This is a genomic window from Methylobacterium sp. JK268 (assembly GCF_054052225.1).
In genome coordinates this window covers 1-54,608 of the sequence record NZ_JBSVZN010000021.1, presented here as the reverse complement: position 1 = coordinate 54,608, position 54,608 = coordinate 1, and the positions used below count along the sequence as shown (strand labels likewise).

General features: G+C 72.4%; 56 protein-coding genes (1 of these 56 running past the window's edge). 41 read left to right on the top strand and 15 right to left on the bottom strand.

Translation table 11 applies throughout. From position 1 onward, the window contains the following. Positions 1 to 378 carry the 3' portion of a Na+/H+ antiporter NhaA gene (gene nhaA, locus ACW9J6_RS21555; RefSeq protein WP_457118565.1) on the top strand. It extends 816 nt beyond the left edge of the window, so the window shows 378 of its 1,194 coding nt (coding positions 817-1,194); the start codon falls outside the window, past its left edge; its stop codon occupies positions 376 to 378. 232 nt (positions 379 to 610) lie between these two features. Here the strand turns inward: nhaA and dnaE are convergent, their stop codons facing one another. Then, on the bottom strand, positions 611 to 4,090 hold the full coding sequence (dnaE, locus tag ACW9J6_RS21550; RefSeq protein WP_457118564.1) for a DNA polymerase III subunit alpha: 3,480 nt from the start codon (positions 4,088 to 4,090) through the stop codon (positions 611 to 613). A 434-nt stretch (positions 4,091 to 4,524) separates the two neighbouring features. Here dnaE and ACW9J6_RS21545 point away from each other — a divergent pair, with 434 nt between their 5' ends. From ACW9J6_RS21545 to ACW9J6_RS21520, 6 genes are all read left to right on the top strand, one after another. Then, positions 4,525 to 5,892 carry a glutamate--cysteine ligase gene (locus tag ACW9J6_RS21545; RefSeq protein ID WP_457118563.1) on the top strand — a complete coding sequence of 456 codons (1,368 nt, stop codon included), beginning with the start codon at positions 4,525 to 4,527 and terminating at the stop codon, positions 5,890 to 5,892. Between the two features lie 258 nt (positions 5,893 to 6,150). Beyond that, positions 6,151 to 6,537 (top strand): hypothetical protein, encoded by a 387-nt coding sequence (locus ACW9J6_RS21540; RefSeq protein WP_457118562.1) that lies wholly within the window; start codon positions 6,151 to 6,153, stop codon positions 6,535 to 6,537. A gap of 79 nt (positions 6,538 to 6,616) precedes the next feature. Beyond that, positions 6,617 to 6,886, top strand: coding sequence for a sulfurtransferase TusA family protein (locus tag ACW9J6_RS21535; protein ID WP_457118561.1), 270 nt, complete (start codon positions 6,617 to 6,619; stop codon positions 6,884 to 6,886). Positions 6,887 to 6,994: 108 nt separating this feature from the next. Further along, on the top strand, positions 6,995 to 7,597 hold the full coding sequence (locus tag ACW9J6_RS21530; protein ID WP_457118560.1) for an NUDIX domain-containing protein: 603 nt from the start codon (positions 6,995 to 6,997) through the stop codon (positions 7,595 to 7,597). Between the two features lie 62 nt (positions 7,598 to 7,659). Further along, on the top strand, positions 7,660 to 7,878 hold the full coding sequence (locus ACW9J6_RS21525; RefSeq protein WP_457118559.1) for a hypothetical protein: 219 nt from the start codon (positions 7,660 to 7,662) through the stop codon (positions 7,876 to 7,878). Then, positions 7,847 to 8,500 carry a zeta toxin family protein gene (locus ACW9J6_RS21520; RefSeq protein ID WP_457118558.1) on the top strand — a complete coding sequence of 218 codons (654 nt, stop codon included), beginning with the start codon at positions 7,847 to 7,849 and terminating at the stop codon, positions 8,498 to 8,500. Before ACW9J6_RS21525 ends, ACW9J6_RS21520 begins: the two co-directional genes overlap by 32 nt. Positions 8,501 to 8,653: 153 nt before the next feature. On the opposite strand, the gene ACW9J6_RS21515 is transcribed toward ACW9J6_RS21520, so the two are convergent. The 3 genes from ACW9J6_RS21515 to ACW9J6_RS21505 all read right to left on the bottom strand — a co-directional run bounded on the left by ACW9J6_RS21515 (position 8,654) and on the right by ACW9J6_RS21505 (position 10,173). Continuing rightward, on the bottom strand, positions 8,654 to 9,292 hold the full coding sequence (locus ACW9J6_RS21515; RefSeq protein ID WP_457118557.1) for a L,D-transpeptidase: 639 nt from the start codon (positions 9,290 to 9,292) through the stop codon (positions 8,654 to 8,656). 180 nt (positions 9,293 to 9,472) lie between these two features. Then, entirely contained in the window at positions 9,473 to 9,877 is a 405-nt protein-coding gene (locus ACW9J6_RS21510) for a cell division protein ZapA (protein ID WP_457118556.1), read from the bottom strand. Positions 9,878 to 9,891: 14 nt separating this feature from the next. Next, positions 9,892 to 10,173, bottom strand: coding sequence for a DUF4164 family protein (locus tag ACW9J6_RS21505; protein ID WP_457118555.1), 282 nt, complete (start codon positions 10,171 to 10,173; stop codon positions 9,892 to 9,894). A gap of 422 nt (positions 10,174 to 10,595) precedes the next feature. Here ACW9J6_RS21505 and gap point away from each other — a divergent pair, with 422 nt between their 5' ends. From gap to denD, 14 genes are all read left to right on the top strand, one after another. Beyond that, complete coding sequence (gap, locus tag ACW9J6_RS21500; protein ID WP_457118554.1) at positions 10,596 to 11,603, top strand: type I glyceraldehyde-3-phosphate dehydrogenase; 1,008 nt, start codon at positions 10,596 to 10,598, stop codon at positions 11,601 to 11,603. 301 nt (positions 11,604 to 11,904) lie between these two features. Continuing rightward, a complete protein-coding gene (locus ACW9J6_RS21495) occupies positions 11,905 to 12,366 on the top strand; it encodes a hypothetical protein (RefSeq protein WP_457118553.1) in 462 nt (153 codons plus the stop codon). A 22-nt stretch (positions 12,367 to 12,388) separates the two neighbouring features. Further along, positions 12,389 to 13,585 (top strand): phosphoglycerate kinase, encoded by a 1,197-nt coding sequence (locus ACW9J6_RS21490; RefSeq protein WP_457118552.1) that lies wholly within the window; start codon positions 12,389 to 12,391, stop codon positions 13,583 to 13,585. A gap of 188 nt (positions 13,586 to 13,773) precedes the next feature. Next, on the top strand, positions 13,774 to 14,862 hold the full coding sequence (gene fba / locus ACW9J6_RS21485) for a class II fructose-bisphosphate aldolase (RefSeq protein WP_457118551.1): 1,089 nt from the start codon (positions 13,774 to 13,776) through the stop codon (positions 14,860 to 14,862). A gap of 329 nt (positions 14,863 to 15,191) precedes the next feature. After that, a complete protein-coding gene (locus tag ACW9J6_RS21480) occupies positions 15,192 to 15,449 on the top strand; it encodes a type II toxin-antitoxin system ParD family antitoxin (RefSeq protein ID WP_457118550.1) in 258 nt (85 codons plus the stop codon). Beyond that, entirely contained in the window at positions 15,439 to 15,681 is a 243-nt protein-coding gene (locus tag ACW9J6_RS21475) for a type II toxin-antitoxin system RelE/ParE family toxin (RefSeq protein WP_457118549.1), read from the top strand. Before ACW9J6_RS21480 ends, ACW9J6_RS21475 begins: the two co-directional genes overlap by 11 nt. A gap of 237 nt (positions 15,682 to 15,918) precedes the next feature. Continuing rightward, positions 15,919 to 16,608, top strand: a complete 690-nt coding sequence (locus ACW9J6_RS21470) for a thiamine phosphate synthase (protein ID WP_457118548.1) — start codon at positions 15,919 to 15,921, stop codon at positions 16,606 to 16,608. Positions 16,609 to 16,631: 23 nt separating this feature from the next. Beyond that, a complete protein-coding gene (locus ACW9J6_RS21465; protein WP_457118580.1) occupies positions 16,632 to 17,606 on the top strand; it encodes a tetratricopeptide repeat protein in 975 nt (324 codons plus the stop codon). Positions 17,607 to 17,692: 86 nt separating this feature from the next. Beyond that, a complete protein-coding gene (locus ACW9J6_RS21460) occupies positions 17,693 to 18,487 on the top strand; it encodes an inositol monophosphatase family protein (RefSeq protein ID WP_457118547.1) in 795 nt (264 codons plus the stop codon). A 72-nt stretch (positions 18,488 to 18,559) separates the two neighbouring features. Continuing rightward, a complete protein-coding gene (locus tag ACW9J6_RS21455) occupies positions 18,560 to 19,105 on the top strand; it encodes an adenine phosphoribosyltransferase (RefSeq protein WP_457118546.1) in 546 nt (181 codons plus the stop codon). 336 nt (positions 19,106 to 19,441) lie between these two features. Then, the gene (locus tag ACW9J6_RS21450; RefSeq protein ID WP_457118545.1) at positions 19,442 to 20,284 is read left to right on the top strand and encodes an isocitrate lyase/PEP mutase family protein; all 843 of its coding nucleotides are present in this window, start codon (positions 19,442 to 19,444) and stop codon (positions 20,282 to 20,284) included. Then, a complete protein-coding gene (locus tag ACW9J6_RS21445; RefSeq protein WP_457118544.1) occupies positions 20,281 to 21,447 on the top strand; it encodes a GNAT family N-acetyltransferase in 1,167 nt (388 codons plus the stop codon). Before ACW9J6_RS21450 ends, ACW9J6_RS21445 begins: the two co-directional genes overlap by 4 nt. A gap of 23 nt (positions 21,448 to 21,470) precedes the next feature. Further along, a complete protein-coding gene (locus ACW9J6_RS21440; protein WP_457118543.1) occupies positions 21,471 to 22,217 on the top strand; it encodes an SDR family oxidoreductase in 747 nt (248 codons plus the stop codon). Positions 22,218 to 22,233: 16 nt separating this feature from the next. Then, entirely contained in the window at positions 22,234 to 23,211 is a 978-nt protein-coding gene (gene denD, locus ACW9J6_RS21435) for a D-erythronate dehydrogenase (RefSeq protein WP_457118542.1), read from the top strand. 37 nt (positions 23,212 to 23,248) lie between these two features. Here the strand turns inward: denD and ACW9J6_RS21430 are convergent, their stop codons facing one another. Together ACW9J6_RS21430 and ACW9J6_RS21425 are read right to left on the bottom strand one after the other, a co-directional pair. Continuing rightward, the gene (locus tag ACW9J6_RS21430) at positions 23,249 to 24,508 is read right to left on the bottom strand and encodes a capsule biosynthesis protein (RefSeq protein WP_457118541.1); all 1,260 of its coding nucleotides are present in this window, start codon (positions 24,506 to 24,508) and stop codon (positions 23,249 to 23,251) included. 112 nt (positions 24,509 to 24,620) lie between these two features. Continuing rightward, on the bottom strand, positions 24,621 to 25,184 hold the full coding sequence (locus ACW9J6_RS21425; RefSeq protein ID WP_457118540.1) for a TetR/AcrR family transcriptional regulator: 564 nt from the start codon (positions 25,182 to 25,184) through the stop codon (positions 24,621 to 24,623). Positions 25,185 to 25,286: 102 nt separating this feature from the next. On the opposite strand from ACW9J6_RS21425, the gene ACW9J6_RS21420 reads away from it, so the two are divergent. Continuing rightward, entirely contained in the window at positions 25,287 to 26,504 is a 1,218-nt protein-coding gene (locus tag ACW9J6_RS21420) for an MFS transporter (protein WP_457118539.1), read from the top strand. Between the two features lie 37 nt (positions 26,505 to 26,541). Here ACW9J6_RS21420 and ACW9J6_RS21415 read toward each other — a convergent pair whose 3' ends face one another. Beyond that, complete coding sequence (locus ACW9J6_RS21415; RefSeq protein WP_457118538.1) at positions 26,542 to 27,009, bottom strand: PAS domain-containing protein; 468 nt, start codon at positions 27,007 to 27,009, stop codon at positions 26,542 to 26,544. 535 nt (positions 27,010 to 27,544) lie between these two features. On the opposite strand from ACW9J6_RS21415, the gene ACW9J6_RS21410 reads away from it, so the two are divergent. After that, positions 27,545 to 29,023, top strand: coding sequence for a methyl-accepting chemotaxis protein (locus tag ACW9J6_RS21410; RefSeq protein ID WP_457118537.1), 1,479 nt, complete (start codon positions 27,545 to 27,547; stop codon positions 29,021 to 29,023). 11 nt (positions 29,024 to 29,034) lie between these two features. On the opposite strand, the gene ACW9J6_RS21405 is transcribed toward ACW9J6_RS21410, so the two are convergent. The 3 genes from ACW9J6_RS21405 to ACW9J6_RS21395 are packed head-to-tail and all read right to left on the bottom strand — an operon-like array spanning position 29,035 to position 31,808. Continuing rightward, positions 29,035 to 30,414 carry an ATP-binding protein gene (locus ACW9J6_RS21405; RefSeq protein ID WP_457118579.1) on the bottom strand — a complete coding sequence of 460 codons (1,380 nt, stop codon included), beginning with the start codon at positions 30,412 to 30,414 and terminating at the stop codon, positions 29,035 to 29,037. A 31-nt stretch (positions 30,415 to 30,445) separates the two neighbouring features. After that, on the bottom strand, positions 30,446 to 31,168 hold the full coding sequence (locus tag ACW9J6_RS21400; protein ID WP_457118536.1) for a response regulator: 723 nt from the start codon (positions 31,166 to 31,168) through the stop codon (positions 30,446 to 30,448). Positions 31,169 to 31,172: 4 nt separating this feature from the next. Beyond that, positions 31,173 to 31,808, bottom strand: coding sequence for a MarR family winged helix-turn-helix transcriptional regulator (locus tag ACW9J6_RS21395; protein WP_457118535.1), 636 nt, complete (start codon positions 31,806 to 31,808; stop codon positions 31,173 to 31,175). Positions 31,809 to 31,999: 191 nt separating this feature from the next. Here ACW9J6_RS21395 and ACW9J6_RS21390 point away from each other — a divergent pair, with 191 nt between their 5' ends. The 4 genes from ACW9J6_RS21390 (at position 32,000) to ACW9J6_RS21375 (ending at position 34,392) form a co-directional block, all read left to right on the top strand. Further along, on the top strand, positions 32,000 to 32,887 hold the full coding sequence (locus ACW9J6_RS21390) for a branched-chain amino acid aminotransferase (RefSeq protein WP_457118534.1): 888 nt from the start codon (positions 32,000 to 32,002) through the stop codon (positions 32,885 to 32,887). A gap of 130 nt (positions 32,888 to 33,017) precedes the next feature. Further along, complete coding sequence (locus tag ACW9J6_RS21385; protein WP_457118533.1) at positions 33,018 to 33,263, top strand: DUF3072 domain-containing protein; 246 nt, start codon at positions 33,018 to 33,020, stop codon at positions 33,261 to 33,263. A gap of 218 nt (positions 33,264 to 33,481) precedes the next feature. Then, positions 33,482 to 33,679: a Flp family type IVb pilin gene (locus tag ACW9J6_RS21380; protein WP_457118532.1), complete on the top strand. Its 198-nt coding sequence runs from the start codon at positions 33,482 to 33,484 to the stop codon at positions 33,677 to 33,679. Between the two features lie 269 nt (positions 33,680 to 33,948). Then, entirely contained in the window at positions 33,949 to 34,392 is a 444-nt protein-coding gene (locus ACW9J6_RS21375; RefSeq protein ID WP_457118531.1) for a hypothetical protein, read from the top strand. A gap of 18 nt (positions 34,393 to 34,410) precedes the next feature. On the opposite strand, the gene ACW9J6_RS21370 is transcribed toward ACW9J6_RS21375, so the two are convergent. Continuing rightward, positions 34,411 to 35,283: a LysR substrate-binding domain-containing protein gene (locus ACW9J6_RS21370; RefSeq protein WP_457118530.1), complete on the bottom strand. Its 873-nt coding sequence runs from the start codon at positions 35,281 to 35,283 to the stop codon at positions 34,411 to 34,413. 123 nt (positions 35,284 to 35,406) lie between these two features. On the opposite strand from ACW9J6_RS21370, the gene ACW9J6_RS21365 reads away from it, so the two are divergent. After that, positions 35,407 to 35,745 (top strand): DUF1127 domain-containing protein, encoded by a 339-nt coding sequence (locus tag ACW9J6_RS21365; protein WP_457118529.1) that lies wholly within the window; start codon positions 35,407 to 35,409, stop codon positions 35,743 to 35,745. Here ACW9J6_RS21365 and ACW9J6_RS21360 read toward each other — a convergent pair. Then, positions 35,665 to 37,143, bottom strand: coding sequence for an MATE family efflux transporter (locus ACW9J6_RS21360; RefSeq protein WP_457118528.1), 1,479 nt, complete (start codon positions 37,141 to 37,143; stop codon positions 35,665 to 35,667). The genes ACW9J6_RS21365 and ACW9J6_RS21360 overlap by 81 nt on opposite strands. Then, positions 37,133 to 39,034, bottom strand: a complete 1,902-nt coding sequence (locus tag ACW9J6_RS21355; RefSeq protein ID WP_457118527.1) for a monovalent cation:proton antiporter-2 (CPA2) family protein — start codon at positions 39,032 to 39,034, stop codon at positions 37,133 to 37,135. Before ACW9J6_RS21355 ends, ACW9J6_RS21360 begins: the two co-directional genes overlap by 11 nt. Positions 39,035 to 39,177: 143 nt before the next feature. Here ACW9J6_RS21355 and ACW9J6_RS21350 point away from each other — a divergent pair, with 143 nt between their 5' ends. The 6 genes from ACW9J6_RS21350 (at position 39,178) to ACW9J6_RS21325 (ending at position 45,062) form a co-directional block, all read left to right on the top strand. After that, the gene (locus tag ACW9J6_RS21350) at positions 39,178 to 39,951 is read left to right on the top strand and encodes a hypothetical protein (protein WP_457118526.1); all 774 of its coding nucleotides are present in this window, start codon (positions 39,178 to 39,180) and stop codon (positions 39,949 to 39,951) included. Next, positions 39,948 to 40,409 (top strand): GntR family transcriptional regulator, encoded by a 462-nt coding sequence (locus ACW9J6_RS21345; RefSeq protein ID WP_457118525.1) that lies wholly within the window; start codon positions 39,948 to 39,950, stop codon positions 40,407 to 40,409. Before ACW9J6_RS21350 ends, ACW9J6_RS21345 begins: the two co-directional genes overlap by 4 nt. A 117-nt stretch (positions 40,410 to 40,526) precedes the next feature. Continuing rightward, on the top strand, positions 40,527 to 41,522 hold the full coding sequence (locus ACW9J6_RS21340; RefSeq protein ID WP_457118524.1) for a hypothetical protein: 996 nt from the start codon (positions 40,527 to 40,529) through the stop codon (positions 41,520 to 41,522). A 171-nt stretch (positions 41,523 to 41,693) separates the two neighbouring features. Then, the gene (locus tag ACW9J6_RS21335; RefSeq protein ID WP_457118523.1) at positions 41,694 to 42,881 is read left to right on the top strand and encodes an MFS transporter; all 1,188 of its coding nucleotides are present in this window, start codon (positions 41,694 to 41,696) and stop codon (positions 42,879 to 42,881) included. A 90-nt stretch (positions 42,882 to 42,971) separates the two neighbouring features. Continuing rightward, entirely contained in the window at positions 42,972 to 43,973 is a 1,002-nt protein-coding gene (gene ispH / locus ACW9J6_RS21330) for a 4-hydroxy-3-methylbut-2-enyl diphosphate reductase (RefSeq protein ID WP_457118522.1), read from the top strand. Positions 43,974 to 44,096: 123 nt separating this feature from the next. Continuing rightward, the gene (locus ACW9J6_RS21325) at positions 44,097 to 45,062 is read left to right on the top strand and encodes a homoserine kinase (RefSeq protein WP_457118521.1); all 966 of its coding nucleotides are present in this window, start codon (positions 44,097 to 44,099) and stop codon (positions 45,060 to 45,062) included. A 193-nt stretch (positions 45,063 to 45,255) separates the two neighbouring features. Here the strand turns inward: ACW9J6_RS21325 and ACW9J6_RS21320 are convergent, their stop codons facing one another. Beyond that, positions 45,256 to 46,449 (bottom strand): MFS transporter, encoded by a 1,194-nt coding sequence (locus ACW9J6_RS21320; protein ID WP_457118520.1) that lies wholly within the window; start codon positions 46,447 to 46,449, stop codon positions 45,256 to 45,258. A gap of 467 nt (positions 46,450 to 46,916) precedes the next feature. Here ACW9J6_RS21320 and ACW9J6_RS21315 point away from each other — a divergent pair, with 467 nt between their 5' ends. From ACW9J6_RS21315 to ACW9J6_RS21285, 7 genes are all read left to right on the top strand, one after another. Then, complete coding sequence (locus tag ACW9J6_RS21315) at positions 46,917 to 47,120, top strand: hypothetical protein (RefSeq protein ID WP_457118519.1); 204 nt, start codon at positions 46,917 to 46,919, stop codon at positions 47,118 to 47,120. A 253-nt stretch (positions 47,121 to 47,373) separates the two neighbouring features. Then, positions 47,374 to 48,000 (top strand): class I SAM-dependent methyltransferase, encoded by a 627-nt coding sequence (locus ACW9J6_RS21310; RefSeq protein ID WP_457118518.1) that lies wholly within the window; start codon positions 47,374 to 47,376, stop codon positions 47,998 to 48,000. A 277-nt stretch (positions 48,001 to 48,277) separates the two neighbouring features. Next, complete coding sequence (locus ACW9J6_RS21305) at positions 48,278 to 49,702, top strand: malonyl-CoA decarboxylase (protein ID WP_457118517.1); 1,425 nt, start codon at positions 48,278 to 48,280, stop codon at positions 49,700 to 49,702. Positions 49,703 to 49,726: 24 nt separating this feature from the next. Continuing rightward, positions 49,727 to 51,250: a malonate--CoA ligase gene (locus tag ACW9J6_RS21300; RefSeq protein ID WP_457118516.1), complete on the top strand. Its 1,524-nt coding sequence runs from the start codon at positions 49,727 to 49,729 to the stop codon at positions 51,248 to 51,250. Between the two features lie 270 nt (positions 51,251 to 51,520). Then, the gene (locus ACW9J6_RS21295; RefSeq protein WP_457118515.1) at positions 51,521 to 52,618 is read left to right on the top strand and encodes a PAS domain-containing protein; all 1,098 of its coding nucleotides are present in this window, start codon (positions 51,521 to 51,523) and stop codon (positions 52,616 to 52,618) included. A gap of 107 nt (positions 52,619 to 52,725) precedes the next feature. After that, complete coding sequence (locus ACW9J6_RS21290) at positions 52,726 to 52,938, top strand: hypothetical protein (RefSeq protein WP_457118514.1); 213 nt, start codon at positions 52,726 to 52,728, stop codon at positions 52,936 to 52,938. A 121-nt stretch (positions 52,939 to 53,059) separates the two neighbouring features. Continuing rightward, entirely contained in the window at positions 53,060 to 53,308 is a 249-nt protein-coding gene (locus ACW9J6_RS21285; RefSeq protein ID WP_457118513.1) for a hypothetical protein, read from the top strand. 157 nt (positions 53,309 to 53,465) lie between these two features. Here ACW9J6_RS21285 and ACW9J6_RS21280 read toward each other — a convergent pair whose 3' ends face one another. Continuing rightward, positions 53,466 to 54,368, bottom strand: coding sequence for a LysR substrate-binding domain-containing protein (locus ACW9J6_RS21280; protein ID WP_457118512.1), 903 nt, complete (start codon positions 54,366 to 54,368; stop codon positions 53,466 to 53,468). Between the last annotated feature and the right edge of the window lie 240 nt (positions 54,369 to 54,608).

Genomic DNA, 54,608 nt, shown 5'->3' with positions numbered 1-54,608 from the left:
GTGCCGATCTTCGGCTTCGCCAATGCGGGCGTGGCGCTGCGGGGGCTCGGCCTCGACGCGCTCCTCGCCCCGGTGACGCTCGGCGTCGCGGCGGGGCTCTTCCTCGGCAAGCAGGCGGGCGTGTTCGGCGGGGTCTGGCTCGCCGTGCGGTCGGGCCTCGCCAAGAAGCCGGTGGGAGCGACCTGGGCCCAGATCTACGGGGTGGCGCTGCTCTGCGGGATCGGCTTCACCATGAGCCTGTTCATCGGCGCGCTCGCCTTCGCGGTCCGTCCCGAATTCGAGGCCGAGACCAAGCTCGGGGTGCTCCTCGGCTCGCTGCTGTCGTCCCTCGCCGGGGCGCTGGTGCTGGTGCTGGCGGGCCGCAAGGGGCCGGCATGACGGGGCCGCTTCGGCGGCGCGCGCTTGGGACGGTCGCGACCATCCTCATGCAGAGGTGCCGCGAAGCGGCCTCGAAGCACCCCGGAGGGCTCATCCCAGCGAAAAGCGCCTCGGACGGGCCATTCCGGGGTGCTTCGAGGCTCGCGTTGCTCGGACCTCAGCAAGAGGGGTGTGTCGTCCAGGCGCGTTCAGCGGCCGAGCGCGCGGCCCGAGGGAGCCCGATCGACCTCCCTCAGCTCACCTCGACCTGCACCACGCCGGGCACGGCCCTGAGCGCCCCGGCGACCTGAGGGGAGGCCTGGTAGCGGTCGCGCAGCTTCACCTCGACCTCGCGCTCGCCCCCGTCGAGGATCAGGATCAGCGAGACCTCGCCCTCGCCCCGCACGGTGAGGCGCTGCTGCACGCTCGGGATCGGGCGCTCGTCGCGCAGGTAGATCCGCATGCCCTTCTGGTAGCGGGCCACCGCCTGGTCGAGGGGCTCGCAGGTCTGGATGCGGGCGCGCACGTCCTCGCCCTCGGCGCTCGCCTGGAGCTGGAGGGCGAGCGCCCGGCCGGGCTCCAGCAGCTCGCGGTACTGCTGCAATCCCTCCGAGAACACGATCGCCTCGAAGTGGCCGGTCTGATCGGACAGGTTGACGATGCCGATCTTGTTGCCGGTTTTGGTGCGCCGCTCCGAGCGGTCGAGGACGGTGGCGGCCACCCGCCCGACGCCGTTGCCGGCCCGCACCGAGCGGCAGAACTCGACCCAGCTCTGCACGCGCAGCTTCTTCAGGAGGTCGCCGTACTCGTCGAGGGGGTGCCCCGACAGGAAGAAGCCGACCGCCTCGTACTCCTTCTTCAGCCGGTCCGCCGCCGGCCAGGGATCGTAGGGCGGGATGCGCAGGGCCACGTCCGCGGCGGCGACGCCCCCGAACATGTCGGTCATGCCGACCGTCTCCGCCTCGACCGCCCCCTGCGCGAGGCGCATCATCGGCTCGACGGCCGCGAAGGCCCGCGCCCGGTCGGGCTCGATCTCGTCGAGGGCGCCCGCCGCCACCAGGCTCTCGAGCGTGCGCTTGTTGACCTGGCGCGGGTTGAGCCGCCGGGCGAAGTCGCCGAGGTCGCGGAAGGGCCGGTCGCCCCGCGCCTGCACGATCGACTCGACGGCGGCCCGGCCCACGCCCTTGATGGCCGCGAGCGCGTAGCGGATCGTGCCGTCATGGACCTCGAAGGTGACGCCGGAGCGGTTCACCGAGGGCGGCTCGACCCGGATCGCCAGGCGCTGCGCGTCCTGGCGCAGCTCCGCGAGCTTGTCGGTGTCGTCGAGGTCCTGGGACATCGAGGCCGCCAGGAACTCGACGGGGTAGTTCGCCTTCAGGTAGGCGGTCTGGTAGGTGATCAGCGCGTAGGCGGCCGCGTGCGACTTGTTGAAGCCGTAATCGGCGAACTTGGCCAACAGGTCGAAGATCTCGTCCGCCTTGGCCCGGTCGAGGCCGCGCTCGATGGCGCCCTTCAGGAAACGGTCGCGCTGGGCGTCCATCTCCGCCTTGATCTTCTTGCCCATGGCCCGGCGCAGGAGGTCGGCGTCCCCGAGGGAGTAGCCGGCCAGCACCTTGGCCACCTCCATCACCTGCTCCTGGTAGACGATGATGCCGAAGGTCTCGGCCAGGATCGGCTCCAGCTTGGTGTGGGGGTACCACGCGGCCTCGTTGCCGGCATCGCGCCCGAGCTTGCGCTCGCAATAGACCGGGATGTTGGCCATCGGCCCCGGCCGGTAGAGGGCGACGAGCGCGATCAGGTCCTCGAAGCGGTCGGCGCACATCTCGACGAGCGCCTTGCGCATGCCCGCCGATTCCACCTGGAACACGCCCACCACCTCGCCCTTGCGCAGGCGCTCGTAGGTGAGGTCGTCGTCGAGCGGCAGGGCCGCGAGGTCGATCACGACGCCGCGCTGCTGCAGGAGGTCGGTGGCGCCGCGCAGGACCGTGAGGGTCTTGAGGCCCAGGAAGTCGAACTTCACCAGGCCCGCCTGCTCCACCCACTTCATGTTGAACTGGGTGACCCGCATCCCGGTCTTCGGGTCGCGGTAGAGCGGGACCAGTTGCTCCAGCGGCCGGTCGCCGATCACCACGCCCGCCGCGTGGGTCGAGGCGTGGCGGTGCAGGCCCTCCAGCTTCTGGGCGATCGCCATCAGCCGGGCGACGACCGGCTCCTCCTCCATGGCGCTCTGCAGGCGCGGCTCGCCCTCGATCGCCTGCGCCAGGGTGACGGGGTTGGCCGGGTTCTGCGGCACCAGCTTGGTGAGCTTGTCGACCTGGCCGTAGGGCATCTCCAGGACGCGGCCGACGTCGCGCAGCACGCCGCGGGCGAGCAGCGTGCCGAAGGTGATGATCTGGGCGACCTGGGGCTCGCCGTAGCGGCGCTGCACGTACTCGATCACCCGCTCGCGCCCGACGACGCAGAAGTCGATGTCGAAATCCGGCATCGAGACGCGCTCGGGGTTGAGGAAGCGCTCGAACAGCAGGCCGAAGCGCAGGGGATCGAGGTCGGTGATGAGCAGCGACCACGCCACCAGCGAGCCCGCGCCCGAGCCGCGGCCCGGCCCGACCGGGATGTCGTTCGCCTTGGCCCACTTGATGAAGTCCGAGACGATCAGGAAGTAGCCCGGGAACTTCATCTTGGTGATGATGCCGATCTCGTAGGCGAGACGGTCCCGGTAGTGCTGCTCGCTCAGGCCCTCGGCGGGGCCGGCCTCGGCGAGGCGGCGCTCCAGCCCGGCCTCGGCCTGGCGCTGCAGCTCGCCCGCCTCATCCAGGAACTCGGCGGCCGCGGCGGGCGCGCTCTCGCCCGGGGGGAGTCCGAAGCTCGGCAGGATCGGCTTGCGGGTGCGCACCCGGTAGGAGCAGCGCATCGCGATCTCGACCGTGGCAGCGAGGGCGTCCGGCAGGTCGCGGAACAGCTCGGCCATCGCCGCGCGGGTCTTGAAGTCGTGGCGCGGGGTGAGCCGGCGGCGCTTCTCGTCCGAGACCAGGCGGCCCTCCGCGATGGCGAGAAGCGCGTCGTGCGCCTCGTAATCGCCGGGCTTGGCGAAGAAGGGCTCGTTGGTGGCGACCAGCGACAGCCCGTGCCGGTCGGCGAGCCCGATCAGCTCGGCCTCGACCGCGCGCTCGTCCGGCAGCCCGTGGCGCTGGATCTCGACGTAGAGGTTGTCCTCGCCGAAGGCTTCGACGAGGCGGGCGAGGCGGGTCGCGGCGTGCTCGGGCCGCCCGGCCCGCAGGCAGGAATCGAGCGGCCCGGTGAGGCCGCCCGTGAGCGCGATCAGCCCCGGCGCGCAGTCCCGCAGGGCCTCGGCCGGCACGCGCGGCGCCTCGCCCAGCGCCCCGTCGAAATAGGCGAGGCTCGCGAGCCGCAGGAGGTTCCCGTAGCCGGTCTCGTCCTTCGCGAGCAGGACGAGGTTCGGCGGGGGCGGGGGGGCGCCGCGCTGGCCCGGATCGGGCGCCTCGAACAGCACCGAGAGCTGGATCCCGGCGATCGGCTGAATGCCGGATCCCGCCGCCTTCTCGGAGAATTCGAGCGCCCCGAACAGGTTGTTGGTGTCGGTGAGCGCCAGGGCGGGCTGCCGGTCGGCCGAGGCCGCCTTGACGAGGTCGCCGATCTTCAGCGCCCCCTCCAGCAGCGAGTAGGAGGAGTGGGTGTGGAGGTGAACGAACCCGACGTCCTTGAGTACCCGCACCCGACTCACTCCGCACGCCCAGACCCGGAGGGTGGAGCTTCGCAGACCCGGCGGCCCGGAGTCACGGACCGCCGCGCAACAGGGTGTGGAAAGGCGGCGGCGGCCGGACTGCCCTGCGCTCAGTGCATCGGCGCCAGCGCCACCGCCCAGAAGGCTACCGCGCCGGCGAGCAGCCCCATCGAGGCGATCTCCGTGACACCGAGAAGGATCTTGCGTAGGATCATGACGCGGACCTCGTTCGCTGTTGGCCCCATGTTTGTTCGCTCTCCGTTCGCAGTCCAGGGGGGCTGCCGGGCGATCTGGTCCTGCGGTAAACGATCGGTGTAGGGCGGCCCCGCGGCCCGCGTTGCGGCGCATCGGGCCGCGGCCTATCTAAGCGCGACCGTTGCGGCGGGGCCTCCGCCGGATCCGAGCAACCGACGACGAGGTGGCGCATGGCGCGCGACGAATCCGACGCGACCCCGCTCACCACGCGGGACGAACTGATCGAGTGGTTCGCGGAGGGCGAGAAGCCCCGCTCCGCCTTCCGCATCGGGACCGAGCACGAGAAGGTGCCGTTCGCCCGCGCCACCCTGGCGCCGGTGCCCTACGAGGGCGAGCGGGGCATCGGGGCGCTCCTCGACGGGCTGCGGCGGGAGACCGGCTGGGAGCCGATCGTCGATGCGGGGCACGTGATCGGGCTCGCGGCCGAGGAGGGCGGCGGGGCGATCTCGATCGAGCCCGGCGGCCAGTTCGAATTGTCGGGGGCGCCCCTCGCGGACGTCCACGAGACCAGTGCGGAACTCGCCCGCCACCTTGAGGCGGTGCGGGCGGCCGCCGACCCCCTCGGCATCGGCTTCCTGTCCCTCGGCATGAGCCCGAAATGGACGCGGGCCGAGACGCCCGTGATGCCCAAGAGCCGCTACCGCATCATGAAGGGCTACATGCCCAAGGTCGGCAGCCTCGGCCTCGACATGATGCTGCGCACCGCCACCGTGCAGGTGAACCTCGACTTCGCCTCCGAGGCCGATATGGTCCGCAAGCTGCGGGTCGGGCTCGCGCTGCAGCCGGTGGCGACGGCGCTCTTCGCCAACTCGCCCTTCACGGACGGGCGGCCCAACGGCTTCCTGTCCTACCGCTCCGAGATCTGGCGCCACACCGACCCGGACCGGACCGGGATGCTGCCGCAGGCCTTCGAGCCGGGCTTCGGGTACGAGGCCTACGCGGACTGGCTCCTCGCCATGCCGATGTACTTCGTGAAGCGGGGCGAGACCTACCACGACGTCAGCGGTGCCTCGTTCCGGGACCTGATGGAGGGGCGGCTCGCGGCGCTGCCGGGCGAGCGCGCCACCCGCTCGGACTGGGCCAACCACGCCTCCACCGCCTTCCCGGAGGTGCGGCTCAAGCGCTTCCTGGAGATGCGGGGCGCCGACATGGGCGATCCCGGCATGGTCGTCGCGCAGGCGGCCTTCTGGGTGGGGCTGCTCTACGACGACGCGGCGCTCGACGCGGCGGTCGACCTGATCGACGGCTGGGACGCCGCCGCCCGCGAGGCCCTGCGGGCCGACGCGCCGCGCCGGGGGCTCTCGGCCGATATCGCCGGGCGCCGCCTGCGCGACGTCGCCCGGGACGCCCTGGCGATCGCCGAGGCGGGCCTGCGCGCCCGCGGGCGCCGCGACGCTCAGGGGCGCGACGAGACGCTGCACCTCGCGCCGCTCCACGCCATCGCGGCGGGGCGCAGCCGCGCCGAGGACCTGCTCGCGCTCTACGAGGGTCCCTGGAAGGGCACGGTCGACCCGGTCTTCTCCGCCCGGACCCTCTGACGCAGGCCGGTCGAAGCAGAGCTTCGCCGTTCCGGGACTTCGTGTGGATGAGTGTGCGCTTCCGCACAGTTCTCGCACGGCCTTCGCGCTCGAACGATGGCTTCGATGCACCGGGGAGCCGGTGCATCATACCCGAGGATCGGGTCTGACCTGCGGGAAGTCGGGGTCAGGATGGGAACGAGACCTGCCGTTCCCGGTTCTAGAGCCCGAAGGAGCCGCGCTCCGGCGACGGCCCGACCCTCTCACCAGGAGATCCGCATGTCTCGGATGAAGTCCCTCATCGTGGCCGGCACCGCCGTCGTGGCGCTCGGCACCGGCCTCGCCTCCACGGCCGAGGCCGCCCCGCTCCCGGCCGCGACCTCGGCCGCCATCGCCGGCCCGACGGCCCATATCGACCAGGTCCGCTGGCGCGGCGGCTATTACGGCGGCGGCTACCGCGGCTATCGCGGCTACGGCTACCGTCGCGGCGGCGCGGGCGGGGCGCTCGCGGCCGGTGCGGCGCTGGGCATCATCGGCGGCGCGATCGCGGCGAGCGCGGCCCCGCGCTACTACGATGACGGCTATTCCTATCCGGCCTACGGCTACCGCTACGCCCCCGCCTATGGGTATGGCTACGCCCCGGCCTACGGCTATTACGGCTACTGATCGGCCGGCGCGCCGCCGCGAGGCGGCGCCCGCCCGGTGACTGGCGGCCCGGCGCGTTCCCGCGCCGGGCCGCTGCCGTATGGGATCCCGCCGCGTGAGCGAACCGACCGACCCCGATCCGCCCGTCTCCCTCGATCTGCGCGGCCTCAAATGCCCGCTGCCGGTGCTGCGCACCCGCAAGGCCCTGCGCGGCCTGGAGCCGGGCGCCCGGCTGGTGGTGCGTTGCACCGACCCCCTCGCGGCCATCGACATCCCGCACCTGCTGCGCGAGACGGGCGACCGGCTCGACGCCGCGCGGGAGGAGGCCGGCGTGCTGGTCTTCGAGATCCGGCGGGGAGCCGCGCCCTGACGCGCCGCGGTTGACCGGCCGTCCATTCCCCGCGAGACCGGGCCTCCGATCCGTGCCCGGAGCCCCCATGCCGATCCCCGTCCCCGGTCCCCGCGCCGGAACTCCCCGATGAGCCGCCCCCGGATCACCGGCACGCGCCCGCTCTACGAGGGCTGGGCGCGCTACCTGCTCGCCGAGATCCGGCTCCCGGACGGCGGCACGATCACCCGCGAGGTGGAGGATCACGGCCGGGCCGTGGTCGTGCTGCCCTACGACCCCGACCGCCGCACCGCGCTCCTGGTGCGCCAGTTCCGCGCGCCCGTGGCCCTGACCGGGGCGGCGGAGGACCTCTACGAGGCGCCCGCCGGCCGGCTCGACGAGGCCGACCCGGCCGATTGCGCCCGCCGGGAGGCTTTCGAGGAGGTTGGCCTGCGCCTGCGCGCCCTGGAGCCCCTGGGACAGGTCTACCCGATGCCCGGCATCTCGACGGAGATCCTCGACGTCTACCTCGCTCCCTACGCGGCCTCCGACCGGACCGGGGAGGGCGGCGGGCTCGCCGAGGAGCACGAGGGGATCACCGTGGTGGAGATGCCGCTGGCGGACCTCGCCGGAATGGCCGATGCGGGGGTGCTGCGCGATCTCAAGACGCTGGTCCTGGTCCAGACCCTGCGCCTGCGGCGGCCGGATCTGTTCGGGGCGCCGGCCCTGGAAGCCGGGGGCGCGAGCGGCTAGATTTCGGGAAGGATCATCCGTCACGCAGTCTCGGCCGCATGCGTCGAGCGCGGAGAATCGTCATGATGTTGTTCGACAAGGCCCGCGAGAATGCGGCCGCGATCCGGCAGGTCGGCAACCGGGCCATCGCGGAGGCCCGAAAAGCCGGCGTGCCCGCCTTCTACATGGACCCTTCCCTGGGCGAGGGGATCATCAAGGAGATGCCGGACGGCACGCGCCATCGGCTGATCGCGGTCGAGGGGAAGGACGTTGTCGTCGAGAGCTTCGGTCCCCGAACCTGAGGCCGACCGCGGCGCCTCCGCCGCTGTCTGTACCATCCTCGCGGGGCCGAACGGGTCCGGCAAGTCCAGCATCTTCGACCTGTTGCAGCCGGTCGGAGAGTTCGTGAACGCCGACGTGATCGCGCGTTCCGCCGGGGCCGGGAACACGCAGGCCGCGCGGCTGGCGATCTTGCGCCTGGACGCGGTGCTGCAGGCGCGGGAAGACTTCGTCTTCGAGACGACCCTGAGCAGCCATCACGCCATCGCCCTCATGCGGCGGGCGCGAAACCTGGGCTACGAGATCGGCCTCGTCTTCGTCGCACTGGCCAGCGCGGACCTGAATGTGCGCCGCGTCGCCGAGCGGGTGAGCCGCGGCGGCCATCACATCCCCGAGGACGACATCCGGCGCCGATATCCGCGGGCCTTCGGCAATCTGGCCAAGGCGATCCCGCTGGCCCACGGCGTCCTGATCTACGACAACAGCGAGCGCGTGCCGAAGCTTCTCCTGCGCATCGCGCGCGGGGCCATCGAAGCCAACCACCTCGACGCGGGGCGGACCCACCACGTCCTCATCGCCGAGGCGACCGCCGAAGCCCTGGATCTCGGGCCGGACGCGGTGTTCGCCACAGGGCGGCAGATCTGACGCCAATGCCCTCAACCCCCGGCCTCGCCGCTGGAAGCCGGTCTCCTCGCGGGCGAGACAGGATCCCGGTCTCCGAACGAAAAATGCCGGCGCGAGGCCGGCATCTCGGGTTGGTGAACGGGAAGGGGCAAAGCCCTGTCCCGAAAGCCCGCCTCAGCGCTGCACGACCACCCGCGCGCCGACCTTGGTGCGGCCGTAGAGGTCGATGACGTCCTCGTTGGTCATGCGGATGCAGCCCGAGGACACGGCGGTGCCGATCGTCTCCGGCTCGTTGGAGCCGTGGATGCGGTAGAGCGTGCCGCCGAGATACATGGCGCGGGCGCCGAGCGGGTTCTCCGGGCCGCCCTTCATGTAGCGGGGCAGGTCGGGCCGGCGGCGGATCATCTGGGACGGCGGGCGCCAATCGGGCCACTCGCGCTTCATCGTGATGGTCTGCACCCCGCCCCAGGCGAAGCCCGGACGGCCGACGCCGATGCCGTAGCGCAGGGCCTGGCCGCCGCCGAGCACGTAGTAGAGCCGCCGCTCGGCGGTCGAGACCACGATGGTGCCCGGGCCGTAGGGGCCGTCATAGGCGACGGTCTCCCGCGCGATCGGGCTGATCTTCGGCACGGTGGCGTCCATCGCCGCCGGCGAGGACGGGTCCGCCGCGGCCGCCGAGGGGCGCACCGTGACGGCGAGGCCCTGGTTGAGGGGCTGGCGGGTGAGGGGGTCGATCTCGTAGGCGGCGGCGGGGGCCGCCCACGCGGTCGCGGCGCAGGCGAGCCCGGCCAGAACAGGGGCGAAGCGGCGCATGGGGGCCTCTTTGAAAAACGCGGAATGACGGGGATCGATGCGTGAACTGCCGCGCATCGTGCGGCGCAACCCATGGCCAAGCCGTAAACGGGCCCGGGATAAAGCCAAGCTTAAAACGGCCGCGCCTGTGCGGTTGCGAAACCGGCGTGATCCGCGGGTCACACTGGTGCGGGGAAGCCGCTATGGGGTCCCGCGTCCGTCCACCGGCTCCGCCCCGCCGGCCTGCGGCCCCGGGACGAGCCGGCGCACCGCCGCCTCGATGCGCTCGGCCGCCCGCCCGATCCCCTCGGCGATGCGGGTCTCGGCGGCCTCGCGCCCCGCCTCCTCGGACGAGGCGGCCTCCCGCAGGGAGGCGACCTCCCGCTCCAGCGTCTCGACCCGGCGGCGGGTCTCGGCGAGTTCGTCCGCCACCATCAGCGCCGCCATCACCTGCAGGCGCATGTCGCCGATCTCGCCGAAGGCCTTGCGCATCTCGCCGATGCGGGCGTCGAGGCCCCGCGCCAGCTCCTCCAGGTGGCGCTCCTCGCCCTCCCCGCAGGCCATGCGGTAGCTCTTGCCGGCAATGCTCACCGTCACCTGAGGCATCGGCCCGTCAATCCTCACCCTTCCGCGCGGTTGCGGGTCAGCACGGTCTCGACGGTGCCGATCGCCCGCCCGAGCCGGTGCTCCACGTCGTCGGTCACCGCGACCGCCTCGGCGAGCTGCGCCAGCGCCGCGTCGAGTTCGGCGGCGAGCCGCGCCCTGTCCTCCTGCATGAGGCCGAGTTCGGTCTCGAGGTCCTGGCGGCTGCGCTCCGCGTCGAGCCGGCGGGTCACGGCGGCGTCGAGCAGGGCGACCGCGGCCTCGAGCCGGCGCAGCGCGTCGTCCACCGCCGCACTCATGGTTCAACCCCTCGACGCCACGACACGCAATCATCATGACCCTAGAACGCGGCCGCGCTGGCCGCAATCACCTGGTCGAAACCTCGGCCGGGACGCGTCCGAACTGTGGGGAGGCGGCACAACCGGCCGGGCGCAGTTTGACAGGGGGAGGGGTCATGTTAGGAAGCCCGCGCTCGCGCTTGGCCATCTCGGCCGGCGGAAAGCCGCAGAATCCGGGTTCCCGTGACGCCTCTCGCCTCCCCCGCACGCGCCGCCCCGGATGGGAGGCCGGGCGCGCGCGGGACGGTCGTCCCGGTCGCGGCCGCACCTATCTACCGGCACACTCGATCCACCGCACGGGCGCAGGGCCGCTGGCCGGCGCGCCCGCGCCGCAACCGGGAGCGGGGTGCCGGCACCCCCGCTCCCTCTCGGGAGTCATCACCATGACGGTCAAGGTCGCCATCAACGGCTTCGGACGCATCGGGCGCAACGTGCTGCGCGCCATCAAGGAGGCGGGGCGCCAGGACATCGAGGTCGTGGCCATCAACGACCTCGGCCCGGTCGAGACCAACGCCCACCTGCTGCGCTACGATTCCGTGCACGGCCGCTTCCCGGGCACCGTGACGGTCGAGGGCGACGCCATCGTGGTGGACGGCCAGCGCATCCGCGTGACCGCCATCAAGAGCCCGGCCGAGCTGCCGCACCGCGACCTCGGCGTCGACATCGCGCTCGAATGCACCGGCATCTTCACGGCGCGCGACAAGGCCATGGCCCATCTCGACGCCGGCGCCAAGCGCGTGATCGTCTCGGCCCCCTCCGACGGCGCCGACCTCACGGTGGTCTACGGGGTCAACCACGACAAGCTCAACGCCGATCACCGGGTGATCTCGAACGCCTCCTGCACCACGAACTGCCTCGCGCCGGTCGCCAAGGTGCTCAACGACGCGGTCGGGATCGAGCGCGGCTTCATGACCACGATCCACTCCTACACCAACGACCAGCCGTCGCTGGACCAGATGCACAAGGACCTCTACCGGGCCCGCGCCGCCGCCCTGTCGATGATCCCGACCACCACGGGCGCCGCCAAGGCGGTGGGCCTCGTCCTGCCGGAGCTGAACGGCAAGCTCGACGGCACCTCGATCCGGGTGCCGACCCCGAACGTCTCGGTGGTGGACTTCAAGTTCGTGGCCAAGCGCGCCACCTCGGTGGCCGAGATCAACGACGCCATCCGGGCCGCCGCGAACGGCCCGCTCAAGGGCGTGCTCGGCACCACCGAGTCCCCGAACGTCTCGATCGACTTCAACCACGACCCGCATTCCTCGACCTTCCACATCGACCAGACCAAGGTGCTGGACGGGACCTTCGTGCGGGTGCTGTCCTGGTACGACAACGAGTGGGGCTTCTCGAACCGCATGGCCGACACCTCGGTCGCCTTCGCGAAGCTGATCTGAGGCCGGCCCGGCGCCGGAAGCCGCACTTCCGCGCGGGCTCCGGAGCCAGATCCCCCGTTCGAACCGGTCCCCACCTCGTCAGGCGCGATTCCCCTCTCCCGAGTGGGAGAGGGGCCAGGGGTGAGGGTGGCTCGGCGTCAGGACTGGCTCCGGACGTCGCGCTGCCAGCGGCATCGTTCAGCCTTCCTGCTGAAGCGTCCGGCCCTCACCCCTACCCCGCTCCCTCTCGGGAGAGGGGATCCCGCGCCTCCCGATTGCGAACCGGCGCCCCGCCGCGGCGGGGCCATGCCGAGGAGTTGCCATGACCGACGCCACGGACGTCACCTCCACCTTCGGAACCACCGCTTCCGGCGCCGTCCCGGTGCCCGCGGGATCAAGCCCGGTCCCGGCCGCCCCGCTCTCCGTCGGGCGCGCCGAGCTGCCGCCGGGCGCGCCGTCCGGCCTGCCGCCCCAGGTGAGCGACCAGCTCGCCCGGATCGAGGACAAGGCCTCGCGCATTGAGGACAAGTACGCCCGCTCGGAGGCGCTGCTGTCCCGCGTCGAGGACCGGGTCGAGGCGGCGAGCCAGCGCATGAACGAGGCCGCCCGCCAGTCCGACCTCGCGGCCCTGCGGTCCGAGCTGCGCAGCCTGTCCGACCGCACGCGGCGCCTGCCGGGCTTCGGGATGCTCGTCGTCACGGCGGTGATCACCGCCGTCCTGACCGTGGCGCTCACGCTCGCGGCCCAGCGCCTCAACCTGCAAGCCCTGATCCCGCCCCGCTGACCCCGCCCCCGAGGAGGCCGCCATGACGAAGTTCCGTACCCTCGACGATGCCGGTGACCTGCGGGGCAAGCGCGTCCTCGTCCGCGTCGACCTCAACGTCCCGACGGAGAACGGCCGCGTCACCGACGCGACCCGCATCACCCGCGTGCTGCCGACGATCCGGGAGATCGCCGAGGCCGGCGGGCGCGTGGTGCTGCTCGCGCATTTCGGCCGCCCGAAGGGCAAGCCGGACCCCAAGGATTCCCTGCGCCCGATCGCCGAGGCGCTGGGGCGGGAACTCGGCCGCCCGGTCGCCTTCGCGGAGGACTGCGTCGGCGAGGCCGCCGCCAAGACCGTGGGGGCGCTGCGCGACGGCGAGGTGGCGCTCCTGGAGAACACCCGCTTCCACGCGGGCGAGGAGGCGAACGACGAAGGCTTCGTGCGCGCCCTGGCGGCAAATGGCGACCTCTACGTCAACGACGCCTTCTCGGCCGCCCACCGCGCCCACGCCTCGACCGAGGGCCTCGCCCGCGCGCTGCCGGCCTATGCGGGCCGCCTGATGCAGGCCGAACTCGACGCCCTGACCAAGGGCCTCGAAGCCCCGGCCCGGCCGGTGCTGGCGATCGTCGGCGGCTCCAAGGTCTCGACCAAGATCGACCTCCTGGAGAACCTGGTCGGCAAGGTCGACGCCCTCGTCATCGGCGGCGGCATGGCCAACACCTTCCTGCACGCGGCCGGGATCGGCGTCGGCAAGTCGCTCTGCGAGAAGGACCTCGCCGGCACGGCTCTGCGCATCATCGAGGCGGCGCGGCAGAAGAACTGCGCCATCATCCTGCCGGTCGACGCCGTGGTGGCGGAGGAATTCAAGGCGGGCGCCCCCCACCACACCTACGGAATCGACGCGATCCCCGAGACCGGCATGATCCTCGACGTCGGCGGCCAGTCGGTGGAGCGGGTGGCCGCGGCCCTCAACGACGCCCGGACGCTCGTCTGGAACGGGCCGCTCGGCGCCTTCGAATTCCCGCCCTTCGACCAGGGGACGGTGGCGGCGGCCCGCCACGCGGCCGAGCGCACCAGCGCCGGCAAGCTCGTCTCGGTGGCGGGCGGCGGCGACACGGTGGCGGCCCTCAACCACGCGGGCGTGGCGGAGCGCTTCACCTACGTCTCGACGGCGGGCGGCGCCTTCCTGGAATGGCTGGAGGGCAAGCCGCTCCCGGGCGTCGACGCGCTGAAGGCGTGAGGCAACGGTTCAGGGTGGCGCGGTTAAGAGCATTTTTCGACGAAGTGGCTGCCGGTTCGTCTCAGAAAACGCGGTAAGATCAAACACCTAGGGCAGGGTCCGGTTGCCGTGCGGCCGGATCCTGCCCTAGGACGGCGCCACCCGATCGCCTATACTGGTCACATATCGGTACTCGTGGAGGATTGACGATGGCGCGCATCACGCTGAGGCAGCTACTGGACCACGCGGCCGAGCACGGCTACGGCGTCCCGGCCTTCAACATCAACAACATGGAGCAGGGGCTGGCGATCATGGCGGCGGCCGACGCCACCGATTCGCCGGTGATCCTGCAGGCGAGCCGCGGCGCGCGTTCCTACGCCAACGACGTCGTGCTGGCCAAGCTGATCGACGGGCTGGTGGAGATCTATCCCCACATCCCGGTCTGCATGCATCTCGACCACGGCAACAACGAGGCGACCTGCGCCACCGCGATCCAGTACGGCTTCACCTCGGTGATGATGGACGGGTCGCTGAAGGCCGACGGCAAGACCCCGGCGGACTACGCCTACAACGTCGCCATCACCCGCAAGGTCGCCGAGATGGCCCACTGGGCGGGCGTCTCGGTCGAGGGCGAGCTCGGCGTGCTGGGCTCGCTCGAGAGCGGGCAGGGCGAGGCCGAGGACGGCCACGGCGCCGAGGGCACGCTGAGCCACGACCAGCTCCTCACCGACCCGGACGAGGCGGTGAAGTTCGTGGAGGCGACCAAGGTCGACGCGCTGGCGGTGGCGATGGGCACCAGCCACGGCGCCTACAAGTTCACCCGCAAGCCCGACGGCGCCGTGCTGGCGATGAACGTGATCGAGGAGATCAACCGCCGCCTGCCGAACACGCATCTCGTGATGCACGGCTCCTCCTCGGTGCCGCAGGAGTTGCAGGACATCATCAACCAGTACGGCGGCGAGATGAAGCCGACCTGGGGCGTGCCGGTCGAGGAGATCCAGCGCGGCATCAAGCACGGCGTGCGCAAGATCAACATCGACACCGACAACCGCATGGCGATGACGGGCCAGATCCGCAAGGTCCTGGCGGAGAACAAGGCGGAGTTCGATCCGCGCAAGTATCTCAAGCCGGCCATGGAGGCGATGACCAAGCTGTGCAAGCAGCGCTTCGAGGAGTTCGGCACGGCCGGCCACGCGGGCAAGATCCGGCCGATCGCGCTCTCCGAGATGGCCAAGCGCTACGCCGCCGGCAAGCTCGACCCGGCCTTCGGGGCGAAGCAGAAGGCGGCGGCGGAGTAGGGGACAAGCCGGCCGAGCAGAATACCCGCCGCGTCGCCGCGGCGGGTATTCTGTTGCGGCGGGCGACGCCGTCACGAGCGGCCCGGTGTCGAGCCGATCCTGATCCCATACCCGGGCAAACGTCGGTGTCCGGATGCGATGAGCCGCCGTGGAAGAAGGTTTCGGGCGCGGCTTCGCCGCGGAGCGTGGCGTTACGGAAATCCCTGAGCCGACGATTAGGTTCGCCTCCTGGACAAGGGCAGCCGTCGCCGACGTGTATGACTTTGTCATGCACACTGCTATGATAGGCGCCCGACCGAGAGCGTGAACCCATGAGATCCAGCAAGCCCGTGACCGTGACGCTCGGCGACATGCAGGAGCGCGTGGAGGCCCGGGTGCGCTCCGGGGCCTATGCGTCGGTCAGCGAGGTCATCCGAGCAGGCTTGAGGGCGCTGGAGCGCGAGGAAGCGACCCTCGATGCGGTGATGCGCGCGAAGTTGCGCGAGGCGCTGGACGATCCCAGCTCAACGCTCCCCGCGGATCAGGTGTTCAACGAGTTGCGCGCATATCATGCGGATCGGCTGAAAGCCGCGAAGCATGGCGCTTGATCTCGTCTTCCATCGGATCGCGAAGGCAGACCTTTTTGGGATCTGCGATTACATTGATCAGCAGAGTGGCCCAACCCGGGCAGGAGGGTACATCGACCGCATCGAAGCGGCGTGTGCCCGCCTCACTGCGTTCCCAGAACTGGGAACGCCGCGCGACGACATCGCCGCAGGCGTGCGGACCTGGGCGATGGAACGGCGCGTCCTCATCGCTTACCGACTGAATTCAGGTTAGCTGGAAGTCCTGCGGGTCCTTTACGCCGGTCGAGATTTCCGAGCGGACCAGCTGCCGCCCGAGCCATGAATGACCGCGCCTCGTGGAGGGCGCGTCGAAGCGTCGAACCCCTGAGAGCGTGAGAGAGGTGAAGTCCCGGCGGCCGAACTCACACCAACACCCGGGACCACGACGTCACTGCACCCGCGGCCCTTCGGGCGCCATATTTTTGAAGCGTTGCCTCGCCACACAGCGCCCATGACCACGTCCAAATCCCCGGGCCCGAAGTCCCCCGACCGCAAGCCCCGCGCGCCCGAACCCCCGCCCGCGACCCGCCTCGTCCTGCTGGCGGGGCCGGAGGCCGGCCCCGACCTCGCGGCGCGCCTCGTCGCCGCCTGCCGGGACGGCGACGTGGCGGCGGTGATCCTGCGGCTCGCCCCGGTGGATGAGCGCGCGCTCATCCGGCAAGTGAAGGACCTCGCCCCCGCCGTGCAGGAGGCCGGCGCCGCGCTCGTCGTGGCCTGCGAGGCGCCCGGCATCGACCCGGTGGCGCTCGCCGCGCGGGCGGGGGCCGACGGCGTCCACGCCGCCTGTGCGGACGAGCCCGGCGACGCCCTGCGCGACCAGCGCGAGCGCCTGCGCGACGGGCGCATCCTCGGGGCGGGGGGCCTGCGCTCGCGCCACGCCGCCATGGAGGCCGGGGAGGCGGGGGTCGATTACGTGCTGTTCGGCGAGGAGCCCCGCGCCACCCGGGAGAGCACCCGCGACCTCGCCGCCTGGTGGGCGGAGATCTTCGAGACGCCCTGCGTGGCGCTCGCCCACGACCTCGACGCCGTGGCGGAGCTCGCCGCGACCGGGGCCGAGTTCGTCGCCCTCGCGCCCGCCCTCTGGGACGCCCCCGGAGCGGTGGCAGAGGCCCAGGCGCGGCTCGCTGGAGCCTCGGCGTGAGACGGCTCATCCCCGCGGGGCGCATGCTCCTGGTGGCCGGGGCGGCCATTCTGGCCGCGCCGGCCCTGTTGGCCGGGACGGCCACCGCCGGGACCTCGAACACCATGCCCAGCGCCCTGCTGCCGGGCTCTTCCACGCTCCCGCCCGCCACCGGCAGCAGCGACCCGAAGGCGGACGTCGCCTATGGCGCCTACCAGCGCGGCTACTACAACGCCGCCTTCCGGGAGGCGACGAAGCGCCTGGAGACCAACCGGCGCGACGCGCCCGCCATGGTCCTGCTCGGCGAACTCTACAACCAGGGCCTCGGAGTGCGGCAGGATCCGGCCAAGGCCGTGGAATGGTACCGGCTCGCGGCGGATCTCGGCGATCCGGCGGGCATGAACCTGCTGGCGACCATGGCGCTCGAAGGCCGCGGCATGAACAAGGACGTGGCGGCGGGCCGGTCCTGGCTGGAGAAGGCTGCCGCCAAGGGCGAGCCCACCGCCTGCTACAATCTCGCCCTGATCCTGCTCGGCACCGGCGCGCCCGCGGATCTGACCCGGGCCGCCGCGCTCCTGCGCCGCTCGGCCGACCAGGAGGTGCCGGCCGCCCAGCACGCCCTCGGGATCCTCTACCTGAAGGGCCGCGGCGTCGCGAAGGACGCCGCCCAGGCGGCCTCCCTGTTCCGGCGCGCCGCCGACAACGGCGACGTCGCCGGCGAGGTCGAGTTCTCGATCCTGCTCTTCAACGGCGAGGGCGTGCCGAAGGACGAGGCCCGGGCCGCCCGCTACTTCCGCCACGCCGCCTACCGGGGCAACGCGGTGGCGCAGAACCGCATCGCCCGCCTCTACGCGGCCGGGCGGGGCGTGCCGAAGAACCTCGTCGAGGCGGCGGCCTGGAACATGGCGGCCAGCGCGCAGGGGTTGAGCGACGCGTGGCTGACCCAGGCGCTGGCCGGGATCACGCCGGAGGAACGCGCGCGGGCCGAACGCCTTGCGGCGGACCGGATGACCCCTTAAGGCCGGACCCCAACCTCCAGAGGGCAACCGGCCGGGCGCGCCCCGCGCGAGCGCCGCCGCGTGCCGCCAGCGACCGGGACCGCCTGATGATCAACTCTCCCCTGATGACCGTGATGGTCGACGCCGTGCGCAAGGCCGCGCGCGGGCTCAAGCGCGATTTCGGCGAGGTCGAGAACCTTCAGGTCTCGCGCAAGGGCCCGGGCGACTTCGTTTCGGCCGCCGACCGGCGCGCCGAGACCACCCTGCGCGAGGCCCTCATGAAGGCGCGCCCCGGCTACAGCCTCGTCATGGAGGAGGGCGGCACCATCGAGGGGCCGGACAAGACCCACACCTGGCACGTCGATCCCCTCGACGGCACCACCAACTTCCTGCACGGCATCCCGCATTTCTGCATCTCGGTGGGGCTCGAGCGGGAGGGCCAGGTCGTCGCGGGCGTGATCTACGATCCGATCAAGGACGAATTGTTCATCGCCGAGCGCGGCAAGGGCGCCTTCCTCAACAACCGGCGCCTGCGCGTCTCGGCCCGCGGCGACCTCGCCGACGCGCTCGTCCTCTACGGCTCGCCCTATCTCGGCCGCGGCAACCACCCGCGCCTCCTCAAGGAACTCGCCACCGTGATGGCGGTGACGGGGGGCGTGCGCCGCTTCGGCTCGGCGGCCCTCGACCTCGCCTACGTGGCCTGCGGGCGCGCCGACCTCTACTGGGAGCGCGACCTCCAGACCTGGGACATGGCGGCGGGCCTGATCCTGGTGCGGGAGGCCGGCGGTTTCGCCACCAATGCCGAGGGCGGCCCGGACGCGCTCGCGGCCCGCTCCGTCGCCTGCGGCAACGAGGCCCTGCACCGCGACCTCGTCGCCCTCCTCAGGAAGGCGAATGCGTGAGGCGGGCCGGCGGCGCCGGCCCGCGCCGCCGCCCTCCGTTCCAACCCGGCCCGATCCCAGAAGGCAGCCCCCATGGACCCGCACATGCTCTCCGCGCTGAAGGACGCGATCCGCTCGATCCCGGATTACCCGAAGCCCGGCATCATCTTCCGGGACATCACCACGCTGCTGGGCGATCCCGGCGCGTTCCGCCGGGCGGTCGACGCCCTGGTCCATCCCTTCGCGGGCGGGCGGATCGACCGCGTGGCGGGGATCGAGGCGCGGGGCTTCATCCTGGGCGGGGCGGTGGCCCACCAGCTCTCCTCGGGCTTCGTGCCGATCCGCAAGAAGGGCAAGCTGCCCCACACCACGGTCTCGATCGCCTACGCCCTCGAATACGGCACCGACGAGATGGAGATCCACTCGGACGCGGTGAAGCCGGGCGACCGGGTGGTGCTGGTGGACGACCTCATCGCCACCGGCGGCACCGCCGCGGCCGCCGTGAACCTGCTGCGCCAGATCGGCGCCGAGGTGGTGGCGGCCTGCTTCGTGATCGACCTGCCGGAACTCGGCGGCGCCGCCAAGCTGCGCGCCCTCGACGTGCCGGTCTTCACGCTGGTGGAGTTCGAAGGGCATTGAGGCGGGCGGTTCCGTCGGCATAGGCTGCGGGGGAGAGGCGGGGTGTCTCTTTCGTGCGGGTAGGGCTCTGCGAGGACAGGAAAAGCGCGGGGAACCCCTCTCCCGGCTGGGAGAGGGGCAGGGGTGAGGGTGGCTCGGCTTTCGCAAGAAGACTGAACCGTCGAGCTGCCAGCGGCACGGTCCTGCCTTCTTGCTGAAGCGTCCGTCCCTCACGCGGGATCTCCGATCCCCCGACCCCTCTCCCACTCGGGAGAGGGGAGGCGCTCCCTTTCCTGATCGGGAACAGCCTGTCCGCACGACGGCATCCCGCGTGCGCCAACCCTCCCGGAGCGCCCCATGACCGACCTCACCGCCCGCCGCGCCGCCTTCCGGTCCCTCCACGGGCAGGGCTGCTTCGTGATGCCGAACCCCTGGGACATCGGCACCGCCCGCTACCTCGCCGCGCTCGGCTTCCCGGCGCTCGCCACCACGAGTTCCGGCTTCGCCTTCTCCCGCGCGCTCCCCGACACCGACTGGGCGGTGCCCCGGGACGCGATGCTCGCCCACATCGCCGAGATCGTCGCGGCCACCGACCTGCCGGTGAACGCGGATTTCGAATCCGGCTACGCCCACGACCCGGACGGGGTCGCCGAGAGCGTCCGGCTCTGCGTGGCGACCGGGGTGGCGGGCCTGTCGATCGAGGACGCGACGGGCGATCGGGACAAGCCGCTCTACGACCTCGACCGCGCGGTGGCGCGCCTGCGCGCCGCCCGCGCGGCGATCGACGGATCGGGGGCCGACGTGATCCTCACCGGCCGCTGCGAGGCCTACCTCACCGGCCATCCCGACCCGCTGCGCGAGGTCCTGCACCGCCTCCAGGCCTACGCGGAGGCCGGCGCCGACGTGCTCTACGCGCCCGGACCCCGGCGCCGCGAGGAGATCCGCGCCGTGGTCGCCGCGGTGGCGCCGAAGCCCGTGAACCTGCTGATGGGCACCAATGCGGGCCTGACCGTCGCCGATCTGGAGGCGCTCGGCGTCCGGCGGGTCAGCGTCGGCTCGGCGCTGGCGCGGGCGGCCTGGGCCGGCTTCATCCGGGCGGCGACACGCCTGCGGCAGGAGGGCAGCTTCGCGGGCTTCGACGGCGCGGCGGGCTTCTCCGACCTCAACGGCTTCTTCCGCAAGGACCTCGCGGCGCGATGATCCCCGACACCGACCCCGCCACCGGCCTGCCGATCGGCGCACCCGTCATCCCCTCCGACCCGGCCCCGCGCCCGGAGCGCGTCACCCTGCGCGGGCGCTTCGTGACGCTGGCGCCCCTCGACGCCGCCGCCCACGGCCCGGACCTCGCGGCCGGCGCGGTCGGCCCCGGCACCGAGGCGCTCTGGCTCTACATGCCCCGCGGGCCCTACGCCGAGGCGAGCGCCTTCCTGGAGGACCTGAGGGCCGGCGAGGCCTCGTCCGACCCGCTGTTCTTCGCGATCCTCGACGCCGCCACCGGCCGGGCGCTCGGCCACGCGACCCTGATGCGGATCGACCCCGCCAACCGGGTCGTCGAGGTCGGCAACATCCTGTACACGCCCGCCCTGCAGCGCTCGCCGGGCGCCACCGAGGCGATGCGGCTGCTGGCCGACTACGCCTTCGGCCTCGGCTACCGGCGCTACGAGTGGAAGTGCAACGCCCTCAACGCCCCCTCGCGGGCGGCGGCGCTCCGCCTCGGCTTCACCTACGAGGGCCTGTTTCGGCAGGCGGTGATCGTGAAGGGCCGCAACCGCGACACCGCGTGGTTCTCGCTCCTCGACACCGAGTGGCCGCAGGTGGCGCAGGCCCAGGCGCGCTGGCTCGCGCCGGAGAATTTTTCGGCGGACGGGAGCCAGCGCCTGCGCCTCTCGGTGCTGACCGCTCCGGCGATCCCGGGCCACCCCTTGCGCCGGGCGACGCGCGCGGACCTGCCGGCGCTCGCCGCCCTGCAGGGGGCCGCCTACGCGCCGAACCGGGCGCTGCTCGGGGTCGAGCCCCTGCCGCTCCTCACGCCCCCCGAGGCGCTGCTCGCGACCTACGAGGTCTGGCTCCTGGAGGAGGGGGGCGGCCTCGCCGGCGCCCTCGTCCTCGATCCGGCCCCCGACCACCTCCTGCTCTGGAGCGTCGCGGTCGACCCCGCCCGGCAGGACCGGGGCCTGGGGACGCGGCTGCTGGCGGCGTTCGAGGCCCGCGCGAAGCATCTCGACCTCCCGGATCTGCGCCTCTACACCGGGGAGAAGCTCGCGCGCGCGGTCGGCTGGTATGCGCGCCACGGCTGGGAGACGGAGCGGGTCGAGGCCCGCCCGGACCGCCGCCTGGTGCACATGCGCAAGCGCCTCGCGTGACGGGTGCATCGGGAGGGGGCAGCATGGTGGGACGTCTTGCGGGCAAGAGCGCCGTCGTCACGGCGGCGGGGCAGGGGATCGGCCGGGCCATCGCGGCGGCCTTCCTGGCGGAGGGCGCCCGGGTGCTCGCCACCGATCTCGACGCGGGGAAGCTCGACGGCCTGACCGGCGCCGCGACCGCCCCCCTCGACGTGCGCTCGGACGCGGCGGTGGCGGCCTTCGCCAAGGAGGCCGGCCCGGTCGACATCCTGGTCAACGCGGCGGGCTTCGTCCATCACGGCACGATCCTCGACTGCACCGACGCGGAGTGGGACTTCGCCTTCGACCTCAACGTGCGCGCGATGCACCGGACCATCCGGGCCTTCCTGCCCGGCATGCTGGAGCGCGGCAACGGCTCGATCGTCAACATCGCCTCGGCGGTCGGGTCGATCGCCACCGCGCCCAACCGCTACGTCTACGGCGCCACCAAGGCGGCGGTGATCGGGCTCACCATGGCGGTGGCCCGCGACTTCATCCGCCAGGGCGTGCGCGCCAACGCGATCTGCCCCGGCACGATCCAGTCGCCCTCCCTCGACGAGCGCATCCGGGCGCTCGCCGCCCAGACCGGCACCAGCGAGGCGGCGGCCCGCCAGAGCTTCATCGACCGCCAGCCGATGGGCCGCCTCGGCACGCCCGAGGAGATCGCGGCGATCGCCGTCTACCTCGCCTCCGACGAATCCCGCTTCACCACCGGCCAGACCCACCTGGTCGACGGCGGCTTCGCGCTCTGACCCCGGGAGATCGCCCATGCACATCCTGATCCTCGGTGCGGCCGGCATGGTCGGCCGCAAGCTCCTCGCCCGCCTCGTCCAGGACGGCAGCCTCGGCGGCGAGGCGATCACCCGCCTGACCCTGCACGACGTGGTGGCGCCCGAGGCGCCCGCCGTCCGCGTCCCGGTCTCGCTCTCGGCCTCCGACGTCTCCCTGCCGGGCGAGGCCGAGCGCCTCGTGGCGGGCCGGCCGGACGTGATCTTCCACCTCGCGGCGATCGTCTCGGGCGAGGCGGAGGCGGATTTCGACAAGGGCTACCGGATCAATCTCGACGGCACCCGGCGCCTGTTCGACGCCGTGCGGGCGGTCGGGGAGGGCTATCGCCCGCGCCTCGTCTTCACCTCCTCGATCGCCGTGTTCGGCGCCCCGATGCCGGACGCGATCGGCGACGAGTTCCTGTCGGCGCCGCTCACCAGCTACGGCACCCAGAAGGCGATCGGGGAACTCCTCCTCTCCGACTACACGCGGCGCGGCATCTTCGACGGAATCGGCATCCGGCTCCCCACCATCTGCGTGCGGCCGGGCAAGCCCAACAAGGCGGCCTCGGGCTTCTTCTCGGGCATCATCCGCGAGCCGCTGGCCGGGCAGGAGGCGGTGCTGCCGGTCTCCGAGACCGTGCGCCACTGGCACGCCTCGCCGCGGGCGGCGGTGGGCTTCCTGCTCCACGCCGCCACGATCGAGGGCGCGCGGCTCGGGGACCGGCGCAACCTCACCATGCCGGGCGTGGCCGTGACGGTGGCCGAGCAGATCGAGGCCCTGCGCCGCGTCGCCGGCGAGGCGGTGGTGGCCCGCATCCGGCGCGAGCCGGACCCGACCGTCGAGCGCATCGTGGCGGGCTGGCCGCGGGGCTTCGACCCGCGCCGCGCCCTCGACCTCGGTTTCCGGGCGGAGCCGGATTTCGAGACGATCATCCGCGCCCATATCGAGGACGAACTCGGCGGCCGCATCGCCTGACCGGGCCGGCGGCGGCGCCGGCACCGCGCCGCCGCCGTCAGGTCAGGGAGTTGCGCAGCAGGATCGACAGGCCGAAGGCCGCGGCGGCGCCCGCCACGGTGACGGCGATCCATTGCAGGCGCCGGGGCAGCACGGCGGATTGCGGCAGGGTCGGCTCCACCACGACGGTGAAGAACTCGACCTGGCGATCGGCGATCATCCGCGCCTGCTCGCGGGCGGCGATCATGCGCCCGTAGAAGGACAGCGCGTTCTTGCGGTCGACCTCGAGCTGCTCGTAGCGCGTCAGCGCCTCGGCCATGCCCGGGCCCTGGCTCGGATCCTGGCTCGTCGCCTCGTGCTCCAGCCCGGCGATCGTGGCGTCGAGCTGGGCGATCTGCGCCCTGAGGTCCTGGAGGCTGCGGGTGTCGCCCTTCAGGTCGCGCTCCAGCAGGGCGAGCCGGACCGCGAGGGCGATGCGCTGCTCGCGCACCGATGCGATCATCTTGGCGTTGACCCCGGCGGTCTTCTCGGCGTCGAGCAGGCCGTTGCGGTTGCGCAGGTCGCGCATCGTCACCTGGAGGTCGGCGAGGCGCTTCTGCGCGTCGTCGAGGGCGCGGTCGCTCTCGACCAGGGCGTCGTTCCGGGCCTTCTGGGTGAGGTCGTTGATGCGCCGCTCGCTCTCGGCGAGGATCGCCCGGCCGATGGCCACCGCCTCCTGCGGGTCGAAGACGTCGATCACGACCTTGACGATGCCCGTCCCCTCGGTGGCGATGTGGACGCGCTCGCGCCAGTAGCGCACCAGCTTCTCGATCGGCTCGCCCGGGTCGAACCGGGAGAACAGGTCGATGCCGTCGCGGGAGAACATCTGGCGCAGGGGGAGCTGGCGCTCGACCGCCTCCACCATCGGCCGGCTGGTGATGTACTCGGCGGCGAACACGATGTCCTGCGCCGTGAGCGCCCGCAGGGCGCCGGCGACGTCCGTGCCGCCGCCACCGCCGCCCTCGCTCTTCCCGCTCGACGCCTCGCTCGCCCCGACGGCCGGACGGATCGCGAAGCGCACCTCCGCCTCGTAGCGGTCCGAGAGGTAGAAGCCGAACACCGCGATCGCCACCACGATCGGCAGGACGAACAGGACGGCGAACAGCGTCGGGGTGACGTAGTCCCGCTGGCGCAGCGCCCGGGCCTCGCGCAGCTGCTGGCGCGGGTCGTTGTAGCGCGAGATGCGCGCCATCTGCCGCAGCGACTCGGAGATCATCCGCGAGCGCTCGACCGGATCGAGGGGCTGGCCTGTCGTCGGGGGCTGGGCGTCGGCCGTCATCGCGGGGTCCGGTTCGGGGACGGGGAGGGGGCGGGCGCGCGATGCGCCCGTTCCGTCCCCGCCGGTTCGTCAGCGCTCTAGGGCCACATCTCGTCCAGATTGTGAGGGGCGGTCACTCCGGCCGGCGGAGCGCCATGGTGCGCGCCACGAGCGCGCGGATCCGCGCGGGGCTGGCGACCTCGCCGAACAGGATCCGGTAGAGGATCGGCGCCACTACCCCGTCGAGCACCGTCTCCGGGTCCGGGAAGGCCTCGCCGCGCGCCGCCGCCCGCCGGGCGATGACCGCGATCTGCTCGCGCGTGAAGGTGCAGCAGCGCTGCGCCCCGCTCACGTCCGCCGCCGCCAGAACGTCGCGGATCATCGCGCGGCCGGGCGTCGAGGCCATCTCCTCCGCGTATTGCTCCGCCCAGGCCTCCAGGTCGGCGCGTCCGTCCCCCGTATCGGCCGGCTCGCCGTCGGGGCGGAGCCGCTCGACCGCCACGTCGGCCAGGAGTTCCGCGAGGCTGCCCCAGCGCCGGTAGATCGTGGAGGGCGTCACCCCGGCCGCCGCGGCGACCAGCGGCACCGTGACCTCCTGGCGGTCCATCCGCGCCAGGAGATCGCGCACGGCCGCCTGGACCGACGCCTGGACCCTCGCGCTGCGCCCGCCCGGACGCGGCCCCTGCCTCGCGCTCATCGCCACCCCGCCGTTCCGTTCCTCGCAAACGCAAACAATTTGCGTTTGTCGCTCCGGCGCGCTACGGATTAACGCAACGCGTTAGCCTTAAGGGGGTTCTAGATGACCACGGGCGACGAATCCAGGGGCGGACCCGCCGGGTCCCGCCCGGTGCTCTTCTTCCACGCGGCCGTGCTCGGCACCTTCCTGGCCGCCTCGGCCGCGCCCACCCCCCTGTACCGGTTCTACCAGGAGGCCTTCGCGCTGCCGCCGGTCGTCACCACCGCGGTGTTCGCCGTCTACGCGCTGGCGCTCCTGGCGGCGCTCCTCGTGGCCGGGTCGGTGTCGGACCATCTCGGCCGCCGGCCGGTGATCTTCGCGGCCCTCCTCGTCGAGATGGCCGCGATGGCCCTGTTCGCGACCGCGGACGGGGCCGGGTCGCTCGTGGCGGCGCGCGTCGTCCAGGGCCTCGCGACTGGGATCGCGGCGAGCTCGCTCGGGGCGGCCCTGGTCGATCTCGACCGCGCGCGGGGGCCCCTGGTCAACGCCCTCGCGCCCCTCGTCGGGATGGCGGCGGGCGCCCTCGGCACCAGCGCCCTCCTGCAGGTCGGCCCGCATCCGCTCCGGCTCGTCTACCTGCTGCTGGGAGGCCTGTTCGCGGTCCAGGCGCTCCTCCTGTGGCGGACGCCGGAGACCGGCGGCGGACGGTCCGGCCCGCTGCGCGGGATCCTGCTCTCCCTGAGGCCGCGGGTCGTGGTGCCGGCGCGGGCCCGGCGGCCCCTCGCCGCGGTCACGCCGATCAACGTGGCGACCTGGATGCTCGGGGGCTTCTACCTGTCGCTCGTCCCCGCGCTGGTCGTGGCCGCCACCGGGAGCCGGGCGCCGCTCACGGGCGGCGCGGTGGTCGCGGCGCTGATGCTGGCCGGCGCGGTCGCGGTCGCCCTGCGGCGGACGCGGCCCGCCGGGTCCAACCTCACGGCCGGTACCCTCGCGATGGTGTCGGGCCTCCTCGTCGTGCTGGCGGGCGTGCACGGGGCGAACGTGCCGGTGATGATCGGCGGCACGCTCCTGGGAGGGGCCGGGTTCGGGACGAACTTCCTCGGCGCCCTCGGGACCATCATGCCGCTCGCGACGCCCACCGAGCGGGCCGAGCTGCTGTCGGCCTACTACCTCCAGAGCTACCTCGCCTTCAGCCTGCCCGCGATCCTCGCCGGCTGGCTGGTGCGGACGATCGGCTACCCGGCGACGGCGGACGCCTACGCGGCGGTGATCGTCGCCATGAGCGCCGCCGGCCTCCTGGCCCGCCGGGCGATGGCCGCCCGACCCGTCGCCGCCGGGTGACCGGGGGCGACCGCGGCCCGCGCCGGCCGTCCCGTCCTCACCCGAACAGGGGCGTGCCCCCGCCGAGATCCAGGGTGGCCACGGGCGCGATCGTGGAGAAGCGGCCCATTCCGTGCCGGGACGGCCTGCCCCGACGGCGCACGACCTCGCGCTCGAAGGCGATGAAGGCCTCCGGCCGGCCCTCCCGCCCCAGCAGCGGCCGCACGTCGATCTCGCACAGATAGGCCTCGCCGTCCTTCCGGTAGTTCTGCAGGCATCCGAGGAAGCGCCCCTCCGTCCGCAGGGCGCGCCGGACGCTGCCCGCCACCTCCCGGTTCGTCCCCGGCCCCTGCAGGCGGCGCGGCGAGGCTCCCCGCCATTCCTCGGCGGGGTAGCCGCTCAGGCGGGCGAAGGCGGGGTTGGCGTAGAGCACGGCGGGGCCCGGCGGCACCAGATCGGCATCGGTGACGATCACCGCGAGGTCGAGCGGTTCCGCGAACAGGCGCACGAGGTCGATGAGATCCATCTCGGGACTCGGGGAAGAGCACCGGGAGGCTAATTCGGCACGCGTTAACGATTGGTGTCGCCGAAGGGGGAAGCCCGGCGCCCGTCCCCGACCCGAATTCACACCTCGTTGAGGAGCCCGGGCGCGGCGCCGCGCCCGGGCTCCCGGTCCGCGACGGCGCGCCCGGCAGACGGACTAGGCCGAGCGGCAGTGAACAATCCGTGAATTCGCGGAGCCGGCGCGGCTCCGCGGCCGGCCTTCCTCGGGCCGATCTCCTTTCGCGATCGTAAATTGTCATTTCATGAAGCCGGTCCGGAGCATCCGAGCCGGTTGGTCGCATCGGAACTCAAGCGCGTTCAGTACCGAAGGCACAAACTTCAGGTTGATATCGGAATTACATATGATGCGATTCGACCAGGGGTTAATCCTGTGCGGTTATGGCCGAGGGATAGACGGTCCGATTCAGTTCCTGATCGTTGCAAGACCCTCTTAATCGACATTGCTCCGTATGACGTCGCGGGGGCGAGCCGATGCTCGACGAACAGAAGAGGGTGGCATGGCGATGTTTCGATCCGGGGCCGAGACCAGGCTGAGCGCCATCTCGCGGTCGCAGGCCATCATCGAGTTCGCGCTCGACGGCACGATCCTGACGGCGAACGAGACCTTCCTCACCCTGGTCGGCTACGGTCTCGACGAGATCCGGGGCCGGCACCACGGCCTCTTCGTCCCCGAGGACGAGCGGAACGGCGACGCCTACCGGCAGTTCTGGGACGCCCTGCGGCGCGGCGAGGCGCGGGTGGCGGAGTTCCGGCGCATCGGCAAGGGTGGCCGCGAGGTCTGGATCCAGGGCTCCTACAACCCGATCCTCGGCCGCGGCGGCAAGCCCACCGGCGTGCTGAAATGCGCCACCGACGTCACCGCCCAGAAGCGGCGCACCGCCGATTTCGAGGGCCAGGTGCGGGCCATCCAGCGCGCGCAGGGCGTGATCGAGTTCACCCTCGACGGCACCGTCCTCACCGCCAACGCCAACTTCCTCGCCCTGGTCGGCTACACCCTCGACGAGATCCGCGGCCGGCCCCACGCGATGTTCGTGGCCGAATCCGAGCGCGACACCCCCGCCTACCGGCAGTTCTGGGAGAACCTGCGGCGCGGCGACTTCCAGTCCGCCGAGTACCGGCGCATCGGCAAGGGCGGCCGCGAGGTCTTCATCCAGGCCACCTACAATCCGATCCTGGACGCGGCCGGGCGCCTCGTGAAGGTGGTGAAATTCGCCACCGACGTCACCGCGGCGGCCCTGGACCGCCGCGAGCGGGCGCGGCTGCACAGGGCCATCGACGGCGACCTCGACGGCATCGCGGCCTCGATCACCCGGGCCTCCGAGCAGGCGATCGGCGCCGCGGGGGCCTCCGAGGAGGTCTCCGGCACCGCTCAGAGCGTGGCCGCGGGCGCCGAGGAACTCGCCGCCTCGGTGGGCGAGATCAGCCAGCAGGTCCAGCGGGCGCTGGAGGTCGCCAGCCGCGCCGTCGCGCAGGCCAGCGCCACCTCGGCGGTGGTCGGGGGCCTCGCCGCGGCGGCCCAGCGCATCGGCGAGATCGTCGACCTCATCGACAGCATCGCCAGCCAGACCAACCTGCTGGCGCTGAACGCCACCATCGAGGCGGCCCGGGCCGGCGAGGCGGGCCGAGGCTTCGCGGTGGTCGCCGCCGAGGTCAAGAGCCTCGCCGCCCAGACCGCCCGGGCCACCGAGAGCATCGGGACGCAGATCGGCCAGACGCGGAGCGCCGCCCAGGAGGCGGCCACCGCCATCGCCGGGATCGGCGCCACGATCGGCGAGGTCAACGCGATCTCGGCCGCGATCTCCTCCTCGGTCGCGCAGCAGGCCGTGGTGGCCCAGGAGATCTCGGGCAGCATGCAGGCGATGACCTCGGCGGTCTCCGACATCTCCCGGAGCGTCGGGCTGATCGCGGAATCGACGCAGCGGGTCAGCGACTCGGCCCGGCAGGTCCGCGACTCCTCGCGCAGCATGGTGGCCTGAGGGCGTCCCTCTCAGGCCGGGATCCGCACCGTCGCGCGCAGGCCCCCGAGGGGGCTGTCGTGGAGCGCGATGTCGCCGCCATGCGCCCGGGCGATGTCGAGCGCGATGGCGAGGCCGAGGCCGGAGCCGCCCGCGTCCTGGCGGGCATCGTCGAGGCGCACGAAGGGCTTGAACACCTCCTCGCGCTGGTCCGGCGGGATCCCGGGCCCGTCGTCGTCGATCGAGACGGCGAGCCAGCGGCTCTCCTGGCGGGCCGTGAGCGCGATCGTCTCGCCGTAGCGCGCCGCATTCGCCGCGAGGTTGAACAGGCAGCGCCGGAACGCGTCGGGCCGCACCGTCGCGCGGGCCGCGCCCTCCACCGTCACCTCGCTCACGTGGCCGCCGAGCCGCTCCACGTCCGTGCGCAGGTCCTCCAGCACCGCGCGCAGGTCGACGGCGACCGCCTGCTCGCCCGAATCGCCCCGCGCGAAGGCGAGGTAGGCCTCCAGCATCCGGCTCATCTCGTCGACGTCGCGCAGCAGGTCGTCGATCTCCGGCCCCTGCTCGAGGAGCGCCAGCGAGAGGCGAAAGCGGGTCAGGATGGTGCGCAGGTCGTGGCTGACCCCGTTCAGCATCGTGGTGCGCTGGTCCATCGCCCGCTCGATGCGCCGCTTCATCTCGATGAAGGCGTGGCCGGCCTTGCGCACCTCGCGGGCGCCGCGGGGCCGGAACTCCACTTCGCGGCCCTTGCCGAAGCTCTCGGCGACGTCCGCGAGGCGCAGGATCGGCCGGATCTGGTTGCGCAGGAACAGGATCGCCACCCCGAGCAGCACCAGCGAGGTGCCGCCCATCCAGAGCAGGAAGATGTGCGAGTTCGACGCGTAGGCCTGGCTGCGCCGGGCGATCACCCGCATCACCCCGCCCGGGATCTCGACCCGGATCTCGATCAGGCTGGAGCGGCCCACCGTGTCGATCCAGAACGGCCGCTTGATCTGGCGGCGGATCTCGTCCGAGAGCGCCTCGTCGAGGAGCGAGAAGAAGGGCCGCGGCCCCGGCGGCGGGATCTTCGCGCCCTCCAGGACGTCCACGTCGAGGTTGAGGCGCTCGGCCGCGATCCGCTCCAGCGTCTCCGCGTCCCGGTCCTGCGGGTAGCTCTCGTAGATGTCGATCAGCGCCGCCACGTCCGCCGTGACGGCGGCCGAGAGGCGGCGGGTCACGAGCTGCCAGTGCCGCTCCATGAAGGTGTAGGCGATCACCGATTGCAGCAGGACGACCGGCGCGATGATGATGATGAGCGAGCGGGCGTAGAGACCCTTGGGCAGCCGCTCGCTGAAGGCCCGTCCGACCCGGCGCCACAGGGCGCGGGGCGCGGCGAGCCCCGCCCGGGCCGCCGCGCGGCCCCCGCGCGGCACGGCGGCGAGCCCGCCGGGCAGCGCCACCGGGCTAGTCCAGGACGAGCCGGTAGCCGACGCCCCGGACCGTCTGCAGGTAGCGGGGATTGGCCGGATCGTCCTCCAGCTTGCGGCGCAGGCGGTTCATCTGCACGTCGATGGTGCGCTCGTTGCCGGCCTCCGCCCCGCTGCTCAGCGCCTCGCGGGCGACGTGGCCGCCCCGCGCGGAGGCCAGGATGGTGAGGATCTCGCGCTCGCGCTCGCTCAGCCGGATCGGCTCCTCGTCGCGGGCGAGTTCGCCGCGCTCGACCCGGAACAGGAAGGGGCCGAACCGCACCGCGTCGAGGGGGGCTGCCCCGCCCGCGGGCTGGCTGCGCGCGCCCCGGCGCAGGATGTTGTTGAGCCGCAGGATCAGCTCGCGGGGCTCGAAGGGCTTGGGCAGGTAGTCGTCCGCGCCGATCTCCAGTCCCGTCACCCGGTCGTTGGGGTTCGAGCGGGCGGTGAGCATCAGGATCGGCACCTGCGAGGTCAGGCGGATCTGGCGGGCGTAGTCGAACCCGGTCTCGCCCGGCATCATCACGTCGAGGACCAGGGCGTCGAAGACCAGATGGGCGCCCTTCGCCCGCGCCTCCGCGGCGCTCGCCGCCGCCGTGACGCGGAATCCCTGATCGTAGAGGAAGCGCGAGAGCAGGTCGCGCAGGCGCCGGTCGTCGTCGACGACGAGGATGTGGGGCGCGTGGTCGGGCAGGTCCGCCCGGGCGGCGAGCGCCGTCATCGCCTCACGCCTCCCCGGCGGAGCGCAGCTCCGCCCCGGAGCGCAGCTCCGCCCCGGGGCGGACCGCGTCCGGCGCGCCGACCAGCCGGCCCACCGCCGCCCGGTTGTCCGGGTCGATCATCGCCAGGAGGAGGCGGCTCGCGGGGAGGCGGGCGCCCGGGCCGGCCTCGGCCAGCGCCCGGCGCACCCGCTCGCCCTGGACGCGGGCGAGGTCCGCCGCGAGGCGCCGCCCCTCGGGCGTGCAGGTGAGGAGCCGGTGGCGGCGGTCGCTCGTGCCGGCCCGCTGCGCGATGTAGCCCGTCTCGATCAATTCCTTGAGCACCCGGTTGAGGCTCTGCTTCGTGATGCGCAGGATATCGAGGAGTTCGGCGATCGTGAGGCCGGGATTGCGCGCCACGAAGTGCAGCACCCGGTGATGCGCCCGCCCGAACCCGTACTCGGCCAGGATGCGGTCGGGGTCGGAGACGAAGTCCCGGTAGGCGAAGAACAGGAGCTCGATCAGGTCGTAAGGGTGGGCGGCCTCGGGCGGCTCGCCGTCGGGGCGGTCCTCGTTGGCGGCCCGCAGCGGCGCGGCGCCCGCGGGGGCGAGGTCCCGCGGGGCGGGCCGGGTCCGGGCCACGGGGTTTCCGGTCCTGTCCATGCTCTCGCCCCGCTCGCGCGGCCCGCCGGGAGGCGGCCCGATTTACGTCAGCCTTGTTGACATATCTCAGCCCGGTTGATACCCGTCAACCCCGCTGGCGCAACGAACGTACGCGATCCGTGCCGTCGGAGCACGAAGATTGCGAGCCAGCCCGCCCTCGCGGAAACGAACCGCAACCGAGGATCAACGTCATGTCCGTTATCCCCTTCGACCAGCGTGAAGGCCACATCTGGTTCGACGGCCGCATGGTGCCGTGGGCGGACGCGAAGATTCACGTACTCAGCCACGGGCTGCACTACGGCTCCTGCGTGTTCGAGGGCGAGCGCGCCTATGGCGGCCGCATCTTCAAGAGCACCGAGCATTCCCAGCGCCTGCGCCGCTCGGCGGAGCTCCTCGACTTCGAGGTGCCGTTCTCGGTGGCCGAGATCGACGCCGCCAAGGCGCTCGTCCTCAAGGAGAGCGGCCTCAAGGACGCCTATCTGCGCCCGGTGGCGTGGCGCGGCTCGGAGATGATGGGCGTCTCGGCGCAACACAACACCATCCACCTCGCCATCGCGGCCTGGGAATGGCCGAGCTACTTCGACCCGGCCACCAAGATGAAGGGCATCCGCCTCGACATGGCCGAGTACCGCCGGCCCGACCCGCGCACCGCGCCCTCGTCCTCGAAGGCGGCGGGCCTGTACATGATCTGCACCATCTCCAAGCACCGGGCCGAGAAGAAGGGCTACGCGGATGCCCTGATGCTCGACTGGGAGGACAACGTGGCCGAGTGCACCGGCGCCAACGTGTTCTTCGTCAGGGACGGGGCGATCCACACCCCGCTCGCCGACCGGTTCCTGAACGGCCTCACCCGCCAGACGGTGATCGAGCTGGCCCGCCGCCGCGGCATCGCGGTGATCGAGCGGCGGATCCGGCCCGAGGAATTGGCGGATTTCTCCGAGTGCTTCATCACCGGCTCGGCCGCCGAGGTGACCCCGGTCGCCGAGGCCGGTCCCTACCGGTTCGTGCCCGCGGACCTGACCCGCACGCTGATGGACGATTACAGCGCCGAGGTGCAGCCCCGGGCGGAAGCCGCCTGAGGACCTGCCCGGCCGCGGGGACGACCCGCGGCCCACGCGGGGTTGCCCCCGCGGCCGGGTTCGGCCGCGGAACACGACGGCGCGCGGTGCGTTCTCGCTTCGAGAACATTACGCGAACACAGGAGTCGTGATGACCAAGGCCCAGCAGGCGCCGAACCCGAAGACCGCGGCGCCCGAGGCGCAGGAGCCCTCGAACCGGATCAAGGACCCGAAGGACTGGACGACGGGCGGCGAGCCGATGACCGGCGCGCAGGCCTCCTACCTCAAGACCTTGTCGGAGCAGGCCGGGGAGGAGGGCGCCTACGATCCGGATCTCGACAAGGCCGAGGCCTCCGAGCGCATCGACGCCCTGCGCAAGGCCACCGGCAAGGAGTGAAGGCCGGGCGGAGGTCTGTCCGGGACGGGAAGTGTCCCGGGATCGACGTTTCCGGGATCCTCTTAACTGACGGTGAGGAGTTCCCCTGCATTCTGTCCGCACCTGCAAGGCTGTCCGGAGACACTTGAGGCGCCGCGAGGCCCACCCCCGCTCGGGGGCGGGAGGCGCCGCGGATGTCGCCGGACGGTCGTGCTTCGCTTGGCGAAGGGGAGGGGGTCGTGCTCGGAAGATGGCTGCGCCGCGGCACGGTCCGGCGATTCCTGCGCGATGCGGCGGGGGCGACGGCGATCGAGTACGGGATCCTGGTCTGCTTCATCTTCCTGGCGCTGATCACCGGGATCGCCGCCTTCGGCAACTCGACCGGCAACATCTACAGCAACATGAGCAACCGCGTGACGGGCGTGCTGTCGCGCTAGAGCATTGTCCGACGAAGTGGATACCGGTTCGTCGCAGAGAACGCCTAAAAATCAAAGACCTGGAGCCGTGTCCGATGGCAACGTGATCGGATTCTGCTCTGGAGACCGCTGGTGTGACAACCTCCAGGGCCGTGTGCGACGGTCCGGGCCCGATTCGTCGTCGATCCTGCGGCGGACGCAGGCCGCCGGAGCAGGCATCCCGTTCCATCCCAGCGGGACGCCTGATCCCGCCCGGACCGGCGCGCGACCCGGAGGAAGAGGGCCGATCCATGGAGACCGCGATCCTCACGGCGGCGACGGGCCTGGCCGGTTCCCTGGTGGGGGCGATGTCGTCGATGGCGACGACTTGGCTCACCCAGCGCGGCCAGCAGCAGGCGCAGCAGCGGGCGCAGGAGGCCGCCAAGCGCGAGGCGCTCTACGAGGCGTTCATCGCCGAGGCGGCCCGGTGCCTGGCCGATGCCATGACCCACGACCCGGACGGCCCCGAGCTCATCGTCGGCCTCTTCGCCCTGATCGGGCGCATGCGCCTGCGCTCGTCGCGCCCGGTGATCGCGGCGGCCGAGCGCCTGATGCAGCACGTGGTCGAAACCTACACCTCGCCCAACCTGACGTTCCACGAGATCCGCCTCAAGTTCGAGGCGGGCGAGATCCCGGACCCGCTCGCCGCGTTCGGTGAGGCGTGCCGGCGGGAGCTGGAATCCCTGGGGCCGTGAGCCGGAACCCGGTGCCGCCTACGCCGCGTCGACCCCGAGATTGTCGAGGCATTGCCGGATCTGGCCCGCGAGCGCGTCCGCCAGCGGCAGGGGCGCGGCGCCCCGGTGGCGCAGGAGGCCGACCCGGAAGGCGGGCAGCGCCGGGAACCCGTCGGCGGGCGAGAGGATGCGCATCCCGGGCCGGAGCGCGCTCTCGGGCAGCACCGAGACCGCGAGCCCGGCCAGCACCGCCGCGCCCACCGCCGTGGAGCTCCAGCTCACGAACAGGATCCGGCTCGGGCGGGAGACCCGCTCCAGGGCCGCGAGCGCCGCCGCGCGCCAGATGCAGGCCGGGCGCCCGAGCGCCAGCGGCAGCGGCGTCTGCGCGTGGGTGGCGTGGCGGCTCGACCCGACCCAGAGCAGGGCCTCGGTGCGCAGCGTCTCGATGCTGCCGCGCTGGCGCGCCTCCGTGATGATCGCGAGGTCGAGGTCCCCGCTCTCGATCCGCCCCACCAGCATGTCGGTGGGCTCGCAGGCCACCGTCACCTCGGCGCGCGGATGCGCGCGGGAGAAGCGCCCCAGGATCTCCGGCAGGTAGCGGTCGGCGTAGTCGTCCGGCAGGCCGAGCCGCACCCGGCCCGCGAGGTCGCCCTCCTCGAAATTGGCCAGGCACTCGGCCTGCAGCCGCACGATGCGCCGCGCGTAGTCGAGGAGCCGCTCGCCGGCATCGGTGAGCCGCACGCCCCGTCCGGACCGGCAGAACACCTCGCGCCCGACCCGCCCCTCCAGCCGCTTCATCTGCATCGACACGGCCGATTGCGTCTTGTGCACGATCTCGGCCGCCTGCGTGAAGGAGCCGGTGTCGGCGATGGCCACGAGCGTGCGCAGCTGGTCGATGTCGAGAGGGTGCACGGGGCCGTCCTCCATCACTTTCCGTGATGTAACGCATCTCAAGCATTCGCTCAACGGATCGGTCGAACGGGCGTATGGATAACCCTGCGGCACGCCCCGGAACGGCGGCCGCCGGAGGTCACGATGAGTCTCGGTTTCGCTCCCCTCGGTCTTCTCTCGCTGGTCCTGCGGGCCGGTCGCGTGGCCGCTCAGGGCGGGGTGGCGATTCTCCGACTCATCGCCCACCGGCGCGCCGCCCACCGCCTCGCCGACCTCGACGACCGCATGCTCAAAGATCTCGGGCTCAGCCGCTGCGAGGTGGCGGGCGCCCTCCAACTCCCGTGGCGGGAGGACCCGACCCTGCACCTGGCGGATCGACGCCACGCGAAGTCTCTGGGCGCATCAACGGTGCGCGTGAGCATCGTGGCCCGCGACGGCCGCGTCGTCGCCCGCCCGGGTGCCGGGCGCGGGGCCGCCGCCTGAGGCGGGTCGGTCGCCCGGTGCCCGGACGGGCACCGGCGCGGCCGCGCGCCGCTCCAGCACGCCGACCACCCGGAAGGCGGCGAGGAGGGCGAGCGTCCCGAAGGCGATCGAGCCCAGGCCGACGCCGACGAGCACGCCCTCCGGCCCCCCGAGCCGGGCGCCGAGCAGCGCGAACGGCATGGTGCCGAGCGTCGCCCGGCCCCAGTTGAAGGCCGTGGAGGCGAGCGGGAAGCCGAGATTGTTGAAGGCCGCGTTCGCCAGGAACAGCAGCCCGTTGAAGAACCAGATCCCGCCGCCCACGAGGCCGAAGAAGGTCACGAGCCGGGCCGCCTCGCCGTCGAGGGCGAAGGCCTGCGCGAGCGCCCCGCGCCCGAGGGCCAGCACCAGCCAGACGGCGACGAGGTAGAGGGCGGTGACCAGCACCCCGTCGCGCAGGGTCGCGCGCATGCGGTCGAAGCGCGCCGCGCCCCAGTTCTGGCCGAGGATCGGCCCGATCGCCCCCGAGAGCGCGAACAGCCCCCCGAACGCGAAGGGGATCAGCCGCTCGATCACCGCGCTCGCCGCCACGGCCTGGGTGCCGAACCCCGCCATCACCTGCGCCTGGAAGGCGCTCGCCACCGGGGGCGCGAAGTTGGTCAGCACCGCCGGGAGCGCGATGCGCAGCACCGCCGGGGCATCGGCGCGGAGATCGGCGAGCCGGGGCGCCGCCACCATCCGGTGGACGCGCACGGCCCCCTGCCAGCCGATCGCCGCGAAGGCGAACCGCACCGCCACCACGCTGAGCGCCGCCCCGTCGAGGCCGAGCCCGAGGCCGAAGATGAGGAGCGGGTCGAGCGCCGCTGCCACCACGGCCCCGCCCACCGTCACGGCGCTGGAGCGGCGGGCATCCGCCACCGCCCGCAGCACCCCCGAGAGCCCCATGCCCAGCGCCATCAGGGGCAGCCCCGGCAGCGAGATCAGAAGGAAGCGCCGCGCCGCCGGGAGGGTCTCCGGCCCCGCCCCGACGAGCCGCAGCAGCGGGTCGAGGGCGGGCAGCATCGCGGCGACGAGCAGCAGGGAGGCGCCGACATTGAGCACCATGGCGGAGGCGGCGACGCGCCGCGCGCCCTCCCGGTCGCCGGCCCCGAGCGCCCGCGCCACCAGCGCGCCGACCGCGATCATGGTGCCGACGTTGAGGGCGATGCCGAAGACCTGGAGGATGCTGGCGAAGCCCACCGCCGCCGTCAGGCGCGGATCGCCGAGCCAGGACACGTAGAGGAGGGCCAGGAGGTCGACGGCGAAGACCGCCATCAGCCCGGCCGAGCCCGCCGCTCCCATCACGGCGACGTGCCGGAGCGTCGAGCCCGTGACGAAGGCCGCCCGGGCGGCCGGAGCGGGGGGCGCCGCCTCAGGCGTCATCGGAGACCGGCTCCGGTTCGGGCTGCGCCGCCTCGGGCGCCGGCGCGGGGGGCCGCTCCCGGGCGATGATGTCCTGCGTCTCCTGGGTCAGCGCCCGGGAGGCCCGCTGCGGCGCCGTGAGGGGCTCGGGCTTGATGCGCCCGAGGCTGCGCAGCGGGTCGGCGCGGTCGAAGGGCTCGCCCGCCTGCTGCAGGACCAGCCGGGCGACGTCGCGCTTGCGCACGTCCTCGGCGATGGCGGCGGCCTCCGGCGCCGGCACGCCCAGCGCCTCCAGGGTGGCGCGCCCGAAGGCCAGCGCCGATTCGGCGGTCTCGCGGATCACGAAGTCGACGTCCCGGTTCATGGCCTCGATCGCCTGCACCCGGTCGAACACCCGCACGTAGGTGCGGGCGGAGGGGAATTCGGCGTGCACGAGGTCGATGATCTTGAGGGTCTCGTCGGGGTCGTCGATGCAGATGCAGATCAGCTCGGCCCGGCCCGCGCCCGAGGCGCGCAGCACGTCGAGGCGGGTGCCGTCGCCGTAATAGACCCGGAAGCCGAAGCGCGAGGCGTTGCGGATCTGCTCCACGTCCTTGTCGATCACCGTGATGCTGACGCCCTGCGCCAGCAGCACCTGGTTGAGGATCTGGCCGAAGCGCCCGAAGCCGATCACCAGCACGCGGGCCTCGGTGGTCTCGATCACGTCGTAGGCGGGCTCCATCTCCTCGGTCCGCCGCCGGGCGATGAGGGCGTCGATCCCCTTGGCGACGAGGGGGCCGACCAGCATGGTGACCGCCGCGAGCGCGATGGAGAGCCGCCCGGCCGTGCCCTCGACGATGCCGAGCTCGGTCCCGAGGGGCAGCAGCACGAAGGCGAACTCCCCCGCGGGCGCCAGCACGGCCGCGCCGCGCAGGGCGTCGAGCCAGGGCGAGCCGAACATCCGGAACAGCCCCGCCACCAGGGCGGTCTTGAGCAGGATCGCCGAGACCATGGCGACCGAGAGCCCGAGCCAGTGCTCGCGCACCAGCGCCACGTCGATCGCCATGCCGACGCTCATGAAGAACAGGCCGAGCAGCATGCCGCGGAAGGGCTCGATATCCGCCTCGAGCTGGTGGCGGAAATTCGATTCGGCGAGCAGCAGCCCGGCCAGGAACGCGCCCATCGCCATCGAGAGCCCGACCTCCTCCATCAGGAGCGCGGTGCCGAGCACCACCAGGAGGGCCGCGGCCGTCATCACCTCGCGGGCGCCGCTCGCGGCGAGCAGCCGGAAGAACGGGTTGAGGCCGTAGCGCCCCACCAGCACCACCGCCAGGATCGCCGCCACCGCGGTGCCCGAGGAGCGCAGGGCCTCCGCCACCCAGTTCCCGCTCGCCGCCGTGCCGGTGGTGGCGAGCAGCGGCAGCAGCGCCAGGATCGCCACCACCGACAGGTCCTGGAACAGCAGCACCGCGAAGGCGCGCTGGCCGTAGGGCGCGCCGAGGTCGCGCCGCTCCTCCAGCAATTGCAGGGCGACCGCGGTGGCCGAGAGGGCGAGCGCGGTTCCCGCCACCACGGCGGCCGCGGGCGGCAGCCCCTCCAGCACCGCGAGCCCCCCGAGCGCCGCCGCGCAGGTGACGAGCTGGAGCGTGCCGAGGCCCAGGATGTCGCGGCGCATGGAGATCAGCCGCGACAGTTCGAGTTCGAGCCCGACGATGAACAGGAGCAGCACCACGCCGAGTTCGGAGACGCTGCGCGCCGTCTCGGGATCGGGGATCAGCGACAGGCCGGAGGGCCCGATCACCACGCCGGCGAGCAGGTAGCCGAGGACGGCGCTCTGGCCGAGCAGGCGCAGGATCGGCACGCCGATCACCGCGGCCGACAGGAAGGTGAGGACCGGCGGCAGGAAGCTGGCGTGGTCGGCGGCGCTCGCCATCGCGGATGCGGCTCCGGGTGAGGGCAGGGGACCGCACCCATAACCCGGGGTTGCGGCACAGGCGAGGCGGCCGCCGCCTGCGGCTTGCATCGCATCGGTCATCGGTTATCCGGGGCCCGCCGGTGCCCATGGGAGGAGGCCGCGTGTTTCTCGTCTGGATCAAGCTCGTCGTGACGCCGCTCCTGATGGGGCTCGTCTCCCTCGCCGGCCGGCGCTGGGGCGGGCTCGTCGGCGGGGTGGTGGCGGGGCTGCCCCTGACCTCCGGCCCGATCTCCGTCTACCTCGCGCTGGAGCAGGGGCCGGCCTTCGCGGCCGGGGCGGCCGCGGGCGCGCTCCAGGGGCTCGCTGCCGTCATGGCCTCCTACGCCGCCTACGCGGTGGCGTCCCGGCGATGGGGCCTCGCGGGCAGCGTGCTGGCGGGGCTCGGCGCCTACGCGGCCTGCGCGGTCGCGCTCCTGCGGATCGGCAGCGACGGCCTCGCCCTCGCCCTCTGCCTCGCCGCGCTCCTCGTCGCGCTGCGCCCCGAGGCCGGGGAGGGGCGGGCGGCGGGCGGTGCCGCCCCGTCGCGCTTCGACCTGCCGGCCCGGATGGCGGCGGCCACGCTCCTGGTCCTCGGCGTCACCGGCGCCGCCCCGCATCTCGGCCCGACCCTGAGCGGCCTCGCCTCGCCGATCCCGGTGCTCGGCTGGCCGCTGATCGTCTTCGCTCATCGGCAGGGCGGCGGGGCGGAGGCCCGGGCCACGCTGCGGGGCATCGCGGCGGGTTCGCTCGGCGTCGTCCTGTTCAACCTCGTTGTCGCCCACGGCCTCGTCCGCGACGGGCTCCTCCCGACCTACGCGCTCGCCTTCCTCACCTCCTGCGCCGTGTCCGGCGCCACCGGGCTCGTCCTGCGCCGGCTGGCGCCGGCCGCCCGATGAGTCCGCCGCCCGCCGCGGCGTCCCTGGCCGAGGCGCTGCGGCAGGCGATCCTGCGCGGGGTCCATCCGGCCGGCGCGCGGCTAAGCCAGGACGCCGTCGCGGCGCAGTACGGGACGAGCCAGACCGTCGCGCGGGAGGCGTTCCGGGACCTCGCCGGGAAGGGTATCCTCGTCGCCGAGCCGCGGCGCGGCGTGTACGTCCCCGCCCTTACGCGCGAGGAGGTCGAGGAGATCACGCGGCTGCGCGTGCTGCTCGAGGTCCAGGCCCTCGCATGGGCGATCCGGCGCCCCTCTCCGCATCGCCCCTGTCGGGGACTGCCGTCGACGTCGCGCGACGAGAGGGTCCGGGCCTGGCGGGGACGGGCGCTCTCCGCGCCTCGTCCTCGGCTGCTCGCGCGATGGATGCGGGCTCCGCGGTGGGGCCGCCGCCCGGTAGGGGAAGCGCAGCTTTCCGCTTGACGGGAGCGACCGCAGTGTGGCGCCTGCGTGGGAGGCGGCGCATTCCGCAGGGTTGTCGCAGGTCTGTCGGGCCCGGGGCCCCTCGTCCAATCCCGTGCGGCTCAAACGAGGACGAGCATGACCGCCTACGTCATCAGCCTGCCGCCGGAGCTGCAGCGATCAGCGCCTCACCTGGTCGGCGCGATCGAGGCGACCGGAGGTGTCCTGCTCTGGGAAAACGTGTGGCTGATCGACCGCGAGGAGCATCCCAGCCACACCTTCCAGCTTGCTTTCTCGGGCGGTGCATTCGCGTTTCCTGCCACGCACGAAGAATTCTGGATTTCGATCGGCCCGAGATGTTCTGTCGAGGCCCGCAAATTTTTGACGGACAAGGTTTACAGGAGGCGAAATCTCTCATCGGGATCGCGGTCGCCGGAGGGGAAATACAGATATATCGGTGGAGGTGAGCGGCTGTTCAGGCCCATCATCGAGAAATTTGAATTCCGGCAGCAGGAGAGCGGGCTGACGACACCGCTCTGCGAAATCATGGCGAGACATGGCAGCGACAAGGCCTTGGGATGGCATAATTACACGCCATTCTACTCCGTCTTGTTTGGTGAAATTTCTGATCCTATCACGTCCCTGTTCGAGGTCGGCCTCGGCACGAACTTCGCCGACATGCCCTCGAACATGGGACCGGACGGTGTTCCGGGCGCATCTCTGCGCGGCTGGAAGGCGTATTTTCCCGAAGCCCTGATTTACGGTGGCGACATCGACAAACGTATCTTGTTCTCGGAAGAGCGAATTCAAACGTACTTCATCGATCAGCTGGTGCCGGATACGCTCGAAGGCTTGTGGCGCCATATCCCGCATATATCGTTCGATATCTTCATCGATGACGGCCTGCATGAATTGGAGGCCGGGATGAATACATTCAAGACATCGTTCGATCGTGTGCGCCCGGGTGGCTTCTATGTCATCGAGGACGTTTTGCTCAATCAGCTGGATCGCTACGTGGAATTCCTGGAGGCTGCCGGCATCGACGCCGTTGCGGTCGAGCTGAGCCACCCGTTCAACACGTTCGACAATTGCATCATCGTTGCTGGCCGTCCGAAGCGTGCTCTGTCGCCGTGACGGCCCGAAGCCGAGCCGTCCGCCGGACGGAGAGGCGAGCCTGAGGGACGCGTCGTCCGGACGCCCTGCCCGGGGGCGCGCCGCCATCGCGCGCAGCGATCTCGCGGCGTTCGGCCGTTGCGCGATACCGCAGCGTCATCCAGGATGGCCGCCCCCTCTCCCCGGCAGCCGATGACCGCCCGCCTCGCCCGCCCCCTCGCGATCCTCGCCGTCACGCAGGTGATCGGCTGGGGGAGCGTCCTCCTGCCGCCGGTGATCGGGGTCCAGATGGGCGCGTCCCTCGGCCTCGACCTGCCGGTCGTGCTCGCCGGCTCCTCCCTGGTGATGGTGGTGTCGGGGCTCGCCTCGCCGTTCCTCGGCCGGGCCTACGCGCGGGTCGGCGCCCGGGCCGTGATGATGGCCGGGACCCTCGTCGGGGCCGCGGGCCTGCTGCTCCTGGCGCTCGCCGGCGGGCTCGCCGGTTACCTGGCGGCCTGGACCGTGCTCGGCCTGTTCGGCGCCGCGATGCTCTCGACGAGCGCCAACGCCTACCTGAACGAGCTCGCGGGCGCCCGCGCCACGGGGGCGATCGGCCTCGTCATGCTGGTGACCGGCCTCGCCACCGGCATCTTCTGGCCGCTCACGGCCTGGCTCGACGCGGCGATCGGCTGGCGCGGCGCGGTGATGCTCTATGCCGGGCTGCAGGTCGGTCTCGTGCTGCCGCTGCTGGCCCTGCTGCCCGCCGCGCGGCCCGCCGCGGCCGCGACCGGGCCGGCGGCCCCGGCCCCCCGCGACGGGCCCTTCCGGCTGATGGCGGCGGCGATCGGGCTCAGCGCCTTCGTGTCCTTCGGCCTCGAAGCGATCACCATCGCGCTCCTCACGGCCCTCGGCTTTCCCGTGGCCCAGGCGGTGGCGGCGGGCTCGGCGATGGGCCTGCTCAAGGTCGCCGGGCGGGTGATCGACATGGCGGGCGGGGGGCGCTGGGACGGGCTCACCACCGGCCTCGCCGCCACGGCCGCGATGCCGCTCGGCCTCGCCTGCCTGCTCGTCGGCGGGGGCAGCCCGGCCGGGGTGCTGGGCTTCGCGGCCCTGTTCGGCCTGGGCAGCGGCGCCTTCGCGATCGCCCGGGCGACGATGCCGCTCCTGTTCTACGACCGCGCCGCCTACGGGGCCGCCCTGGCGCGGATCGCGCTGCCCCTCAACCTCGCGGCCGCGGCCGCCCCGCCGCTCCTCGGGGCGCTTCTGACGCGGCTCGGCCCCTCGGCGGCGATCGCCCTGGCGCTCGCGGTCTCGCTCGCCGCCTTCGCCCTGCTGCTGCGCCTGGCGCGGCTGCGGCCCGGCCCGAGCCCCGCCGCGTGCGCGGTCTCACGTCCCGCGTGAGGGATCGCAGGGCCCGGGCTAGGGATCGTCACGATTCGATGCGATGATAGGGTTCCAGGCAACGACCCGCCCCGCTATATCCCGGGTATCATGAGCGCTCCCGTGAACCTCTCCGCCCCCGGCGCCGCTGCGCCCGAGAAGCCCCCGCTCGAGATCATGCTCTGCGCCCCCCGCGGGTTCTGCGCCGGCGTGGTCCGGGCCATCGACGTGGTCGAGCGGGCGCTCGCCCTCTACGGGCCGCCGGTCTACGTCCGGCACGAGATCGTCCACAACAAGTACGTGGTCGAGAGCCTGAAGCGGAAGGGCGCGGTCTTCGTGGCCGAACTCGACGAGGTACCGGACGGCAACGCCCCGGTGATCTTCTCCGCCCACGGCGTCGCCAAGACCGTGCCGCGGACCGCCGAGGATCGCGGGCTGACCACCATCGACGCGACCTGCCCGCTGGTGACCAAGGTCCATCGCGAGGCGGAGATCCACCACAAGCGCGGGCGCCACGTGCTGCTCGTCGGCCATTCCGGCCACCCGGAGGTGGTCGGCACGATGGGCCAGCTCCCGGCGGGCTCGATCACGCTGGTCGAGGATGTCGAGCAGATCGAGGCCCTGGAGCCGGCGAGCCGCGACAACCTCGCCTGGGTGACCCAGACCACCCTCTCGGTCGACGACACCCACCACATCGTCGAGGCGCTCAAGAAGAAGTTCCCGGCGATCGTCGGCCCGCACAAGGACGACATCTGCTACGCCACCACCAACCGCCAGGAGGCGGTCAAGCAGGTGGCGCCGCTCGTCGACGCGCTGATCGTGGTCGGCTCCTCGAATTCCTCGAACTCGCAGCGCCTGCGCGAGGTCGCCGAGCGCGCCGGCTGCCCGGTGACCCGGCTCCTCAACCGCGCCGAGGAGATCGACTGGGAGGCCTTCACGGGCATCCGCCGGCTCGGGCTCACCGCCGGCGCCTCGGCCCCCGAGGTACTGGTGGAGGAGATCATCGACGCCTTCGCGACCCGCTACGCGGTCACGGTCGACACGGTCTCGACCACCACCGAGGACATGGTGTTCCCGCTGCCCCGCGAATTGCGCAGCGAGGCCGCCGAGTAGGCGCGCCATCCGTCACGGTTTTGACAAGCGCGGGGCGCCGCTCCATCACGGGGCGGCGCCCTTTTCGCGCCGGGAGGGCCGTCCGGCCGTCCCGCTCCCTGCAAGCGAAGCGGATCCCGCACAGTGGCGGTCTACACCGAGGTTCCCGACGAGGCGCTCGGCGCCTTCCTGGCCGATTACGACATCGGCGGCCTGCTCTCCTACAAGGGCATCGCCGAGGGGGTCGAGAACACCAACTTCTTCCTGCACACCACCGTCGGCTCCTACATCCTGACGCTCTACGAGAAGCGGGTGGCCGAGACCGACCTGCCGTTCTTCCTCGGCCTGATGGAGCACCTCGCGGCGCGCGGCCTCGCCTGTCCGCTCCCGATCCGCAACCGCGCCGGCGCGGCCCTGGGCCGGCTCTGCGGGCGGCCGGCGGTGATCGTGTCCTTCCTCGACGGGGTCTCGGTGCGCCGCCCGGGCGTGCGCCACTGCCGGGCTCTGGGCCGGGCGCTCGCCCGGCTCCACGCGGCGGGGGCCGACTTCCCGATGCGGCGGCCGAACGCCCTCTCGGTCGCGGCCTGGCGCCCGCTCTTCGCGCAGGCCGAGGGAGAGGCCGACCGGGTGGCGCCCAACCTCGCGTCGCGCACCCGCGAGGACCTCGCGCGGCTCGAGGCGGAGTGGCCCCGCGGCCTGCCGGGCGGGGTGATCCACGCGGACCTGTTCACCGACAACGTCTTCTTCATCGGCGAGGAGGTGTCGGGGCTGATCGACTTCTACTTCGCCTGCACGGACGCCTTCGCGTACGACCTCGCGATCTGCCTCAACGCGTGGTGCTTCGAGGCGGACGGCTCCTTCAACCGCACCAAGGGCCAGGCGATGATCGGGGCCTACCAGTCCGCCCGGCCGCTCGGGCCGGACGAGGTTGCGGCTTTGCCGGTGCTCTGCCGAGGGGCGGCCCTGCGCTTCATGCTCACGCGCCTCGTCGACTGGCTCAACGTGCCGCCGGGTGCCCTGGTGAAGCCGAAGGACCCGCTGGAATACGACCGCAAGCTCGCCTTCCACCGCAAGGTGGCGGGGGCGCAGGAATACGGCTGGAGCCCGTGAGCGCACCGCGTGACCCTCCCCCCTCTGCGGGGGAGGGTGCCCGGCGGAGCCGGGCGGGAGAGGGGAACCCCGCTTCAGGACATGTCTGAACCGTTCTGACGGGCACTCCCTGGAGAAGCGTCGCGCTGCCCCTCTCCCGGCCTGCTCCGCAGGCCACCCTCCCCCGCAGAGGGGGGAGGGTTGACGTCGTGCACTATTCCCGCCGCTCCAAGAGCGGCACCAGCACCGCCGCTGCCGCGAAGGCCCCGCCGACGAGGCACAGGAGCGGCCAGCCGCCCGCCGCGAAGGCGCGGGTGCCCGCCGAGGCGCCGAGCGCCCCGCCCACGAACACCGCCGTGAAGAACACCGTGTTGATCCGCCCCCGCGCTCCGGCGGCAAGGGCGTAGACCCGGGTCTGGTTGGCGATCAGCGCCGTGTTGATGCCGATGTCGATGAGGAGCACGCCGACCGCCATCGCAACGAGCGAGCGGCCCCCGAGCGTCCCGAACACCGCGAAGGCCGCGAGCGTGAAGACCGCGCCGCCGATCACCACCGGCCGCGGGCTCCGCGTGTCGGCGAAGCGCCCTGCGAAGGGCGCGCAGAGGGCGCCGGCCGCGCCGATCAGCCCGAACAGGCCGGCCCCGGCCGGGTCGAGGAGGAAGGGCGGTCCCTCCACGAACAGCGCGAGGCTGGTCCAGAAGGCGTTGAAGGCCGCGAAGAGCAGCGCCTGGGACAGGGCCGCCCGCCGCAGGGGCGCTTGGCTGCGCGCGAGGTCGAGGACCGAGGCCATCAGGGCGCCATAGGGCAGGCGGGTCGCCGGCCGGGTCGCCGGCAGCGTCGCGGCCGCCATCGCGGCCAGCGCCAGCGACAGGCCGGCGGCGGCCCCGAACATCGCCCGCCAGCCGAACCACGTGCCGACGAAGCCGCTCAGCGTGCGGGCGAGCAGGATGCCGAGCAGCAGCCCGGTCATCACCTGCCCGACCATGCGGCCGCGGCTCGCATCGGGCGCGAGTTCCGCCGCGAAGGGCACCGCCTGCTGGGCCGCCGTCGACAGGACACCGATCAGGAAGCTCGCCGCCACCAGCGTGCCGAGCCCCGGCGCCAGGGCCGCCAGGACCAGGGCGCCCGCCAGCAGCAGGAGCTGGCCGACGATCAGCCCGCGGCGCGGGTAGCGGTCGCCCATCGGCACGAGGCCGAGGATGCCGAGCCCGTAGCCGGCGAGCGTCGCGGTCGGCACCAGGCTCGACGCCGAGGCCCCGACATCCTGGGCCAGGACCGCGAGCAGCGGCTGGTTGTAGTAGATGTTCGCCACCGCCCCGCCCGCGATCAGGCTGAGGCTGAGGCGCGTCGCGGGGGTGAGGGCCGGCCCGGCGGCGGCGTTCGGCATGGCGGGGGACAGGGCGGTCATCGGGATTCGGCTGTGGAGATGCGCGGCATCGTCCGGGCGGCCTGGGGGAGCCCGGATCACCGCCCTAGGTAGGGGCTCGGCGCATTCGTGCCTCCGGGGGGCACCGCGCAGCCGCCCCGCGCGCCACACATGCCGGGGCCGGACGAAAGGCCTGCGACATCCTTGCGGTGGACGCGCCCTTCCGCACTCCGGCGGCGGGTCCCATGTGGGATGCGGTGGGGCGTCGTGCCGGTTCTCACGGGAAGACTGGTCGCCGAGCGGTCCCGGTCGGGGATTTTCCGCTTGGCCCGGGACAGGCATCTGCCGATACTTCGCCCGTGAGGATCCGCGGGCCGGAAGGACCATCGCGGTCGGCCGATGAAGCCGCTGCGATCGCCAGGTCCGGCAGGACAGTGAGAACTCTTGGTAAGGCGTCCCGCTCAGCCGGCGGATCACCGGCGTGATTGTCACCCGCGAGGGATCGGACGATGTCGCAATACCGTGTCCAGTTCGCCAAGGAGATCATGGGGGTGCCGTTCGCCGTCGGCACGGTCGAGATCACCCGCGCCCGCGACCCGCAGCGGGCCGAGCGCGCCGCCGCCCTGCGCTTCGCCCGCCACCACGGCGTCGAGGATTGGCGCGAGCGGGCCGACCGCATGGAGCTGATGCCGCGGGGCGAGCGGGATTCGTGAGTCGCCGCGTCTGTCCCCGCGCTCGCCAACCCTGCCCCCCTCCGCGGGGAGGGTGGCCTGCGGAGCAGGCGCAGCCGGACGCAGTCCCGTCGAGAGGGGGGCGCGACGCTGATCCAGCTGGCGTCCTTCACCACGCTCCCGTTCGATCCTGAAGCGTGGTTCCCCTCTTGCAGGACTTCGTCCTGGCCCGCTCGGCTCCGCCGGGCACCCTCTCCCGCAGAGGGGGGCGGGTTTCCTCTCGCGCGAGCCTTCCATGTGCGAATCCACCGATCCCGCCGGCCGCAACCGCGAGACGCTGCGCTCCTACGAGAGCCGCATCGCCGAATACATCGCCGGGACGGCGCAGGAGGTCTCCGGCGCCACGCGGGATTGGATCGATGCCGCCCTCTCGGGCCTGTCCTCCGAGGCCCGAATCCTGGAGATCGGCAGCGCCTTCGGCCGCGACGCCGCCTACATCGCCGGCAAGGGGTTCGCGGTCACCTGCACCGACGCCGCGGCGGGCTTCGTCGCGCACCTGCGGGAGAGGGGCTTCGACGCGCGCCCGCTCAACGTCCTGACCGACCCGCTGCCCGGCCCCTCCGACCTCATCCTGGCGAATGCCGTGCTGCTGCATTTCGACCGCGACGCCTGCGCCGCCGTCCTGGCGAAGCTCGCCCGCGCCCTGGCGCCGGGCGGGCGGCTCGCCGTGAGCCTGAAGCGGGGATCGGGCGAGGAATGGTCGACCGACAAGCTCGGGGCGCCGCGCTACTTCCGCTACTGGGAGCCGGAGGCGCTGGAGCCGCTCCTCGCCGCCGCCGGCCTCGCCCGCTGGACGATCGCCGAGGCGGTCACCGCCCGCCGGCACGCCGCCTGGCTCCACGTCATCGCCACCGCGCCCTGACCCGCGTCACGCGGCCGCGTCGTCCCGGCGCAGGCCGAGCGACCTGCACGTCTCCCAGGCTGCCGCCGCCATCGCGGCGATGCAGCTCTCGCCCTGGCTGCCGCTCCCGACGATCCTGATCCTCTGCCTCGTGCTTGGCATCGCCCTGTGGCTGCCGGACCGGCTGCTGGGGTAGGGTCGTGCCGGCCGCGGCGACGCCCTCCCTTGCCGGAGGGGCGCCGCCGGGGCAGGAATCCGGCCCGTCCCGGACGGGCGACCGGCAGCGCAGAAGGGCGACATGGTGGCGATCTCCTTCCTCGGCGACCTCCTCCAGAGCATCACGGAGCGCGGCCGCGGGCTCATCCCCTTCGGCAAGGGCGACGCGCTCGCCCGCGCCAGCGTCCCCGACCTCGTGAAGCTCTGCGAGGACCTGATCTCGCGGCGCGGCGAGGCCTCGGGCGTCGCGCTCGCGCGCATCATCCTCGACCGCTACGCCACCTTCACGGTGGCCGAGCGGCACGACTTCCTGCGCCGGATCGCGGTGGATTTCGGGGCCGACGGCGAGGCGGTCGAGGGGGCGATCGCCGCCTACCAGGCGGCGCCCTCGCGCACGACGCTGGGGCGCCTGCACGAGGCGGCCGAGCCGCGCTCGCAGGAACTGATCCGCCGCCTCAACCTCGCCCGCGACGGCACGATCGCCCTCGTGCGGATGCGCGAGGACCTGTTCAGCCTGCGCGATGCCCTGCGCGGCGCCGAGGAGCGCGGCGGGGAGGAGCGCGACCCCGGCCTCCTCGACGCGGTCGAGAGCCTGGACGGCGACTTCGAGCACCTCTTCGCCTCCTGGTTCAACCGCGGCTTCCTGGTCCTGCACCGGATCGACTGGACCACCCCGGCCCACATCCTGGAGAAGATCATCCGCTACGAGGCGGTGCACGCGATCTCCGACTGGGACGACCTGCGGCGGCGGATCGAGCCCGCCGACCGGCGCTGCTTCGCGTTCTTCCACCCGGCGCTCGTCGACGAGCCGCTGATCTTCGTCGAGGTGGCGCTGACCACCGGCATCGCCGGGGCGATCGGGCCGATCCTCGCCCACGAGCGCCAGCCCATGGCCTCCCGCGAGGCGACCACCGCGATCTTCTACTCGATCTCGAACTGCCAGCGCGGGCTCGCCGGCGTCACCTTCGGCAACTTCCTGATCAAGCAGGTGGTCGAGGATCTCTGCCGGGAGATGCCGGCGCTCAAGACCTTCGTGACCCTCTCGCCGGTGCCGGGCTTCCGCACCTGGCTCGACCGCGAGCGCCGGGCGGATTCGCCCCACGGCCTGACCCGCGAGGATGTCGAGACCCTGCGCGCCCTCGACAATCCCGACTGGCACGCTGACAAGGCCGTGGCCGAAGCGGTGCGCAAGGCGCTGCTGCCGGCCGCCGCCTACTACTTCCTGCGCGCCAAGACTCCGCGCGGCAAGCCCCTCGACCCGGTCGCCCGCTTCCACCTCGGCAACGGCGCCCGGCTGGAGCGGCTGAACTTCCTCGGCGACGTGTCGAAGAAGGGCCTCGCCCAGTCGCATGGGCTGATGGTGAACTACCTCTACGACCTCGCGGCGATCGAGAAGAACCACGAGACCTACGCCAATCTCGGCACGGTGACGGCCTCGATTGCGGTCAATCGCGAACTCCGCCAGAACCTGCCCTCCGCCCGCGCGGTCGCGCTGGCGGAGGCCTGAGACGGCCCGCATCCGGATTCCCTCATGGCCAACCACTTCTTCGATCTCGTCCGCGCCCGCCTGCCGGCCGATCCCGCCGCCCGCCTCTTCCTCGAGACCCCGGAGGGCCTGCGCTGGCGCTACGCCGACCTCGTGGCGGAGTCCGGCCGCTACGCGGCGGCCCTCGTCGGCCTCGGGGTGGCGCCGGGCGACCGGGTCGCCGTGCAGGTGGAGAAGAGCCCGGCGGTGATCGCCCTCTATCTCGCCTGCGTGCGTGCGGGCGCGGTGTTCCTGCCCCTCAACACCGCCTACACCCCGGCCGAGATCGCCTACTTCCTCGGCGACGCGCAGCCCGCGCTCTTCGTCTGCGATCCGGGCAAGGGCGACGCCCTGCGGCCGGTGGCCGAGGAGGCCGGCGTGCCCCAGCTCGCCACCCTCGACGCCGCGGGCGAGGGCACCATGGCGGCGGAGGCGCAGGGCCAGACCGAGGACTTCGCGGACGTGGCCCGCGGGCCCGACGACCTCGCGGCGATCCTCTACACCTCGGGCACCACCGGGCGCTCGAAGGGCGCCATGCTCACCCACGACAACCTCGCGTCGAACGCGCTGACCCTCGTGGAGGCGTGGCGCTTCACGGCCGACGACGTGCTGATCCACGCCCTGCCGGTCTTTCACACCCACGGATTGTTCGTGGCGACGAACACGGTGCTGATGGCCGGCGCCGCGATGATCTTCCTTCCCAAGCTCGACCCGCCGCGCATCCTGTCCCTGATGGGCCGGGCGAGCGTGCTGATGGGCGTGCCGACCTTCTACACGCGCCTCCTGAAGGAGCCGGGCCTCACCCCCGAGGCCGCGAAGGGCATGCGCCTGTTCGTCTCCGGCTCGGCCCCGCTCCTCGCCGAGACCCACCGGGAGTGGCGCGAACGCACGGGCCACGCCATCCTCGAGCGGTACGGCATGACCGAGACCAACATGAGCACCTCGAACCCCTACGAGGGGGAAAGGGTGGCCGGCACGGTCGGCTTCCCGCTGCCGGGCGTGAGCCTGCGCGTCGTCGATCCCGAGACCGGCGCGGCGCTCGCCCCCGAGGCCGTCGGCATGATCGAGGTCAAGGGCCCGAACGTGTTCAAGGGCTACTGGCGCATGCCGGAGAAGACCGCGGCGGAGTTCAAGGCCGACGGCTTCTTCATCACGGGCGACCTCGGCAAGGTCGACGCGCGCGGCTACGTCCACATCGTCGGGCGCGGCAAGGACCTGATCATCACGGGCGGTTTCAACGTCTACCCGAAGGAGGTGGAGGCGGAGATCGACGCGCTGCCCGGCGTGCTCGAATCGGCGGTGATCGGGCTGCCGCACCGGGATTTCGGCGAGGGCGTCACCGCCGTGGTGGTGCGCCGGCCCGGTGAGAGCGTGGGCGAGGCCCAGATCCTCGCTGCCCTGGAGTCCCGGCTCGCCAAGTTCAAGCTGCCCAAGCGCGTGCTCTTCGTCGAGGAACTGCCCCGCAACACGATGGGCAAGGTCCAGAAGGCCGCCCTGCGCGAGGCGAACCGGGACCTCTACGCGGCGTGAGGCGCTCGACGCGGGGGCGTTGCGGGCGGCGCGCGGCTGACGGATGTCGGGCGCCCCGCGGGGCTTCGTTTCGTCAGCGTCGACCCGTGCCTTTAGGCAATGATGTTCCTTCGATCCGGCGAAAATAGAGCCATTGTTGCTCGTCCGCGCGACGCTCCTGCCGAGACCGGCGAAGATCCTTCTGTTCATAAGGGTGCTTGGCGAGTTCTAAAGAAGGAAATTCTCCAATCTCGCGGCCTCCGACGGTCGAACCGCCCGCCCTAGGGTCAGGTGACGGTTCTCGGCATTGAATTTGGCGCCGACATCTCTTATTCAGCACAGCCGTTGCTCATTTCTGCGGCTATGAAGATTATGAACGTCGCGGATCTTGATTTCTCATCGAAGAAATTTCTCAGGCTGATCGAGGATTTCGGACTGTGCGGAGTTTGGACGTGGAGCCTGATCACAGGTGACCAAGCGTGGTCGCCCGGATTTTTCCGGCTCCTCGGCCTGGACACCGTAGCGACTGCGCCAAGCTATAATCTGTTCCTCAGCCTCGTTCATCCCGAGGATCGACACGCTCTCGTGGCCCCCTCCGACATCCTGCAGGGATATGTTCTACCCGACAGTATCGTTCGTGTGATCCGTCCGGACGGTACGGTGCGCGTGCTGTCGATGCGCTCCGAAGTTCGCTTCTCGTTCGACGGAAAACCTCTGGAAGCGAGCGGGATCGCCCTCGATGTCAGCGATCGGGAGTTGCTGAAGCGCCTCTATGCGTCGGAGCAACGCAAGCGCGAGGGTCTCTACCTCGCCACCTACACGACCCCGTTCTCCCTTGGGCTGGACAACATTCACGAATTCCCCGCCGAGATGTCGCGCCTGCACGGGCCGCCGATCGAGCAGCTGAACCTGGATCCTTTCGTCATGATCCTTCCGGAGGAGCGCGAGGCCTTCCACGACAGGGCGTGGGAGATGGCGGCGCGGCAGCTCAACTTCCAGGGCACGGCGCGCGAGCGCCTCGTCACCGGCGAGGTGATCCGGTTCCGAATCGTGGGCGTCCCGATCGTGGGGCCGGACGGCACCTATCTGGGCCGCGCGGGATTCAAGACGCCGGCCGACGCGGTCGCGATGCCGGACGCCCGCCTCCGCGCCGGCCTCGTGCAGACCGTGGAGGGGCACCACCTGCGCGCCGCCCGCGGATTGCTCGACTGGTCGATGACGATGCTGGCGCAGGCGAGCGGGCTGTCCCTGTCCACGGTCCGGCGGCTGGAGGAGAACGCGGAGCAGCACGGGTCCCGCTCCCGGGACAAGGCCGTGGAGGCGCTGCGCCACGCCGGCATCCGCTTCGTCGCCCTCGACGACGGGACCATCGCGGTCGCCCGCGCCTGACCCCGTCCCGGGCGTCCCCGCAATCCACACGCCCCTCCCCGGAACCTTGACCGCTCGCCCTCCGCGTGTTTTGTTCACGTTATGTTCTAAGAGTGGATCGGGCGGCGATGGGTGACGGCGCGATGCAGGGCGAGGCGCATCCGGCCCTCGACGCGGTGATGGCCTTCTACCTGCGCGAGTCGGGCGGGGATCCGATCGCGGCCCTGCGCCGGGCCGTCACGGACGCCCTCGCGGCGCTCGACGAGGCGGAGCGGCAGCGGGCGGCCTGCGCGCGGCTGGTCTCGCGCGGCTACGTCCGGGGCTGGCCGCCGGAGGCGTGAGGGAGGCCCGCCAAGGGCCCGCCAAGGGCCTGCGGGGGCTGCCATGTGCGGGGCAGCACCTTGGCGGGGCGGCCGGCGGGCTATTCCGCCAATGGGCCGGTGGGGCGCGAGGGAGCGGAGCATGGACACGAAGGCAGACCTGATCCGGTACGACATCCGCCGCGACCGCCGCGGCTGGACGGTCTACGACGTGCGCAGCGGCGAGACCGCGGTGATCGCGGGCGTGCTCCAGGTCGGGCTCGCCATGGACGAGGCGGACGCCGTGGCGGACGCGCTGAGCGCGGGAGAGCCGGTCCCGGACATCACGGGCGTCTGGGCGGGCTGGCAGGGCGGGGCGGCGGCCGACGGGGGCCGATTTCGCTGGGCCTGACCGTGCGTTCCGGGGCGGGACCGGTGGCGGAGAGGAATGACGGCCCGGTTGCCTCCCGCGGCCCCCGTGTCCCGGAGACGTGATCCGAGCACCCGGACAGGACGACGCGACCGCGCGTGCATGAAAGCCGCGGAATCCCCTCAGGGAACCGGATCCGTCACCCCTCCGCTCCCTCCGGGCTCCCGCGCAGATGCGCGACGAAATCCTGCGCGAAGGGGGGGAGGGCGGCGAGGTCGCGCAGGCAGATCGTGAGGTCGCGCGCGGCCCAGGGATCCTCCAGCGCCACCGCGGCGATCGCCATGGTGCGGGCGGCCCGCCGGGCGGTGGTCTCCGGCACGATCCCGACCCCGACCCGGCATTCCACCAGCCGGCAGACCGCGTCGAAGCCGCGCAACTGCACCCGCAGCCGCAGGGGCTGGCCGATCCGCGCCGCCTTCGTCAGGAGGAAGCGGGTCAGCGCGCTCGCCCGGTCGAGCCCGACCATGTCGTGGTCCAGCACCTCCGCGAAGGCGACCGCGCTCCGCGCGGCGAGCGGGTGGTCGGAGGCCACCACCACCACGAAGCGGTCGCGCCGGAACGGGTAGGTCTGGAGCGTGCCCGTCTCGACCGTCGCCGCCACCAGCCCGAGATCGGCCGCGCCCTCGGCGACGAGCCCGACGATCTCGTCCGAGAGCCGCTCCTCGATCTCGACGCTCACCCCCGGATGCGCCGTCAGGTAGGCCGAGAGGGCCTCGGGCAGGAACTCGGTCAGCGCGTTGGTGTTCGACAGGACCCGGATCTGCCCCGCCGCGCCCCCCGCGAAGGCCGCGAGGTCGGTCTGCAGCCGCTCCGTCTGGCCGAGGATCGCCCGCGCGTGGCCGAGCAGGGTGCGCCCGGCCGGCGTCGGCGTCACCCCGTGGCGGGTGCGGGTGAGGAGGGCGGCCCCGAGCGACGATTCCATCGCCCGGATGCGGTGGCTCGCCGCAGCGAGGGCGAGATTCGCCCGGGCCGCCCCGTGGGTGATCGAGCCCGCCTCCACCACGTGGCGGAACAGGCTCAGGTCGACGAGGTCGAAATGCATCGCGCCTGACCCGGGGAGCTGGCGGGCGGGAGCCGGCGCGATCCTGCGCCGGCCACGAAGGGCCTTCGCCGGGAACGGCTGGTATACCAGCTCGGTTCCGGATGCCAGCCTTCGCGCGACACGAAGCCTCCGTCAACGAGATTCGCATTGCGAACCGGACCATTTCCAAACAAACAGGGCAGCGGCGGGCGGCCTCGCGTCCCGCCGGGCGCCCGCCCGGCGGGACGCGAGGCCGCCCCG

Bases quoted from the DNA above. Each gene is read 5' to 3' on its own strand.
- ACW9J6_RS21545 (WP_457118563.1), top strand. From the start codon at position 4,525: ATGGCGCGCGACGAATCCGACGCGACCCCGCTCACCACGCGGGACGAA.
- ACW9J6_RS21540 (WP_457118562.1), top strand. From the start codon at position 6,151: ATGTCTCGGATGAAGTCCCTCATCGTGGCCGGCACCGCCGTCGTGGCG.
- ACW9J6_RS21535 (WP_457118561.1), top strand. From the start codon at position 6,617: ATGGGATCCCGCCGCGTGAGCGAACCGACCGACCCCGATCCGCCCGTC.
- ACW9J6_RS21530 (WP_457118560.1), top strand. From the start codon at position 6,995: ATGAGCCGCCCCCGGATCACCGGCACGCGCCCGCTCTACGAGGGCTGG.
- ACW9J6_RS21525 (WP_457118559.1), top strand. From the start codon at position 7,660: ATGATGTTGTTCGACAAGGCCCGCGAGAATGCGGCCGCGATCCGGCAG.
- ACW9J6_RS21515 (WP_457118557.1), bottom strand. From the start codon at position 9,292: ATGCGCCGCTTCGCCCCTGTTCTGGCCGGGCTCGCCTGCGCCGCGACC.
- ACW9J6_RS21510 (WP_457118556.1), bottom strand. From the start codon at position 9,877: ATGCCTCAGGTGACGGTGAGCATTGCCGGCAAGAGCTACCGCATGGCC.
- ACW9J6_RS21505 (WP_457118555.1), bottom strand. From the start codon at position 10,173: ATGAGTGCGGCGGTGGACGACGCGCTGCGCCGGCTCGAGGCCGCGGTC.
- gap (WP_457118554.1), top strand. From the start codon at position 10,596: ATGACGGTCAAGGTCGCCATCAACGGCTTCGGACGCATCGGGCGCAAC.
- ACW9J6_RS21495 (WP_457118553.1), top strand. From the start codon at position 11,905: ATGACCGACGCCACGGACGTCACCTCCACCTTCGGAACCACCGCTTCC.
- ACW9J6_RS21490 (WP_457118552.1), top strand. From the start codon at position 12,389: ATGACGAAGTTCCGTACCCTCGACGATGCCGGTGACCTGCGGGGCAAG.
- fba (WP_457118551.1), top strand. From the start codon at position 13,774: ATGGCGCGCATCACGCTGAGGCAGCTACTGGACCACGCGGCCGAGCAC.
- ACW9J6_RS21475 (WP_457118549.1), top strand. From the start codon at position 15,439: ATGGCGCTTGATCTCGTCTTCCATCGGATCGCGAAGGCAGACCTTTTT.
- ACW9J6_RS21470 (WP_457118548.1), top strand. From the start codon at position 15,919: ATGACCACGTCCAAATCCCCGGGCCCGAAGTCCCCCGACCGCAAGCCC.
- ACW9J6_RS21465 (WP_457118580.1), top strand. From the start codon at position 16,632: ATGCTCCTGGTGGCCGGGGCGGCCATTCTGGCCGCGCCGGCCCTGTTG.
- ACW9J6_RS21460 (WP_457118547.1), top strand. From the start codon at position 17,693: ATGATCAACTCTCCCCTGATGACCGTGATGGTCGACGCCGTGCGCAAG.
- ACW9J6_RS21455 (WP_457118546.1), top strand. From the start codon at position 18,560: ATGGACCCGCACATGCTCTCCGCGCTGAAGGACGCGATCCGCTCGATC.
- ACW9J6_RS21450 (WP_457118545.1), top strand. From the start codon at position 19,442: ATGACCGACCTCACCGCCCGCCGCGCCGCCTTCCGGTCCCTCCACGGG.
- ACW9J6_RS21445 (WP_457118544.1), top strand. From the start codon at position 20,281: ATGATCCCCGACACCGACCCCGCCACCGGCCTGCCGATCGGCGCACCC.
- ACW9J6_RS21440 (WP_457118543.1), top strand. From the start codon at position 21,471: ATGGTGGGACGTCTTGCGGGCAAGAGCGCCGTCGTCACGGCGGCGGGG.
- denD (WP_457118542.1), top strand. From the start codon at position 22,234: ATGCACATCCTGATCCTCGGTGCGGCCGGCATGGTCGGCCGCAAGCTC.
- ACW9J6_RS21430 (WP_457118541.1), bottom strand. From the start codon at position 24,508: ATGACGGCCGACGCCCAGCCCCCGACGACAGGCCAGCCCCTCGATCCG.
- ACW9J6_RS21425 (WP_457118540.1), bottom strand. From the start codon at position 25,184: ATGAGCGCGAGGCAGGGGCCGCGTCCGGGCGGGCGCAGCGCGAGGGTC.
- ACW9J6_RS21420 (WP_457118539.1), top strand. From the start codon at position 25,287: ATGACCACGGGCGACGAATCCAGGGGCGGACCCGCCGGGTCCCGCCCG.
- ACW9J6_RS21415 (WP_457118538.1), bottom strand. From the start codon at position 27,009: ATGGATCTCATCGACCTCGTGCGCCTGTTCGCGGAACCGCTCGACCTC.
- ACW9J6_RS21410 (WP_457118537.1), top strand. From the start codon at position 27,545: ATGGCGATGTTTCGATCCGGGGCCGAGACCAGGCTGAGCGCCATCTCG.
- ACW9J6_RS21400 (WP_457118536.1), bottom strand. From the start codon at position 31,168: ATGACGGCGCTCGCCGCCCGGGCGGACCTGCCCGACCACGCGCCCCAC.
- ACW9J6_RS21395 (WP_457118535.1), bottom strand. From the start codon at position 31,808: ATGGACAGGACCGGAAACCCCGTGGCCCGGACCCGGCCCGCCCCGCGG.
- ACW9J6_RS21390 (WP_457118534.1), top strand. From the start codon at position 32,000: ATGTCCGTTATCCCCTTCGACCAGCGTGAAGGCCACATCTGGTTCGAC.
- ACW9J6_RS21385 (WP_457118533.1), top strand. From the start codon at position 33,018: ATGACCAAGGCCCAGCAGGCGCCGAACCCGAAGACCGCGGCGCCCGAG.
- ACW9J6_RS21375 (WP_457118531.1), top strand. From the start codon at position 33,949: ATGGAGACCGCGATCCTCACGGCGGCGACGGGCCTGGCCGGTTCCCTG.
- ACW9J6_RS21365 (WP_457118529.1), top strand. From the start codon at position 35,407: ATGAGTCTCGGTTTCGCTCCCCTCGGTCTTCTCTCGCTGGTCCTGCGG.
- ACW9J6_RS21360 (WP_457118528.1), bottom strand. From the start codon at position 37,143: ATGACGCCTGAGGCGGCGCCCCCCGCTCCGGCCGCCCGGGCGGCCTTC.
- ACW9J6_RS21355 (WP_457118527.1), bottom strand. From the start codon at position 39,034: ATGGCGAGCGCCGCCGACCACGCCAGCTTCCTGCCGCCGGTCCTCACC.
- ACW9J6_RS21345 (WP_457118525.1), top strand. From the start codon at position 39,948: ATGAGTCCGCCGCCCGCCGCGGCGTCCCTGGCCGAGGCGCTGCGGCAG.
- ACW9J6_RS21340 (WP_457118524.1), top strand. From the start codon at position 40,527: ATGACCGCCTACGTCATCAGCCTGCCGCCGGAGCTGCAGCGATCAGCG.
- ACW9J6_RS21335 (WP_457118523.1), top strand. From the start codon at position 41,694: ATGACCGCCCGCCTCGCCCGCCCCCTCGCGATCCTCGCCGTCACGCAG.
- ispH (WP_457118522.1), top strand. From the start codon at position 42,972: ATGAGCGCTCCCGTGAACCTCTCCGCCCCCGGCGCCGCTGCGCCCGAG.
- ACW9J6_RS21320 (WP_457118520.1), bottom strand. From the start codon at position 46,449: ATGACCGCCCTGTCCCCCGCCATGCCGAACGCCGCCGCCGGGCCGGCC.
- ACW9J6_RS21315 (WP_457118519.1), top strand. From the start codon at position 46,917: ATGTCGCAATACCGTGTCCAGTTCGCCAAGGAGATCATGGGGGTGCCG.
- ACW9J6_RS21310 (WP_457118518.1), top strand. From the start codon at position 47,374: ATGTGCGAATCCACCGATCCCGCCGGCCGCAACCGCGAGACGCTGCGC.
- ACW9J6_RS21305 (WP_457118517.1), top strand. From the start codon at position 48,278: ATGGTGGCGATCTCCTTCCTCGGCGACCTCCTCCAGAGCATCACGGAG.
- ACW9J6_RS21300 (WP_457118516.1), top strand. From the start codon at position 49,727: ATGGCCAACCACTTCTTCGATCTCGTCCGCGCCCGCCTGCCGGCCGAT.
- ACW9J6_RS21290 (WP_457118514.1), top strand. From the start codon at position 52,726: ATGGGTGACGGCGCGATGCAGGGCGAGGCGCATCCGGCCCTCGACGCG.
- ACW9J6_RS21285 (WP_457118513.1), top strand. From the start codon at position 53,060: ATGGACACGAAGGCAGACCTGATCCGGTACGACATCCGCCGCGACCGC.
- ACW9J6_RS21280 (WP_457118512.1), bottom strand. From the start codon at position 54,368: ATGCATTTCGACCTCGTCGACCTGAGCCTGTTCCGCCACGTGGTGGAG.